This is a genomic window from Veillonella parvula (assembly GCF_024461875.1).
GTDB lineage: Bacteria > Bacillota > Negativicutes > Veillonellales > Veillonellaceae > Veillonella > Veillonella parvula_I.
On record NZ_JANGAL010000003.1, the window covers coordinates 173,015 to 230,685 of the forward strand.

46 protein-coding genes and 1 tRNA gene (1 of these 47 cut by a window edge) are annotated in these 57,671 nt (G+C 39.2%); 32 read left to right on the top strand and 15 right to left on the bottom strand.

All coding sequences use genetic code 11. The annotated features are described in order from the left end of the window. From NE668_RS06645 to NE668_RS06660, 4 genes are all read left to right on the top strand, one after another. Nucleotides 1–944: the 3' portion of an ABC transporter permease/substrate-binding protein gene (locus NE668_RS06645; protein ID WP_227037277.1), read on the top strand. 589 nt of this gene lie to the left of the window's left edge; the window shows 944 of its 1,533 coding nt (coding positions 590–1,533); the start codon falls outside the window, past its left edge; it ends in the stop codon at nucleotides 942–944. 255 nt (nucleotides 945–1,199) lie between these two features. Next, a complete protein-coding gene (locus NE668_RS06650; protein ID WP_227037278.1) occupies nucleotides 1,200–3,329 on the top strand; it encodes a heavy metal translocating P-type ATPase in 2,130 nt (709 codons plus the stop codon). Nucleotides 3,330–3,773: 444 nt separating this feature from the next. Beyond that, nucleotides 3,774–4,727 carry a magnesium transporter CorA family protein gene (locus NE668_RS06655; RefSeq protein ID WP_004694714.1) on the top strand — a complete coding sequence of 318 codons (954 nt, stop codon included), beginning with the start codon at nucleotides 3,774–3,776 and terminating at the stop codon, nucleotides 4,725–4,727. Between the two features lie 168 nt (nucleotides 4,728–4,895). Further along, nucleotides 4,896–4,984, top strand: a tRNA-Ser gene (locus tag NE668_RS06660). 203 nt (nucleotides 4,985–5,187) lie between these two features. Here the strand turns inward: NE668_RS06660 and NE668_RS06665 are convergent. The 4 genes from NE668_RS06665 to NE668_RS06680 all read right to left on the bottom strand — a co-directional run bounded on the left by NE668_RS06665 (nucleotide 5,188) and on the right by NE668_RS06680 (nucleotide 7,330). After that, the gene (locus tag NE668_RS06665) at nucleotides 5,188–5,313 is read right to left on the bottom strand and encodes a hypothetical protein (RefSeq protein ID WP_256196318.1); all 126 of its coding nucleotides are present in this window, start codon (nucleotides 5,311–5,313) and stop codon (nucleotides 5,188–5,190) included. Between the two features lie 124 nt (nucleotides 5,314–5,437). Next, the gene (locus NE668_RS06670; protein ID WP_227037279.1) at nucleotides 5,438–6,457 is read right to left on the bottom strand and encodes an Abi family protein; all 1,020 of its coding nucleotides are present in this window, start codon (nucleotides 6,455–6,457) and stop codon (nucleotides 5,438–5,440) included. Nucleotides 6,458–6,578: 121 nt separating this feature from the next. Beyond that, nucleotides 6,579–6,962: a hypothetical protein gene (locus NE668_RS06675; protein ID WP_227037280.1), complete on the bottom strand. Its 384-nt coding sequence runs from the start codon at nucleotides 6,960–6,962 to the stop codon at nucleotides 6,579–6,581. A 68-nt stretch (nucleotides 6,963–7,030) separates the two neighbouring features. Then, nucleotides 7,031–7,330, bottom strand: coding sequence for a hypothetical protein (locus NE668_RS06680; protein ID WP_227037281.1), 300 nt, complete (start codon nucleotides 7,328–7,330; stop codon nucleotides 7,031–7,033). A 678-nt stretch (nucleotides 7,331–8,008) separates the two neighbouring features. Here NE668_RS06680 and NE668_RS06685 point away from each other — a divergent pair. Both NE668_RS06685 and NE668_RS06690 read left to right on the top strand, forming a co-directional pair. After that, nucleotides 8,009–9,235, top strand: coding sequence for an MFS transporter (locus tag NE668_RS06685; protein ID WP_227037282.1), 1,227 nt, complete (start codon nucleotides 8,009–8,011; stop codon nucleotides 9,233–9,235). 145 nt (nucleotides 9,236–9,380) lie between these two features. Then, nucleotides 9,381–9,929, top strand: a complete 549-nt coding sequence (locus NE668_RS06690; RefSeq protein WP_227037283.1) for an SGNH/GDSL hydrolase family protein — start codon at nucleotides 9,381–9,383, stop codon at nucleotides 9,927–9,929. 161 nt (nucleotides 9,930–10,090) lie between these two features. On the opposite strand, the gene NE668_RS06695 is transcribed toward NE668_RS06690, so the two are convergent. Beyond that, nucleotides 10,091–11,083 carry a hypothetical protein gene (locus tag NE668_RS06695; RefSeq protein ID WP_004694840.1) on the bottom strand — a complete coding sequence of 331 codons (993 nt, stop codon included), beginning with the start codon at nucleotides 11,081–11,083 and terminating at the stop codon, nucleotides 10,091–10,093. Nucleotides 11,084–11,434: 351 nt separating this feature from the next. Here NE668_RS06695 and NE668_RS06700 point away from each other — a divergent pair, with 351 nt between their 5' ends. Both NE668_RS06700 and addA read left to right on the top strand, forming a co-directional pair. Further along, the gene (locus tag NE668_RS06700) at nucleotides 11,435–15,001 is read left to right on the top strand and encodes a PD-(D/E)XK nuclease family protein (protein WP_227037284.1); all 3,567 of its coding nucleotides are present in this window, start codon (nucleotides 11,435–11,437) and stop codon (nucleotides 14,999–15,001) included. After that, nucleotides 14,991–18,746, top strand: a complete 3,756-nt coding sequence (gene addA / locus NE668_RS06705) for a helicase-exonuclease AddAB subunit AddA (RefSeq protein ID WP_227037285.1) — start codon at nucleotides 14,991–14,993, stop codon at nucleotides 18,744–18,746. The genes NE668_RS06700 and addA overlap by 11 nt, the downstream gene beginning before the upstream one ends. 80 nt (nucleotides 18,747–18,826) lie before the next feature. Here addA and NE668_RS06710 read toward each other — a convergent pair whose 3' ends face one another. Further along, the gene (locus NE668_RS06710) at nucleotides 18,827–19,768 is read right to left on the bottom strand and encodes a diacylglycerol/lipid kinase family protein (protein WP_227037286.1); all 942 of its coding nucleotides are present in this window, start codon (nucleotides 19,766–19,768) and stop codon (nucleotides 18,827–18,829) included. 208 nt (nucleotides 19,769–19,976) lie between these two features. On the opposite strand from NE668_RS06710, the gene NE668_RS06715 reads away from it, so the two are divergent. After that, complete coding sequence (locus NE668_RS06715; protein WP_004694848.1) at nucleotides 19,977–20,684, top strand: GntR family transcriptional regulator; 708 nt, start codon at nucleotides 19,977–19,979, stop codon at nucleotides 20,682–20,684. Between the two features lie 177 nt (nucleotides 20,685–20,861). Here NE668_RS06715 and NE668_RS06720 read toward each other — a convergent pair whose 3' ends face one another. Next, entirely contained in the window at nucleotides 20,862–21,245 is a 384-nt protein-coding gene (locus tag NE668_RS06720) for a helix-turn-helix domain-containing protein (protein WP_038150489.1), read from the bottom strand. Between the two features lie 189 nt (nucleotides 21,246–21,434). Between NE668_RS06720 and crcB the strand changes: the two genes are divergently transcribed. From crcB to NE668_RS06735, 3 genes are all read left to right on the top strand, one after another. After that, nucleotides 21,435–21,815 carry a fluoride efflux transporter CrcB gene (gene crcB, locus NE668_RS06725; protein ID WP_227037287.1) on the top strand — a complete coding sequence of 127 codons (381 nt, stop codon included), beginning with the start codon at nucleotides 21,435–21,437 and terminating at the stop codon, nucleotides 21,813–21,815. Nucleotides 21,816–21,899: 84 nt separating this feature from the next. Next, nucleotides 21,900–22,880 carry a molybdopterin-binding protein gene (locus NE668_RS06730; protein ID WP_004698147.1) on the top strand — a complete coding sequence of 327 codons (981 nt, stop codon included), beginning with the start codon at nucleotides 21,900–21,902 and terminating at the stop codon, nucleotides 22,878–22,880. Nucleotides 22,881–23,300: 420 nt separating this feature from the next. After that, complete coding sequence (locus NE668_RS06735; RefSeq protein ID WP_227037288.1) at nucleotides 23,301–25,799, top strand: S-layer homology domain-containing protein; 2,499 nt, start codon at nucleotides 23,301–23,303, stop codon at nucleotides 25,797–25,799. 243 nt (nucleotides 25,800–26,042) lie between these two features. On the opposite strand, the gene NE668_RS06740 is transcribed toward NE668_RS06735, so the two are convergent. The 3 genes from NE668_RS06740 to NE668_RS06750 form a co-directional block, all read right to left on the bottom strand. Next, nucleotides 26,043–26,273: a hypothetical protein gene (locus tag NE668_RS06740; RefSeq protein WP_004698256.1), complete on the bottom strand. Its 231-nt coding sequence runs from the start codon at nucleotides 26,271–26,273 to the stop codon at nucleotides 26,043–26,045. Between the two features lie 9 nt (nucleotides 26,274–26,282). Continuing rightward, nucleotides 26,283–27,050 (bottom strand): metallophosphoesterase, encoded by a 768-nt coding sequence (locus tag NE668_RS06745; RefSeq protein WP_227037289.1) that lies wholly within the window; start codon nucleotides 27,048–27,050, stop codon nucleotides 26,283–26,285. A 65-nt stretch (nucleotides 27,051–27,115) separates the two neighbouring features. After that, on the bottom strand, nucleotides 27,116–27,889 hold the full coding sequence (locus NE668_RS06750; RefSeq protein WP_227037290.1) for a DUF4931 domain-containing protein: 774 nt from the start codon (nucleotides 27,887–27,889) through the stop codon (nucleotides 27,116–27,118). 117 nt (nucleotides 27,890–28,006) lie between these two features. Between NE668_RS06750 and NE668_RS06755 the strand changes: the two genes are divergently transcribed. The 7 genes from NE668_RS06755 to NE668_RS06785 all read left to right on the top strand — a co-directional run bounded on the left by NE668_RS06755 (nucleotide 28,007) and on the right by NE668_RS06785 (nucleotide 34,246). After that, nucleotides 28,007–28,528 carry an 8-oxo-dGTP diphosphatase gene (locus NE668_RS06755; RefSeq protein WP_227037291.1) on the top strand — a complete coding sequence of 174 codons (522 nt, stop codon included), beginning with the start codon at nucleotides 28,007–28,009 and terminating at the stop codon, nucleotides 28,526–28,528. Nucleotides 28,529–28,731: 203 nt separating this feature from the next. Continuing rightward, complete coding sequence (mutY, locus tag NE668_RS06760) at nucleotides 28,732–29,829, top strand: A/G-specific adenine glycosylase (protein ID WP_008602214.1); 1,098 nt, start codon at nucleotides 28,732–28,734, stop codon at nucleotides 29,827–29,829. A 16-nt stretch (nucleotides 29,830–29,845) separates the two neighbouring features. Further along, nucleotides 29,846–31,027, top strand: a complete 1,182-nt coding sequence (locus NE668_RS06765) for a metallophosphoesterase (RefSeq protein WP_227037292.1) — start codon at nucleotides 29,846–29,848, stop codon at nucleotides 31,025–31,027. Nucleotides 31,028–31,717: 690 nt separating this feature from the next. Beyond that, a complete protein-coding gene (locus NE668_RS06770) occupies nucleotides 31,718–32,716 on the top strand; it encodes a DUF805 domain-containing protein (protein ID WP_227037293.1) in 999 nt (332 codons plus the stop codon). 66 nt (nucleotides 32,717–32,782) lie between these two features. After that, nucleotides 32,783–33,028, top strand: coding sequence for a hypothetical protein (locus NE668_RS06775; protein WP_227037294.1), 246 nt, complete (start codon nucleotides 32,783–32,785; stop codon nucleotides 33,026–33,028). An 88-nt stretch (nucleotides 33,029–33,116) separates the two neighbouring features. Next, nucleotides 33,117–33,368, top strand: coding sequence for a hypothetical protein (locus tag NE668_RS06780; RefSeq protein WP_227037295.1), 252 nt, complete (start codon nucleotides 33,117–33,119; stop codon nucleotides 33,366–33,368). A 44-nt stretch (nucleotides 33,369–33,412) separates the two neighbouring features. After that, nucleotides 33,413–34,246, top strand: coding sequence for a hypothetical protein (locus NE668_RS06785; RefSeq protein WP_227037296.1), 834 nt, complete (start codon nucleotides 33,413–33,415; stop codon nucleotides 34,244–34,246). Nucleotides 34,247–34,439: 193 nt separating this feature from the next. Here NE668_RS06785 and NE668_RS06790 read toward each other — a convergent pair whose 3' ends face one another. Continuing rightward, a complete protein-coding gene (locus NE668_RS06790) occupies nucleotides 34,440–35,795 on the bottom strand; it encodes a class II fumarate hydratase (RefSeq protein WP_077707746.1) in 1,356 nt (451 codons plus the stop codon). 448 nt (nucleotides 35,796–36,243) lie between these two features. Here NE668_RS06790 and NE668_RS06795 point away from each other — a divergent pair, with 448 nt between their 5' ends. Both NE668_RS06795 and NE668_RS06800 read left to right on the top strand, forming a co-directional pair. After that, complete coding sequence (locus NE668_RS06795) at nucleotides 36,244–38,322, top strand: OPT family oligopeptide transporter (RefSeq protein ID WP_227037297.1); 2,079 nt, start codon at nucleotides 36,244–36,246, stop codon at nucleotides 38,320–38,322. An 11-nt stretch (nucleotides 38,323–38,333) separates the two neighbouring features. After that, nucleotides 38,334–39,179: a polysaccharide deacetylase family protein gene (locus NE668_RS06800; protein ID WP_004698216.1), complete on the top strand. Its 846-nt coding sequence runs from the start codon at nucleotides 38,334–38,336 to the stop codon at nucleotides 39,177–39,179. 92 nt (nucleotides 39,180–39,271) lie between these two features. On the opposite strand, the gene NE668_RS06805 is transcribed toward NE668_RS06800, so the two are convergent. Then, nucleotides 39,272–40,642 (bottom strand): S-layer homology domain-containing protein, encoded by a 1,371-nt coding sequence (locus tag NE668_RS06805; RefSeq protein ID WP_227037298.1) that lies wholly within the window; start codon nucleotides 40,640–40,642, stop codon nucleotides 39,272–39,274. 183 nt (nucleotides 40,643–40,825) lie between these two features. After that, nucleotides 40,826–42,541, bottom strand: a complete 1,716-nt coding sequence (locus NE668_RS06810; RefSeq protein WP_227037299.1) for an S-layer homology domain-containing protein — start codon at nucleotides 42,539–42,541, stop codon at nucleotides 40,826–40,828. A 523-nt stretch (nucleotides 42,542–43,064) separates the two neighbouring features. Between NE668_RS06810 and NE668_RS06815 the strand changes: the two genes are divergently transcribed. The 6 genes from NE668_RS06815 (at nucleotide 43,065) to NE668_RS06840 (ending at nucleotide 50,946) form a co-directional block, all read left to right on the top strand. Next, entirely contained in the window at nucleotides 43,065–43,802 is a 738-nt protein-coding gene (locus tag NE668_RS06815) for a (Fe-S)-binding protein (RefSeq protein ID WP_004694880.1), read from the top strand. Between the two features lie 12 nt (nucleotides 43,803–43,814). Next, a complete protein-coding gene (locus NE668_RS06820; protein ID WP_004694882.1) occupies nucleotides 43,815–45,260 on the top strand; it encodes a LutB/LldF family L-lactate oxidation iron-sulfur protein in 1,446 nt (481 codons plus the stop codon). Next, nucleotides 45,260–45,988 carry a LutC/YkgG family protein gene (locus NE668_RS06825; protein ID WP_004694884.1) on the top strand — a complete coding sequence of 243 codons (729 nt, stop codon included), beginning with the start codon at nucleotides 45,260–45,262 and terminating at the stop codon, nucleotides 45,986–45,988. Before NE668_RS06820 ends, NE668_RS06825 begins: the two co-directional genes overlap by 1 nt. 176 nt (nucleotides 45,989–46,164) lie before the next feature. Then, entirely contained in the window at nucleotides 46,165–47,550 is a 1,386-nt protein-coding gene (locus NE668_RS06830; protein ID WP_227037300.1) for a cation:dicarboxylate symporter family transporter, read from the top strand. A gap of 280 nt (nucleotides 47,551–47,830) precedes the next feature. Further along, the gene (locus NE668_RS06835) at nucleotides 47,831–49,384 is read left to right on the top strand and encodes a nitrite/sulfite reductase (protein WP_227037301.1); all 1,554 of its coding nucleotides are present in this window, start codon (nucleotides 47,831–47,833) and stop codon (nucleotides 49,382–49,384) included. A 746-nt stretch (nucleotides 49,385–50,130) separates the two neighbouring features. Continuing rightward, nucleotides 50,131–50,946, top strand: coding sequence for a nitroreductase family protein (locus NE668_RS06840; RefSeq protein WP_227037302.1), 816 nt, complete (start codon nucleotides 50,131–50,133; stop codon nucleotides 50,944–50,946). A 72-nt stretch (nucleotides 50,947–51,018) separates the two neighbouring features. On the opposite strand, the gene NE668_RS06845 is transcribed toward NE668_RS06840, so the two are convergent. Further along, nucleotides 51,019–51,837, bottom strand: coding sequence for a MetQ/NlpA family ABC transporter substrate-binding protein (locus tag NE668_RS06845; RefSeq protein ID WP_004694891.1), 819 nt, complete (start codon nucleotides 51,835–51,837; stop codon nucleotides 51,019–51,021). Nucleotides 51,838–52,098: 261 nt separating this feature from the next. Between NE668_RS06845 and NE668_RS06850 the strand changes: the two genes are divergently transcribed. The 3 genes from NE668_RS06850 to NE668_RS06860 all read left to right on the top strand — a co-directional run bounded on the left by NE668_RS06850 (nucleotide 52,099) and on the right by NE668_RS06860 (nucleotide 54,362). Further along, entirely contained in the window at nucleotides 52,099–53,265 is a 1,167-nt protein-coding gene (locus NE668_RS06850) for an iron-containing alcohol dehydrogenase (RefSeq protein WP_227037303.1), read from the top strand. Between the two features lie 100 nt (nucleotides 53,266–53,365). Further along, the gene (locus NE668_RS06855; RefSeq protein ID WP_004694895.1) at nucleotides 53,366–54,031 is read left to right on the top strand and encodes an AzlC family ABC transporter permease; all 666 of its coding nucleotides are present in this window, start codon (nucleotides 53,366–53,368) and stop codon (nucleotides 54,029–54,031) included. Beyond that, nucleotides 54,024–54,362, top strand: a complete 339-nt coding sequence (locus tag NE668_RS06860; RefSeq protein WP_004694897.1) for a branched-chain amino acid transporter permease — start codon at nucleotides 54,024–54,026, stop codon at nucleotides 54,360–54,362. The genes NE668_RS06855 and NE668_RS06860 overlap by 8 nt, the downstream gene beginning before the upstream one ends. 149 nt (nucleotides 54,363–54,511) lie before the next feature. On the opposite strand, the gene NE668_RS06865 is transcribed toward NE668_RS06860, so the two are convergent. Next, complete coding sequence (locus tag NE668_RS06865; RefSeq protein ID WP_227037304.1) at nucleotides 54,512–55,363, bottom strand: aldo/keto reductase; 852 nt, start codon at nucleotides 55,361–55,363, stop codon at nucleotides 54,512–54,514. Between the two features lie 111 nt (nucleotides 55,364–55,474). Between NE668_RS06865 and NE668_RS06870 the strand changes: the two genes are divergently transcribed. Together NE668_RS06870 and NE668_RS06875 are read left to right on the top strand one after the other, a co-directional pair. Continuing rightward, entirely contained in the window at nucleotides 55,475–56,590 is a 1,116-nt protein-coding gene (locus tag NE668_RS06870; protein ID WP_227037305.1) for an efflux RND transporter periplasmic adaptor subunit, read from the top strand. A 101-nt stretch (nucleotides 56,591–56,691) separates the two neighbouring features. Beyond that, a complete protein-coding gene (locus NE668_RS06875; protein WP_369522338.1) occupies nucleotides 56,692–57,627 on the top strand; it encodes a DUF2156 domain-containing protein in 936 nt (311 codons plus the stop codon). Nucleotides 57,628–57,671: the final 44 nt, after the last annotated feature.

Here is a 57,671-nt window from a genome sequence, read left to right on the forward strand (position 1 = left end):
TCTTTTCTCTAGGTGAAAGAGTAACGCGTATTAGCCCTCATATGAAGCGTTATACGATTATATTTGTTTCGATTATGACGCTAATTGCAATGGGTATAGGTGGCTGGGCTATGTATTGCCGTCATGTGAAGACCGATGTTATTCATATTGCAACGAAACCTATGACGGAACAGCTTATTTTGGGGAATGTTTTAAAAGAATTAATCGAGAAGAAGACTGATTTAACCGTAGAGGTTACAGAAGGTGTAGGCGGTGGTACATCAAATATTCAACCAGCTATGCTTTCTGGCCAATTTGATATATATCCTGAATATACTGGTACGGCTTGGTCTGCTGTGCTGAAACGTACAGATGCTTATGATGAAAGCCTATTTAATGAGCTTTCACAGGCCTACAAAGAGAAATATAATTTTGAGTGGGTCGGCATGTACGGCTTTAATAATACCTATGGCATAGGGGTGCGTAATGAAATCGCTCAGAGTTATGGCGTAAAAACATATTCCGATCTTGCTCGTATAGCACCATCCCTAACATTAGGAGGGGAATATGATTTCTTTGGCCGTGAGGATGGCTATGCTGGATTACAACGTGTGTATGGCATGAGCTTTAAAGCTACTAAAGATATGGATATAGGACTAAAATATACGGCTATTAGTCGTGGTGAGGTGGATGCAATGCCGATATTTACAACTGATGGACAATTAAGTATGGCGCCAATTACGGTGTTACAAGATGATAAACATTTATATCCATCCTATATGGCTGGTAATGTGGTGCGTAGTGAAGTGTTAATCGCTCATCCCGAACTGCGGCCTGTATTAGAAAGTTTAAATCATACGATTACAGATCAAGAGATGGCAAAGATGAATTATGCCGTTGAAACGGAACATCAATTACCAGCTGATGTAGCACATCAATTCTTGGTAAAACGAAACTTGATATAAACTGAATATAGTTAGAACTAAAGTAAATAAAATTTGATATATAGTGAATATAATTTTGTATTGACATTTAATCTCCTTTAATGTAATATAAACATATGAACAGATATTCATATAAATAAAAATATCTGATGAATAATGTTTAGGAACATATATAACAAGATATGAAACAAGATATGTCTAATAAGTATTAGAAATAGACAATAAATTAACTTATAATATAGGATAGAAACTTTCACTATTATCAAAGGAGATATCATGGAAGAAACATTATTGTTGAAGGATTTGAACTGTCCGAACTGCGCAGCAAAAATTGAAGATCGTATCCGTAAAATGGATGTTGTAGAGACTGCCAATTTTACACTTGCTACACATCAATTAAAATTAACCGGCTCTTGGGAAGACCGCGAAGCTCTTAAACGTGATATTCAAGAGATTTGTGATGCCATCGAAGAAGGCGTTACAGTAGCAGATTATGAACGTAAATCTAAAGCGGCTATGGATGATCATGGTCCTGACCAGGATCGTGGTAGTGATGCTGTAACAATTGCAGTCATCGTAGCAGGCTTGTTATTCATGCTTTATGAAGTTTTGTCATCCTTTGTCCCATCCATCAGCTTGCCAGAGAGTATTGAGACTCCAATTTACTATGTTGCGTATATTCTTCTTGCGTTCCCAGTATTGCGCATCGCAGGTCGTAATATCCTAAAAGGTGAAGTATTTGATGAAAACTTCTTGATGTCTATCGCTACATTGGGTGCTATTGCTATCGATGCATTACCTGAGGCCGTAGGTGTTATCTTGTTCTACCGTATTGGTGAGTTCTTCGAAGAAAAAGCAACTGATCGTAGTCGTACAGAAATCATGAACGCTGTCGATATGCGTCCTCAAGAGGTGCGGGTTGTAGATACAGACTGCGGTGGTGAAATCGTAGTTATGGCTCCTGAAAAGGTTGAAGTAGGCTGGACTATCGAAGTTCGTCCTGGCGATTTAATTCCTCTAGACGGCACAGTGCTTGAAGGTGAAACACGCGTTAATACAGCGCCTGTAACAGGTGAACCTGTACCTGTTCGCGCCGTACCTGGCACTCAACTTATGTCTGGTTGTATCAACGAATCTGGTCGCATTACAATGCGTGTAGATAAGGTTCTTGAAGAATCCATGGTTACTAAAATTCTTGATGCCGTGGAAAATGCAGCATCTTCTAAACCTAAAATCGACCGTTTCATTACGCGTTTTGCTCGCGTATACACACCAATCGTTGTAGCTCTTGCATTGGCTGTAGCTATCATTCCATCCCTTATTACTGGTGAATGGCATAAATGGATCTACACAGCCTTAACATTCCTCGTTATTTCTTGCCCATGTGCATTGGTGCTTAGCGTGCCACTTGCATTCTTCTCCGGTATCGGCAATGCGTCTAAACACGGTATCTTATTAAAAGGTGGTCGAGTTATCGAGGCGTTGGCTAATGTGAAAGCAGTAGCTCTTGATAAAACTGGTACTATCACATCTGGTGAGTTCAAAGTTCACAGCGTAGAAACTGTAGGCTCTCATGTAAGTTCCAGTCAATTGTTATCCATGGCGGCAGCTATCGAAGCCGTTTCTACACATCCAATCGCAACAAGCATCGTGTCTGAAGCAAAAGATCAAGGCCTTACAGTGGAACCTTCTGATTTCGTTCAAGAGTTAGCTGGTGAAGGTATGGTAGGTATGGCAGATGGTCAACAAGTACTTATTGGTAACCGTCGTCTTATGGAACGCTATAATGTGCAAGGCTATCCAACAGAAGCTGCTGAATATGGCACAGAAGTTCTTGTCGCAGAAGGTAATACATACTTAGGTCGTATCATCATCGCCGATGAAGCTCGCCCAGACTCTGCTGAAGCGATTGCTAATCTTAATGGTCAAGATATTAAAACTGTTATGCTTACAGGTGATGCTGAAGCAAGTGCAAATTACATTGCTAAAGAAACTGGCGTAAGTGCTGTACGTGCTCAGTTGTTGCCTCAAGATAAATTGTCTGTTGTACAAGATATTCGCTCTGAATATGGTCCAACTATGTTCGTAGGGGATGGCATCAACGATGCTCCAGTACTTGCAGGTGCTGATGTAGGTGGCGCGATGGGTAGTGGTGCTGATGCGGCTATCGAGGCGGCAGATGTTGTGTTCATGCGTCCATCTTTGACTGCTATTGCATATATCCTTGACTTGGCCAAAGCGACATTACGTGTAGCATGGCAAAACGTAGTGTTCGCTATTGCTGTTAAAATCCTTATCATGGCGCTTGGCCTCATGGGCTATGCATCCATGTGGTGGGCGGTATTTGGTGATACTGGCGTATCCATTCTTTGTATTTTGAACTCTATTCGTATCTTACGCCGTTAATTTGGTGAAAGTAATCTTATAGATTAATGCAGAAATATAACAAATGACATGATTCTGATTTGACAGAGTAGGATAAAACAAATAACCTCTATATTAGCGATAAGCTAGTATAGAGGTTATTTTTATAAGCTTTAACCTAATGATATATTGCTGATTATTTGTTTGCATGCTTACTCACTGTAAGTTTTAGTGGTTTAATCTTTTGGTGGATTTTTAGTTTAGCAGCCTTATTAATCTATGTGCTCGCTAGATTTTTTGGTAGATTTGATAAAAGGATGTTTTGAGATGCTTTTAACATATACAATTGTGCATTGTTAATAGACATAAAGCGGTTTATGTATATACTACATAAACAAAACTTTCACAATTGAATTGAATAATAGCTATAAAATAGTATATAATTTATTAGATGATTACTATATGTTCGTTGGAAGGAGGGATAGCATGATCACGGTGTACAAACACATAGAAGAAGAGTTGGTTTCAGACTGCACTGTATCAGATGCCACAAAAGGTTCTTGGGTAAATTTGGTGAACCCAGACCCCGATGAGTTGTCCCTCATCAATATTTTGACGGAAATTCCAACGGACGTTTTAAAGACCGCTCTCGATATGGAAGAACGTTCTCACGTGGAATTAGAGGACAACTATATTTTCGTGGTTATCAACATTCCTGCGATTCGCGGTAATGATATGTACGATACGGTGCCACTTGGCATCTTTTTGACGCCTGACTTCTTCATTACTGTATGTCTTGAAGAATCCGAGGTGTTGTATCCGTTCATTTCAAACCAACTGTCTACATTCTATACATATAAAAAGACGCGGTTCTTGTTCCAAATCTTGTACCGTACAGCCACATTGTTTTTACGTTACTTACAACAAATTAACCGCCGTACCGACGATATTGAAGTTCAGTTGCGTCATACGACGAAGAATAAAGACTTCTTCCAACTATTGGAATTACAGAAATCCATGACATACTTTACCTCTGCGTTGCGTACGAATGGAACTGTTATGGAACGCCTATTGCGCTTGCGTGGTCACAGCACTTATAGACATTTGCTTAAAATGTATGAAGAGGATGAGGATCTTTTGGAAGACGTTATCATCGAGAATAAACAGGCCATCGAGATGGTTGAAATGTATTCTAATATCTTGATGAATATGATGAACGCCTTTACATCGATTATCTCAAATAATCTCAATATGGTGATGAAAATGTTGGCGGCCCTTACGATTACTTTGGCGGTGCCGACAATCATATTCAGCCTGTGGGGAACGAATGTGGCGTTGCCATTCCAGGATGATCCGAATGGATTCTACGAAGTAGTAGGTATTTCCGTGGTGTGTTCTATCATTGCTATCATCGGCATGTGGAAAAAAGACCTATTCTAACATATATGACAAATAACTAATAGATTAGGGCAATACTAAATGTTAAATACAAATGAAAAAGCTGGCTGTAAGTCAGCTTTTTTGCTTGCTTATGTATTATATTATTGCTTATTTACGTATTACGTTGTTGCTTATTATTAGACCAATCTGATATAATAGTACCGTTATGGAGAGGTGTCCGAGTGGTTTAAGGAGCTGGTCTTGAAAACCAGTGACTCCGCAAGGGGCCGTGGGTTCGAATCCCACCCTCTCCGCCACTAATACATACAACTATCACAGATTATAACAAATTGTAACGGACTATAACAAATATAGTAAGAATAAGGGTTTATAACGGTATTGTAAGATTACAATTATAACGAATTGTAACGAATTATAACACAATTTTGCCACCATTTTGCCCCCAAAAGAATAAAATGATTTGCCCCCATTGCATGCAGTATGTAATGGGGGCATTTTTCTATTTATGACTAATAGCAGATCCAATTTTATTAATAGCGGTATTCAATTCTGATTTCATTTCATCAGTAACATGTGTGTAGACTGCTAATGTAGTATGTGGTTCATTATGGCCAACACATTCCATGATTGCTTTTAATGGTACATTCGTCTCTGCTAGAAATGAAATATGGATAGAATGATGTTGATGTGATATGCCTCTTAGGTATATCGTGTTCTCTCATTCTGTTGGTAGCAGAATGAGGTTTTTATTAATTAGAAAGAGTTTGTTGATACTTATCTAATCGATCTAATATATTGGAGGGCAATGCTGTTAATTTACAATAATCCGCAAATAGATTCGTTCTTAGTTGATTTTGTTCCTCTGTAAGATTATTAAATATTGCATTTTTAAAATCTGTTATAAAAAGAGTTTTTAAATATGCATCGTTTAAAAATAAAAGTATTATCAAAACAACTGAATATAATCCTTTACATGCTGCCTTATCAATATTAAGTGGCTGTTTTTTGTCAGGTGTTAAATAAATTAAATAAGGCAAAACTTTATATAATTGCTTTGGCTGTATTGAATGTTCTGACCTATATTGGACAAAATGTAAATTATGAGCGGCTAAATTCCTGAAAGCACGTACATTTTCCAATCCATTTCGAATGATATCAATTTTCTGGCTGTATTCGATTTTTTCATAGTTAGAATCAAATATAGTTTGTAATATAGGTTCTTTTTCATTACGTTCTAATACATTGAATAAATTTATAGCGTCACCAAATGAAATATTTTTAAAGAGAATCCAAGGAGGGACATGATTATGATTCTCTATGTAATGCTTGCTAGGTAGCTTATGTTTTTTCTGATCCATTAATAGAGGAAGAATTTCGGCTAAAACATTATCTTTGAAAGAAGTACCACAAGCATATGACTGATAGTGGTTGCTATTCAGATAACTATCTTGATGAACACCAAAAGAGCTTGCTATAGAATATGCTAATAGATTCTTAAACATGTTTTCAACAAATAGACTATATTTCATAATAAAGGCTTGAATGCTTTTATCTAACAAATGAAATTCATATAGATACTCTATAGATATGCCTACCTTGAACTTGTTATTTTCCATGAATATATTTTTATAACCATTAATTAGGTCATAATATGAAATAGATGTAAGCACTCGTTTTGCTAAAGTACAATCTGTAATTAAAAGATCGTAATCGTTTATTAATTTAGATATTTGTTCTTCGTAAGTTTTAAATGGCTTATCATAGACCATATGTACTCCTAGACACAAAAAAGAAACCCGCTACATTAAGTAGCGGGCATGGTGATACGCTCATAGTCGTACCGATTTACTACTTAATATATAGCATATAGGACATGGTTTTGTCAATAATTTACTCATTGGTTAATTGAACCACATCGCCTAGAATGATAGGAGTGATTGGAGGTGGTGTTGGTGTATTTGTGAGTGTTATCTTGCTAAATTCCTGTGATTCTTTTCTAGTTTGTTGCATTAGCGATTGTAAAGGACTAAGAACATTTACCTTAAAATATTTAAAAATCTTACATTCAGAAAATTTTTCGTAAGGCATACTGATTTCAATAACCGCCTTTACTGCATCATAGGAACCATAATTTTTACCATTTACTATAATATCAGTCCCTTTTTGGATAATTCTAAGCGTTTCACCTTGTTTTGCCCCATCTTTAAGCCCATAGTTTATTAATACTGTTTTTGATGTAGGTATTGCAATAACTTCGTATTCTTTAATTGGCATGTTATTCTCTCCTTAACTAAACCATATAGTATTAGTAATTGTATTATACATAATTTGTATAATGATTATTAACATGAATATGTCTTAATGATATATTGTCCACAATCACATTGGTAAATAGACTTATCTGTAGCATTATCCATATGAATATGCATTTTCTCTTTTAATTTAGGTATTGGATTGTGGCATTGTATGCAGTTCAGTTGATTGTGTTTAATGTAAACCCCACTATAGCGAATACCATCTATATCAACTACTTGTAGATTATCATCATCTAAGGCAGCTAATTTTGATAATGCATAGATGTTATTTAGAATTTTTTGCTCTGCCTCTGATTTATTAATAAGATTAATTTTGATTTTATCCATAGAAGTTAACTCTCCTTATATTTTTTAATTTTTCTAAACTATTAGGAATACCGGATAATCAGTAAGACTATAGAATGAATTATTTTTATAAGCGTGGATATACTCATCAGGTGATAAAAAGCTTAATTGTAAAAGCATTGATTTGTCGTTCTAGTTTATCTATATAATAGAATGTAATGGGCCTACAGAAAGGTACATTAGTATTATGATGCTAATATATTTTGGTTGATATAAATAGTACGAATCCTATAATTAGTATCACACTATCCTAATAAACTCCTTAAATTTTTAAATCTGCTCACAATATTGAGATATTCATATAAGTGAAACGAATTATTGGTATTGTGTATTGCAATTAACTCTCTAACTATTTGATAGAGTCGAAAGAGTTTTCAGTACTATTACCTAGGGTTGAATATCATTAAAGAAAAATATAACACGATCTCCCATGCGGGTAATTACAGATTAGTAATATTTTTAGCATCTATAGTTATATTGCTGGAGATACTAAATTATACTATGAATATTAACAACAAAGACTCTTTATTGCTTTCAGTATAGCATAGGTGAAAGCAAATGAGAATTATCGATAAAAAGAATAGTTTTATATAGCCAATCTTTATTCACTATGGTATGCTATCGATATATTTATTAGGTAATCTTTAGAAAGGAGCTCGTATGAATCGACTTAGTTTCTCGCGAACTCAGATTTTAATTCTCCTTAGCGTGTGGCTCACGTTCTTGTTGAGCTTTGTTATGCGCTTGTCCTGGGCATCTGTTATGCCTATCCTCAATGAGGCGTTGCATTTCACAGCTAAGATGGGGGCTCAACATATTTCGGCCTTTTACTTTGGTTATGCGTTAACGGTATTACCAGGCGGCATCTTAGCCGATAAAATCGGCTACAGACGTACTATCTTGTTTAGTTTGATTGGTATGGCCGCTGTAACGGCTTTGATGAGTACCATTACAGACTATAACATGGCTTGGGGCTTGCGCTTCTTATTAGGGATTATGTCTGGTCCTGTACAAGCTTCTTGCTTGAGTGCTATCGGAGATCACTTCGGTCCCAACCAACGGGGGGCGGCCGTAGGTATCTTTATGAGTTGTACGTCTTTTGGCATTACTACGGTAAACCTTTACGCACCTTATGTGGCTACACATTACGGCTGGCAAACTGCATTTCTTGCTACAGCCATCTTGCCGTTGGTAGTGCTTGTATTATGTTACTTCACAGTGCGTAAGCCGAGTGCAGAAGTTCTCGCACAACGAGAAGCAGAGGCTTCCGAAGCGGCTGCTAAGCTTGGCGTAGGACAAACGTCTTTAGTAGAAAATTTGAAGCACATCATTTCCAACCGCAATATTCGTTGCTTGGCAATTGCTGGCTTCTTCGCCACAGGTACGACTTGGGGCGTAACGCAATGGGCGAACTTATACATGGTTAAACAATTAGGTGTAACGGCTATCTATGCAGGCCAAGTCATGAGCGTGTTCGGTACGGCTGCGCTCATTGCGAAACCAACGATCGGTATTTTATCTGATATCTTACCAATTAAGAAGAACCATTTAGCGGCTCTCGTTATGTTCTTGTTTGGGCCAGCTTTAATTTTGTTTGCAAGCACGTCAAATCCAAATATGCTCTTTGTAACAGGTCCGATTCTTGGTATTGGGGCCTTCATGCATAGTGCGTTGACCAATGCTCTCGTAGTTCAATCTGCAGCACCTCATTTGCGCGGTACTACAGCGGGCTTTGTAAACTTGTTTAACCAAATTGGTGCTCTTTTGGCACCACTTCTCTTGGGCAATGTCCTTGTCATGACGGGTAGCTACCAAATGTCTTTGATGTCTATCGCTATAGCTCCTATTATCGGTGCATGTGCATTATTCTTTATTCGTCTTAAATAATATAAATGGATCCGTACATGAATTGCTCTTCTAAAAATTGCATCTAATTGGAGGGCAGATTAAAACGGATCCTTTTTGTAATTAATATGTATATTGTGTATGGTGTTCTTTTATATGATTAAGTCATAGTACAGGAGGGGTGAAGATGGAAATCATCTGTTTTGGCGATAGCATTACGCGTGGCTATGATGTGCCCTATGGACGCGGTTGGGTCGAAATCTGTGATGCCTCCATAGAGGGTGTTAATTTTATAAACTACGGTGAAGATGGATGCTCCGTACAGGGTATGATTTATAATATTGGAAATTGGGCGGTTACCGCTGTATCCGATCCAACTCGTCATATTTTCTTGATGTGTGGTACTAACGATATTTTACAAGGTCGAGATAGTACCTATGTGTACAAGACTTTGGTGAAAGCTATTGAGCTTGCTAGTACAAAAGGGACGGTAATCATCGGTTTAGAAACTCAAATTGATAGCGATATGGACGGATTGGATCTGGTTGTACGAGAGGTTAATGAACAGCTAAAAACTTACGCAGAGGCGCATAATATTAAAGTTATAGATTTCTATACTACCTTGTTTGAAGCAGATCAAATTGGACAAATTGTCTTTGCCGGAGAGGTTCATCCCAACGAGCGTGGTTATCGATTAATGGCGTATAAGGCATTAGAAGTCTTTACGCGATTATAACGGAGCTATAATAGAACTGGAACGGGACTATAATACAACGTAATATAAAGAACATAAAAACTCCCCCAATGAGTTGCCTCATTGGGGGAGTTAGTGATTTATAGTCTTTTGTGCTAGTGAAAGTTGGGGGCTTTCACCAGATAAAATAAATTCGTAACGAATTATTTTTTAGATTTAGTAGATACTTTGTTATTGGACACCTTAGCAGATTGTGCAATTGCGTATGCAGTGCCTTTTACTAAATCAGAAGCTTCAGCAGTGTTGCCAGATACGGTTACAGCTGCTACAGTGTCTTCAGTTACTGCGAATAATGCAGTTGCGTAAGGGTGTTGCGCACCATTTGGTACAGTTACAGCACCGGATTTAACAACGATATAACGACCGTTGTTGTTGAAAATATCATAATGAGCGGCTTGTTTTACACCATCATAGCTTTCATTGTAAGCGAACAATGCAGCTACTTCACCGCTTGCTACTTGACCAGATTGTTGCATGGAACGCAATTTAGCGGCTGCCACAGCTGTTGGTTGAGTCATGTTTACAGTGATGCGCAAAGAGTTGTTATTTACAACTGCTTCAGTGATTACGTTTGTAGAGAATACATTCGCAACACCGTTGCCAGCACGGTTGTAAGAGCTAGCAGTTTTCACTTGGTAGCCATTAGTGTATGCAGGCAAGTCATATGTGTAAGTTTTGCCATTTAACAATAAGTCAAACGCGTTTAATTGGTTAGCTTTGTAGCGAGAAACGTAGGAGCTGCCGTTGCCATTAGCTGTTACGGAGTTTACAGTTTCTTGGTATACCGGTTGGGCTTCAGTAGGGATAGGATCCATGATTTGAAGACCTACAGCTGTTGTTTGTGGTGCCACAAAGATTGGATCACCTAATTCTTTAGATACAGGCATTTGTTGAGCCATATCGCCTGCTGTATAAGGCACTGCTGGCAATGGTTTGTAACCAGGGCGCGGTGCACTTGTGGCATAACTAGTTTGGTAAGCTGGCGTAGCCGCTTGTGGTGCAGGATAAGAATATTGCTCTGCTGAAGCACGTTCATAAGCGCGTGCATTAGCATCGATAGTTGCAGCAAAAGCAGAGAAAGACATTGTTGTCGCTGCAAATACTGCAAAAGCAGTTGCTAAATGTTTTTTGTTCATAATAATTTACTCCTAAATACATGATTTTACAAATAACACAGATACTAACTTGTATTATATAGGAATTCATGCTAATTGTAAATAAAATATAAAATATTATCTTAATTATAAATAAATATAATCAGATGAGTCAAATATTGTACAATTAGCCATAGAATGTCATATTACTATATAATAATAATCAGTATAGTAATTTATTATATCGAAAAACTTCGTTTAATGCTATATCTAATTCGTATAGTGCTACAACTAATTTGTGTAGTGCTATATCTAATGCGTTAAATGATATGAGCAACATACATTTGTGAATTACATCAATTGAGATGGTGAAAGTTTCACTAGGGAGGTCTCATGAGTATTAGCGTCTATTATGGACGGGCTGGATCAGGCAAGACACGTGCCGTATATGAGCGCATACGTCAGGTCATGACAGATTGTCCAGGGGAACCAATAATTTTACTTGTTCCTGAACCTGCCACCTATCGGGTAGAACGGGAGCTAGCTGAATTTATGCCTGAAAAAGGCTTTACTACGGTTCGTGTCGTAGGCTTTGGGCGTTTGGGTTATCAGGTATATCAATCGATAGGCTCAAAAGGGGCTGGTCAATCAAGTTTATCAAGCTTTGGCCGGTCTATGTTGTTGCGCCTTGTAATGAAACGAAAGCAAAAGGAACTGGGGCTGTTAGAACAGGCTACAAAGCGGCCTGAGTTTTCCTCCGTATTGCAACAGCTCTTTTCTGAATTCCGCGCCTTCCGTGTAGGCCCTGCTGATCTAGAACGAGGGGCAGAATCTGTTAAAAATAATGTATTACAAAAGAAATTGCGCGAGCTAGCTATCTGTATGTCCGCCTATGAAGAGGAACTCAGTCGTCATGGGGAGCGCGACATCGATCCTATCATGGAAATCGTAGAGGCTTTGCCACAATCTCCTCTCATGGAGAATAGCCACGTCTTTATCGATGGTTTTCATTGGTTTACGCCCACACACTACGAGTTGATTTATACCTTGTTTGACTTGGCAAAGGAAGCCGTTATTACTATCGATTTACCGATGGCCCCAAAGGCGTTAAATCTAGTTCGTCGAGGGGAGCATCTCTTCAGCCGCCCTTTAGAGATTTACGACACCTTAGTTGCTCGTTATGGCTCTAGTATCAACTGGGTTGGCTTTGATGGGAAACGAGGACCTCAAATCGTTCAAGCGCTAGAGGCTAATTATTTTGCTAGCCCTAGTAAGAAAAATACTACAGATGCAATGATTCCGCTTATTCGAGGCTATAACAGGGAACGCGAAGCCGATGCGGTGGCTCGTCGTATTTTAGCCTATATAGACTCATCTGAAGAGGCTCGTTACCGAGATGTATGTATTATGCTCCGCGAGTCTGAAACCTATGGTGACACTTTAGAAAAGGTTTTTGCTCGCTACGGCATTCCGCACTTTATTGACCGTCAGCGGCCTATGAAAAACCATCCATTAGGCGAGCTATTGACGGCTCTATTTGATATCGTGCGTCATAACTATAGTCGGGACAGCATGTTTCTATTGCTCAAGACGGACTTGATGCCGCTTACTCGTGAGGCTGTAGATGAGTTAGAGAACTACGTTCTCGAGTTTGGTATCGACCATTATAAATGGGAACGTGAAAGCTGGCCGTACCTACGAGGCTTTCATGAGGGGCAAGATGAAGAGAGCCACGTAGATGCACCACGCAGAGCACGTGTTAACAAAGCAAGAGAAACCATTATGGATATATTATCTCCATGGTTTGACTTTGCTGCTAATGCGGAGGGTCATACAGGGGCTGAGTGGGGTACACAACTTTATGGTTTATTAGAAATCTTACAAGTGCCAGAGCGGCTCTATGAATGGGCGAAGGACGCAGAAACTATAGGTGATCAAGAATCCAAAGCTAGTCATGAACAGATGTATAATGCGGTTCTTTCCTTTATAGACGAAATTTCTATGGTCATGAAGGATGAAATATTGACTCTGGATGAGATGATGCTCCTCCTCGAAGAAGGCCTTAGCGATGTAAACTACTCTATGATTCCACCTTCTTTAGATCATGTGGTGATTACTACCATCGAACGTGGCTACAGCCAGTGGTGGCCTAAGGTGTTTGTAATGGGTCTCAACCAAGGTGTATTCCCTCAAAGTATGGGCGATGAAGGGCTCATTAAGGATAAGGAGCGTCAAGAATTGGCCGATGCAGGAATTACCTTAGCAGAAGGGGCCTTGCCGAAGGCTTTCAACGAGAATTTCCTATTATATCTCGCCATGACACGGGCGTCTGATTCGTTGACCTTGTCCTATGCGGGCTCTGGTGAGGATGGAACAGGTCTTGAGCCATCCCTCGTTGTGAAACGATTAGAATCTCTTGGGTACATAGATCAGGCAGTAGATATTCCTTTCTCCATTGCACCTGATACAGAGGCAGATTACGTGTGGCGCCCACTCCAAAGTCTGTCATTGCTATCTGAGCGTTGGGGGGCTCTCTTTAGTGGTTATGAGGTCAATCCTCTTTGGTGGGGACTCTATAACTGGGCTCGTGAAAGCGAAACCTATCGTCCTCGTTTAGCGGAGGTGTCACGTGGCATTCGAGATAACAACGATGTGCCTGTCATAACGCAGGATTTAGTGAATGGTCTATTCTTGTCTAAAGGCTACATGTCTGGTTCTGTGACACGCCTTGAACGATACCAACAATGCCCGTTTAAGTTCTATGCCCAATATGGTTTGAAACTAGAACCACGTCCAGTACGCTCCTTTGGAGCTCCTGAAATCGGTACGTTCTTACATGCTAATTTAGAGCGCTTAGGTAATTATCTATTAGAAAATAACAAACAATGGCGTGACCTCGACGAAGAGGAACAAGAAAATCTATGCCGTACTGTGGCAGACGAAATCTTGCAAGAAAATCAGCTAGGTGAAGAAACGAGCGATGCCTACCAAAAGGCCATTGAACAGCGTGTACAGAGAACATTACATGTGACGGTAGACCGCCTCATAGAGTGGTCTAAGCGCAGCGATTTTGATACGAAGTATTTAGAGCAAGACTTTGGTCGTCAAGGTGGCTGGGATCCTATTCGAGTCCCTCTTGGTGAAAACCGTTACTTGCGACTCATCGGTCAAATTGACCGCATCGACGAATATACAAAAAATGATCAAACCTATGGCATGGTTATCGACTACAAGTCGGGTGGTGCTCATGTGACGGCCCAAGATGTCTATTATGGACTTAAACTGCAACTCATGACCTATCTGTTGGCTTTGGAGTCCGCTTATGGTAAAACACATGGCGGATCTATATCCCCTGCGGCGGTGGTTTACTCTTACGTGAAGAACCCTAAAATCCCTGCTGATGCGTCTATATCTTATGAAGATGCGGTTTCGTTGGCTAATGAAAGCGATGCTTGGCAAAACAGTGGGTACTTCTCCGATGATATAGAGTTGTTGACGCATATTGACAATAAGTTCTTGTCCTATGGATCTAAGCGAGGGCCTTATGTGCCGATTGCTACGAAAAAAGATCAAACCATTTCTAGCAGAGATTTGCGGAAGGTTAAGTCTACAGGTGAATTTGACATAATGTGCCGCTATACAAATCACGTGATGGCTGAGACGGGTCGTCACATTGGGGAAGGGCAGTTCCCGATTAAGCCATATCAATTGAATGGCCTTAGACCTTGTACATTCTGCGACTACAGAACGGTATGTCGCTTTGACTCTAGCCGTAATCGATATAATTATTTGTCTAAATTGTCCGAAGATGATGCATTAGAACGGATGAAAGAGGTCTTAAACGACGAAAATAGCGATAACAATGGGAATCGCAATAACGACCGAAATAGCAGCAATAACGGAAATAACAATAATGACGGAAATAATAGTAGCGAAGGAGGTGAAAACCATGGGTGTTAAATGGACGCCAGAGCAGGAGTCTGCTATTATAGCGCCTAAGGATTCCTCCTTAGATAATCAGACCTTACTTGTTGCGGCCGCTGCCGGTTCAGGTAAGACAGCGGTCCTCGTAGAACGCATTATTACGCGCCTTAAGGACATGGATAATCCCTTATCTGTTCAAGAACTCATGGTTGTAACTTTCACAAAGGCTGCGGCCCAAGAGATGAGCGCTCGTATTGGCCTTGCCTTGGCTAAAGCCATGGAATCTACAGATGATGCTGCACTACAAGCGCGCCTTGAACGACAGCTCAATCTGTTGCCCTCGGCTCATATTTCTACATTGCACTCCTTTTGCCAATGGGTAATCCGGTCCTATTTCTATAAGCTCGACATTAATCCGACAGCGCGCATCGGCAATGAAGCAGAAATGGCATTGCTACAACAAGAGGTATTAGCCGATTTGTTAACTAAATCCTATGAAGAGGGCCTTTATAATATCTATGAGCTAGCGGATTTCTTCAGCGATGATAAATCCGATGCAGGCTTAACGGCGAAGATTATGTCCCTGTATAACTACGCCATGTCCCTCGCCAATCCCGATGGATGGCTACGCAAAGCCTTAGAGCCTTATAAAGAGGCGATGGACATAAACCCTAGTGATACGTTGTGGGGTCAATATATGTGGTCTAATCACATGGCTGTCATCGATCGCATTCGCGAGCGCTTAGAGCGGATGGAACAAATCTTGCTCGATCCAACAGGACCTCATAAATGGCAAAACATATACGATAATCAACTGGCTGCACTAGGCATGCTTTCAGCGGCTCAAACTTGGGACGACATGGGGGAAGCTTGTAAACATATGGATACCTTTATTAAAGATCAGTTCCGTATGGGCTCAAAAGAGGCGCAAGCCTATGACCCTATATTGGTGGCAGAGTTTAAATCTTTGGGTGGTCAAAATAAAGATGACCTCAAAGCTATGCAAACCGCTATATTCACCGTTCCGGAGGCTACCTTGCAAGAGCAGTTTAAGGCTCAATATCCAATCATAGAAGGGTTAGTAGAACTGACGATTGCGTTCCATCAAGCGTATCGGGATATGAAACAAGAGCAAGGCATCATGGATTTTAGCGACCTTGAGCATCTATGCTTGGCCCTTCTCGTTGAGCCTGGCACAGAGGATGATCCTCAGCCATCTGAAGTAGCGAAGGAACTACAAGATACTTTCAAAGAAATCATGGTTGATGAATACCAAGATACGAACGGCGTGCAAGAGACGATTATTAACTTGATTTCTCGCATCGATAATAGGTTTTATGTGGGGGACGTGAAGCAGGCTATTTATAGCTTCCGTATGGCCGATAGTTCTCTGTTCATGGAGAAATATAATACGTACGGCGGCAATGATGCGGTAGAACGTCGTATCGACCTAGCGAAGAATTTCCGATCTCACGAAAATATCTTGGCTGCAACGAATTTCTTGTTCTATCAAATCATGACGGAAGAAGCGGCAGAGCTCAATTACACAGAGGCTGAATCGCTCATTCCTGGCCGCATCGTAGAGGATGCGCCAGAGGATTGGGTCGGTGGTGACGTGGAATTACAGCTCTTAGATGTGAGTAAGGATACCCTTGGTGCTGGTGAAAGCGACGAGGACGAAGGGGATGACCCTGAAAACAACGAGCGTGAGCTAGATTTCATCATTCAAAAAATCAAAGAAATCCATGCTGCCAAGAAACAGGTGCAAAATCCAGATGGCACATTCCGTCAAATCGAGTGGCGAGACTTTGCTATTTTGCGCAGATCCTTAGCGGGGTGGGGCACCCGTGCCGTAGAAGCCATGCGGCAAGCGGGGATTCCTGCGGTGGTAAACGAGCGAGACGGTTACTTTGAAGCCCAAGAGATTCAACTCTTATTGGCGTTGTTATCCATCATAGATAATCCTGAACAAGATTTGCCGATGGCTGCTGTGTTGCACTCTGGCCTGGTAGGCCTTGATGCCAACGAACTAGGTGCATTGCGCCTGTCTGGTGAGGGCTCCTTATGGTCTCTTATGCCAGCCTATGCACAAGAGGCTCAAGATGAGCGTTTATTGGCCTTTATTGGGCATATGGAAAGGTGGCGCACCTTATCGCGTCGTCACGGCGTGACCGATTTGCTGTGGGATATTTACGAATCTCAAGACTATGTAAACTATGTGGGCGCTATGCCGAATGGCCTCGTTCGTCGTGCCAATGTGCTCGCCTTATACGATAGAGCTAAGGGCTATGAAGCCTCTGGCTTCCGTGGGCTCTTTAGGTTCTTGCGCTTTGTGGAAAGCTTGCGCGACAGCAACCAAGATATGCCTCTTGCCAATGTGGTGAGCGAGGCGGATAATGTGGTGCGCCTCATGACCATCCATAAGAGTAAGGGCCTTGAGTTTCCTGTAGTATTTCTATCTGGTGTACAAAAAAGATTCAACATGATGGACTTGCGTTCAGAGCTTCTTATCGATAAAAATGCAGGTCTTGGTTTGAAAGGGTATTTCCCAGATATTCGAGTATCCTTCCCAACCATGCCTTGGTTTTATGTGAAAGACGTAAAAGAAGCAGCCCTTAAGGCGGAGGAACAGCGCATTCTCTATGTTGCCTTAACACGGGCACGAGATAAGCTGTTCATGACAGGCTTTATTAAAGGCTTTAAAAATTCTAAAGGTGTGTTAAGCACCATAGGTGAGCTCATTAAAAATGCGGCTTCCGTAGAAACTCAACAGTTACCGACAGATATTATTACACAAGCTAATACCTATCTAGATTGGATAATCATGGGCTTTGCTCGTCATTTAGATGGTGGCAATCCATTGCGCGTAGCCATCGAGTACGAAGGGCCAACCTATTTTGATTTACCGGATAAACAGTGTCGTTTAAAGGTTGAAATCCATGATGGCTCTCTTTATGGTGATCTCGATTACAAAGCGGATATCGACGAGACAACCATCAACAAGGTGCGGGACTTAAAAGCTGTTAATTCCGTAGAATTACCGCAGGAAATCGTGGATCGATTTAACTATAGCTATCCGTACAATGATGCTACTCGCCGAACCGCAAAAATCTCCGTTAGTGAATTGAAACGACGATTCCAAGAACGAGAACTTGAAGCAGGAACTATTGATACTTTGAATGAACCGATTGCAACGGTAGAAGTTTCAGCAGATGACCTAGCAAACTCCGTATTCGGTCGAAAGCCACAAGCATTACAGTCTGAAGATGATGTATTAACCAGTGCTCAATGGGGGACCTTGATGCATGTGGCTATGCAATGGCTACCTCTTGTGACGTATACGCAAGCTTCTTTGACGAAAGAACTCGATGCACTGGTGGCGAATGGGACTTTTACAGAGGAAGAACGGAATTTATTAAGCGATACGAGTTTGTATAAATTTTTTAGCTCTGATCTTGGTAAGCGCCTTATCAATACAAAACGTATCGAGCGAGAGTTGCCGTTTAGCATGCTCTTTGAAGGAAAACGCGTATACGATACCTTAGAGGACGGGGAAAATCTGTTCCTTCAAGGTATTATTGATACGGCCTTTGAGGAGGATGGCGAATGGGTTCTCGTAGATTACAAAACGGATCGCGTTACATCCGGAGAAGAACTCATCAAGCGCTATAAAATCCAAATGGACCTCTATAAAGAGGCCTTGCAGCGATTGACGGGGATGCCCGTGAAAGCATGCTATATTTATAGCTTCCGCTTGCATGATGCAATCATTGTGGACTAATGAGCATAGATTCTAATAAATTAATAAACACAAAAGCTCTCTATCCGTTGATAGAGAGCTTTTGTGTTACCAATTACTTGTTATATATGTGGTAGTTTAGGCAGATTTAAGGCTTTTTTCTTTTTGTGTTTTGCAGGTGCAAATACTTTGAGTACGCGTGGCAATACTTCAATATCCACAGGCATATTCGGACCTGCATCACCATCCATATTAGTCGATAAATCATCGACGTCAGATAGAAGTTCGATATGAGCTTTTTTCACAGTTAATGTCGTTGTATAACGAGAATTATAAATGGCACCACTGATAATGAGTGGTAATACGCTGAGGATATCGAGGATAAAATATTCCTTGAAGATAATGATACGCATATAACCATCATCTACTGAGGCTTGTGGCATAAAACGTTCAAAGCTAGAGACTACATTGGTAAGTAGGGCTAAAACGAGAGGGGATTTGCAAATGAAATCGTCGTCCTCTGTTTTGATGCGGTACGTGTAGTCCTTTGTAGTGAACAATGCTTGGCCTGCTCTCAAGAAATACGCGAGAGGGCCGAGTATGCTTTTTTCCTTTGGCGTAACTTCATCTACAACCTTAGGAATAACGCCAGCTGCAATGTTATTGCAGAAATACCGATCATTACAACGGCCGATATCAATGGTTCGAGTTTCATTGATATCGATACGTCTGATAGCTTGCGTTGGGTTTTGGGGAATACCGAGCGCACGAGACATATCATTTACTGTACCAACGGGGATAAACCCAAAGGTACAGGAGAATCCACCTTGGGCAATACCATTAACGGTTTCGTTAACAGTGCCGTCACCACCCATGCAGAATACGGCATCAAACCCGCGCTCACAAGCGTCCTTAGCGAAACGTGTAGCATCGCCTTCGCCTCTGGTGAATTTGACCTCAATCGTTTCGAACAATGTACTCAATTTCCATTGTAAATCGAGGGCGTAACGGCGCGCTGCACCGCCTCCTGAGACAGGGTTGATGATAATCAAACAACGGCTCATAGTATACTTCCTTACTTTCAAAAATGAGATATAGCTATTATCTATAGTTAAATTGACAGTCTTAATGATGAGTTCTATAATTATAATGTATGCACTTAATTTCGCACAACATACTGTCTAAGATATGTTGTATACTATATTATACTCATTTTAACCGTTCTTTGAAAGTCTGAAAGCATGAATGGTTAGTAAGGTTTAGGGGCTAGTAATGGGAAGACAAAGTTCAAAAGATAAATACAAATTGTCCGCAGTGGATTCTATCGAAAGATTACCTCTCAGTGAACAAGTATATTTAACATTAAAAACAGCTATCTTAACAGGCGAATTGATGCCTCAAGAGAAGCTTAACGAAGTAAAGATTGCAGAACAATTACAAGTGAGTGCTACACCTGTACGTGAGGCATTCCGCAAATTGGCTAAAGATAATCTCGTAGTTATCGTTCCTTGGAAAGGCGTTACTGTAAAAGCTGACACGCCAGAAGAAATCGTAGCACTTTACCAAGTTCGTGAAGTAATGGAAGGACTTGGTGCTAGATTATGTGCTCGTCATGCTACACCTGAGCAAGTACAAGAGCTAAGAACCCTTTGTAAAGAAATGCATGAAATTGAAGATGCCACAGAACGTGTTGATGTGAATAGCCGATTCCATACAATGATTGCTCATTACTCTGGCAATGAACGCATTGTAGATTATCTAGCAGGTTTCCGTGAACGCGTTAATCGCGACATGTACATCAGTTCTTTCAATGCTGTACGTACACATGACTGTGATGACGAACATGATCAAATCGTAGACGCTATTGAACGTCACGACGAAGTTGCTGCAGAAACAGCTATGCGTCAGCATATTAACAATGCATTTATCTTCAAAAAAGCAAATGCAGAAGTACAACATAAAAAACTTAATGAAGTATAATGCCTGCTGATGCTGTAATAGGCATAATGACATATGAAAAGCTCCGCTATTGACGGAGCTTTTTTGATTGTTATTTTGAATAGTTAATTCAACTTTCATTTAGAGTATTTAGCGTATCTTGATATAAATTAGGTATCATTTGTTGTATTTAATTAACCGCTATTTTAGCCTATCGGATTAGTTTGTTCTTGTTTTGTTTTGAGACGTCCTTTTGGTGTGGTTTAGAAACTCTAGTCGTTTATAGTGTGATGTTAGGTGAGCATTACAGTTTTTATAGTCTACAACACGCAGTCTTACGAGCTGACCTACGTTGATTTGAAAGGCTTGAGCGATTTTAAAAAGAATTTCCAAAGACATGCCGGAGATGCCTGTACCACATTCTAATTTACTTAAATAACTGCGACTGATACCAATGTGACGAGCTAACTCTTGCTGAGACATATTTAGGGATACGCGAATAATGGCGATTTTATGACCTAAACACACATATTGATGTTGTAAAAATGGGTCTTCGTACGTGTTGATCCGCAGTTCGGTGAGTGGTGTAGACGAGGGGTTCATAGGGACTCCTTCCTTTTCCCTACTCTCTAAATATAGTATACTGAGATTGTTAGCATCTGACTAATATAGAAAACTAGATAATTATCGGTTATTACAGATAATTACACGAATTGTGAAAGTAGTATTACATGTATGCTATAGTAATGTGAGCATACCATCTAGTATGTTATCTTAAGTAGAGGAGGCAATATGGAAAAATATATAGCCGTTGCCCTCGGTGGCGCCACTGGGGCCTTATGCCGTATGGCTCTCGGTGAATGGGTTATGACAAAGGTCAGCTCGTTTCCGTATGGTACGGTAGTAGTAAACCTCGTTGGTTGCCTCATTATCGGTCTAGTCTTAGGCCTTTATATGCAAAAGCCAGATCTACCTCAATGGGCGAGATTCTTCCTCGTTGTAGGTGGGCTAGGTGCATTTACCACCTTCTCAACCTTTGCCTTTGAAATGCTACAGCTTATGATGGCTGAATCCTATGTACAAGCATTATGGTACGGTGCAGTACAAGTCGTAGGGGGCTTAATCCTCTGTTGGGGTGGCATGCTAGTCGTGCGTCTACTCTGTACTATGTAAATATATTAATATTGAATAATAGTATTAAATACATTTTGATGTTATACAGTAACGTATTTTGTTATTAATGACTTGGGAGATATTATGAAATCTATTAGAACACAAGATGCCGTAGGGCAAATATTATTACACGATCTCGTAAGAATCGTCATAGGTGAGGTGAAAGACACGCCCTTCCGCCGTGGTCATGTTATCACAGAAGAGGATATTCCAAAATTGTTAGACCTTGGTAAGGAACATATCTTTGTGATGGAACCGGAAGATGAAGGTTTCTTGCACGAAGAGGATGTAGCTCGTGCTTTGTACCATATGGCAGGCGGCGAAAACATGCACGATGGCCCTATGGCGCAAGGTAAAATTGAAGCCATTGCAGATGTAGATGGTCTTTTCAAGGTCGATGTGGAACGTTTACACGCTATCAACAGCATTGGCGAACTGACTATTGTAACGAGATTTAATAACACACCTGTGAAAGCTGGTGATAAACTAGCAGGTATGCGTTGTATTCCATTATTGTTAGAAGAACAACAAGTAGAAGATGCAAAAAAAATTGCTGATGGTAAGCCTTTGTTACATGTAAAGCCGTTCGTGCGCAAAACAATGGGGATTGTTACGACTGGTTCTGAAGTATTTGAAGGTCGTATTAAAGATGCTTTCACACCAATCATTGAAGAACGTTGTGCTGAATTTGGTGTTACAAAGGTAGCTCACGAAATTGTAACGGATAATACAGACGATATCGTGGCGGCTATCGACAAGGTGAAAGCAGCAGGCGCAGATATCATTTTCTGCACTGGCGGTATGAGCGTTGACCCAGATGATCTCACTCCAGGAGCGATTAAACGCTATGCAGATCGCGTAGTTACTTATGGATTACCTGTGTTACCAGGGTCCATGGTTTGCATTGCTTACTGTGCAGATGGCACACCAATTCTTGGTGTACCAGGTGGTGTATTGTTCAGCAAACCGACTGCTTTTGATGAAATTGTGCCACGCCTCATCGCAGATGATGAAATCACCAAAGAAGATTGTATAGCTATGGGTCATGGAGGATTCTTGGGCTAATAGGCTAGTATAATAAGATTAGCTAGAATAACCAATATAGCTATTTTAAGTAATATAGCTAAAGCAAATAATATAACTAGAATAATTAGTATAGCTAGTATAATGAATATAGTTAATATAGCCAATATAAGGAGATAAGATAAATCTTATCTCCTTATATTGTTATTATGCTATTAATTTATAGTATGATGAATTTGATAGAATTTTTATTTATCGATAAAATTGATAATTTTATCTATTTTGTTAAAAAATTCGTTTACTTCATTTAATATTTAAAGTACAATAATAGTTAAGGATAATGATAATACATTATTTAATAGTGGACATATTTTATGCTGAGTTTTGTTGAATATATATTATAAATGATAATATATTATCCGTTGTATTTATAATTTTAGATGTAGGGAGGAATAGTAAACGATGAAAAGCAAACAAGTTGCATTATCATTGGCAATACTACTTGCGTTAGGCACGGGAACTGTATTACATGTAGAAGCACAAGGAAATCCGACAGAGTATTCACGTCACTTTGGTGATGAAAACACGGTTACCAGTGACCATAGTTTAGCAGTAGGTTTCAGAAATACGGTATCCGGTTCATATTCAACTGCTGTAGGACAGTCTTCTACCGCATCTGGTGAGACTTCACTAGCTATCGGACGAAGTGCACAGGCAACTGCTAATAATACCAATGCTATTGGTCGGAGTGCACGAGCAGAAGGTGAAAATGCTACTGCAATAGGCCATGGATCAGTTTCTTCAGGGCGTAATTCAAATGCCTTTGGTTCATCCGCTAAAGCATCTGCTGAAGCTTCTACAGCGGTTGGCAATAGTACAAAGGCTAGTGGTATTTCAAGTACCGCTACTGGCTTTAATGCTGAGGCATCTGGTAATTTCTCTTCAGCATATGGTAATGATGCTAGAGCAAAGGGAAATCGTTCAGTAGCTGTTGGATATAATGCAAAAGCTGAAGAGAGTGCAACTGCTGTAGGTAATAATGCTAATGCTGGTGCTGCAAATGCTGTTGCACTAGGTTCAGGTAATACGATTACTGCACGTGGTGGAGTTGGGATTGGTAGCAGTAATTCTGTCTCTGGCATTGATTCTGGCGCTTTTGGGGTTAGAAATGACGTAGCGCAAGCAAATACATATGTACTGGGCAGTAATGTGACGTCAACACAAGGAAATAGTGTTCTCTTAGGCAATGCATCTACCGATAGAGCTGCCACAACAGAAACACAAGCTAATATAAATGGTATTAACTATTCCGGCTTTGCTGGGGTAGGGTCAGCTCGTAACGGCGTTACGAGTGTTGGTGCATCTGGTAAAGAACGTCAGGTGATTAATGTAGCATCTGGGAAAGTATCTTCTGATAGCACGGATGCTATAAATGGTAGTCAATTATATGCAGTAGCAAATACAGTGGGCGGAATTCTTAATAATCACAATACATTAATTCAAAATAATATTAATGAAATCGATAAAAATAAAGAAAAAATTGCCGACAATGAACGAAAATTAAAAGATCATACAGATGTCTTACAAAAACATGAAGATATTTTAAATGGACATAGTCAAGAATTAGAAAAACATAATAAATTAATTGTAAATCATGATAATCAAATTACTCGTTTAACTAAAGAAAATCTTCGTCAAGATGCTGATTTACTTCGTCATGAAGATCAAATTCAAAATCATGACATTCAATTAAAAAATCAAACTGAACGTATGAATAATCAAGAAAAACGTATTGACAATCAAGATAAGCGTTTAGATTATTTAGATAATCGTGTTGATAATCATGATGCTCGAATTGAAAATCATAGTGAGCGTATCGAAAGTCATGAACGTCGTATTGAATATAATAAGACTTTAGCCACAGAAGCATTAAAAGAAGCTAAAAAACATACTAGCATTTCTGCAGGTAATAATGTAACTGTAACTACAAGCACAAATGCTGCTGGTGGTACTGATTACAAAGTATCTGTAGATAAAGTTAAATTTGGTAATGTTTCTTTGGACAATAAAGGTCTAAATAATGGTGGCAATAAAATCACTAATGTAGCCGATGGTGAAGTATCCGCTACATCTAAAGATGCCGTTAACGGTAGCCAATTGTATCAAGCTACTAGCGGTATTAGTAATGGTGTGAACCTATTAAATAGCAAAATAGGAAAAGTTGGTGCTGGTGCGGCTGCATTAGCGGCTATTCATCCATTGGATTTTGATCCTGATGATAAATGGAATTTTGCGGCTGGTTACGGTAACTATGCCGGTGAAAATGCGATGGCATTAGGTGCTTTCTACAGACCAAATGAAGACACTATGTTCAGCGTAGCTGGATCCATGGGTAACGGTGAAAACATGGTCAATGCTGGCGTTTCATTGAAATTAGGTCAAAAAAATGGTGTATCTACATCTAGAGTAGCTTTGGCTAAAGAGGTTCAAGACTTAAAGGCCATTGTAAAAGCCCAAAATGTAGAGATTCAACAAATGAAGGCATCCATGGGAATGGCTCCTCAGTATGAAATGAAAGATGTGAACTTCCCTGATGTACCAGCTAATCACTGGGCTTATGAATATGTAAAAGACTTGGCTGATAAAGGTCTTGTTGAAGGCTATCCTGATGGCGAATTTAAAGGCGATCGCGCAATGACTCGTTATGAATATGCTGCGATTATTTACCGTGCTTTACAATTGGGGGCTCCAATTGATGGCAAAATGGGACGTGCAATTAACGATTTTAATCCTGAATTGGCTCGTCTTCGTGACTTGGATCGTACTCGTGTAGATCGAATCTCCGGTAAAGACAATGACCGTCATAAGGTAGAACGACTTCGTGTAAACAATAAAGACAATAAGCAAACTAATGATTACAGAGATGTTTACGGTAGTCATATCGAGCGTAATGCGAAGTAATTACTTGTCTTGAAATAACCTTTTAAACTAAAAGGAAGACAACAAAATAGTTCTTTTATAAACTAAAGGAAAAACAAAAGAGGCTGTGATAAACAGCCTCTTTTCATCTAGCGGATAGTTGAGTTAATAACAATCTGCACTTTCAGAAATTAGAAATTATGATCCTTTTCTGGAGTGCAGATTATAGTCAACTATCCGCTATTTTATTGTTTTGTTCAATTAATTACATTATTGATGGCGTTATTAAAATGATTTTTTACCTAGTGTAGGGTGGCTACAACGTTTTAGTGTTAGGGTATCAATCATATGGACTGCTTCGTCCAATGTAATATCTTCGCGCTTCGTTGGTGTTTCTAGGACTGCTAACGGATGCTCCGTGCCTACCTCACCAGAAGGCAAGTAAATATATTCTTGGTTAACATTGTCACCAAAGATATAGCCAGCTTGTAAATGTTCTTTATGAATGCGACTCATGGTCTCTCCTTAGATAATTTGCTTTAGCTTAAAATCTAGATAGTCTGCAGATACCAACTCTAGTTTTGTCGTACTAAATTCCTTTGGAATCCGGTTAAAAGAAATTTGATCGTGTAAGTGGCCAAAAATGCAGATATCTACGTTATATTGCTCCATGAGATCCGTAAAGCCCGAAGGTGCGTTGGACTCGTTGAATGGAGGGTAGTGTAGCAACAATAACTTTGTTACAGGAATATTTTCTATATCTATACTTAAATCAGATGTTGATGATAAATAGGCCGTTGCCTTATCCATTTCCTGTAGTGCTGCTTCGGTACGCATCACTTCTCTATCGTAAATGGATTGGTCCGTTTCTGGGGAGAAGTGGGAGTCTCCAGGACAGAGGTAGGCACGTGTTCCACCAAATGCAATAAGGCGCGGACCTTCTTCGGTTTGGATGACTTCTGCGGTGCCGTGACCTTGTATAAAGGTAATAGCGTCACCCATGAGATTATGCATCTTGTTTGCTGATGCCCACCAATAATCATGGTTGCCACGAATCATATATTTTTTACCAGGTAAAGATGCAATTTCTTGTAAATCGCAGGCAGCTTCATCGAGACGGAGCGCCCAGCTCATGTCACCTACAAGAAAGACGATGTCTTCGTTGGTTACATTGGTATTCCAATGCTCTTTGATGCGGGCCCAGTGATCATTCCAGTGAGGGCCAAAAATATCCATCGGCTTTGTTGGAGGATTGCCAGATAGATGGAGGTCGCCGATGGCAAATACTTTCATAAAAATCCTTTCAATTATGTATGGTTAAAACCATATATATAATTATGTACGGTATATGGTCAGAACTATTTAGTAGCTTGAAAATAAGGCGTAATATCGTGCTTGATTTTAGCAGCTCGTTCCTCATCACAAGTTTGAGGAATTTTGTAGCCTACATAGAGGGGCGTCGTTACATAACGCGCCACTACCTTGATGTAATCATAGCCGTCCTCAAGATTATATACGAAGTAATTATAGGACTGGCTAAAGTTTGCTACACTATGCAATACATAGCGCAAAATTTGTTGTAGTCGAAGGGCTACAGCACGAACCGGTGAATCTGGTTTGAAGCGAATATTGTACTCAAAGAACCCGATAATTGGATGGGTAGACAAGGTGATACGTACATCTTGATCCTCGTGCAAGAGCCAGCCCTCCATATTTTGAACCGTAATATCTTTGTGGTAATCATAATTTTCAAGACCTATGATTTGGCTGTGTGGATGGCGAATAGAGCCGCCGGACATATAGCCATAATTTTTGAAAAAGAGTACAGATTTGAACTCTTTACGCTGACGAGTTTCGCGCCACTTATCGAGACCAAATTGGAGAATGTGGGCAGCTTCATTTGCAGGTAAGGTGGAAAATTCGCCTTCGTCGGTTTCCGTTTCGATAATGACGGTAGGCCAAGTTTTTTCTAATACAGGATACTTGTTCATGAGCCATATAATATGACCTGATGTATCGAGAATATCCGTTAATTTGGAACGATCACAGAAGGGACAACGCACTTGTTCATTACGAATATTGACGGGCTTTGTGCGCCCTAATTCGATATTAAATCTAAGTGGTTTGTTCATCATGTGCCTCCTTCCTTGTAAGAAACTCTATACTCTTAATCATACCACAACTAGCGCATTCGTACATGAAATAATGGTATAATAATAGTGTGTTATTTTTGTGACTAAGGAGGCCCTATGAAACCAACGACGCTCGTATTTCCCATTGATGAACAAAATCGTATATTGTTAGGGCGTAAGAAGCGTGGTTTTGGGGCTAATAAATATAATGGTTTCGGTGGTAAACTTGATGATGGTGAAAGCTTCCGAGAGTGTGCCATTCGTGAACTCTATGAGGAATCTGGCCTTCAAGGACGTGTCGAAGACTTAGAATGTGTAGCGGCTTTTGATTTTCAATTTCCTTTTGATGAGAGCTTAACGCACGTAAGCTATGTGTATTTCTTGCGTACTTTCACAGGTACTGTAGAGGAAACAGATGAAATGGAGCCTCATTGGTTAGAGCCGAATCAAATTCCTTATGAACATATGTGGGATGGTGACCGCAGATGGTTGCCGATGTTGTTAGAAGGTAAGAAATTAAAAGGACCTATTGTGTTTGGACGAGATAATAATATGGTGGATAAGATGGATTTGACCACTGTTGATACCGTTCTTGAAAGCGAACACTTGGCGCGCATTGATTTGTATATTAATGGCTGATACGTATAGATTATTTGCGTTATATTGTCGAATATAGGTATTCTTTATACTATGCCGACGAATTTTAGTGTATACCTATTTAATTATTAACATAAATTTACTAACATCAAGATGATGGTTTGGTGGATTTTAAAATGTAAAAAGGGGCTATATGACCATGAGAGTGGTAATATGCTCCATAATTTATACTATTTTGAGGTAATATGACTGATAAAAAGAACCCAAAGTGGGTGCCACAGCTATTGGCGTGGTATGATGTGCATAAACGGGAGTTGCCGTGGCGCGATTGTGGGGACCCTTATAAGATTTGGGTTTCCGAGGTGATGAGCCAGCAGACGCGCATTGAGGCTATGAAGCCCTATTATGACAACTGGATGCGTCTATTCCCAACTTTGGAGGATTTGTCAAAGGCCTCCGAAGATGAGGTGGTTCACGCATGGCAAGGGCTTGGCTATTACAGTCGTGCTCGTAATTTACGGCTCGGTGTAAAGGATGTTGTTGAAAATTACGGTGGTATCGTGCCTCACGATCGTAAGACCATGGAGTCCCTAAAGGGCGTAGGTTCTTATACGGCTGGGGCCGTACTATCTATGGCGTACAACGAACCAGAAGCGGCTGTAGATGGCAATGTATTGCGCATCTATGCTCGTTTATATCGCATTTTTGACGATATTTTAAGCACTAAAGGGAAAAAGGCTATTACGGCCATCGTGGAGGAGACCTTGCCTCATGATCGACCTGGGGATTTTAACCAAGCCTTGATGGACTTTGGCTCTGCTGTGTGCATTCCAAAAACTCCACGTTGTGGGGAATGTCCTATTGTAAATATGTGCGCTGCCTATCAACATGAGGATACAGATAAACTGCCTGTGCGCATCAAGAAAACAAAGGTAGTAGAGGTGCCTTTATTCGTGGGCATCTTGAATTATAAAGGCTATTATTTGTTGCATAAACGGCCAAATCGTGGGCTTTTACGATCCATGTGGGAGTTTCCATCTGTAGAAATGGTATCGGCCTTTGACGAAGGAGAACGAGGCCTTGAGGAATTAGTTAAGCCCCTTGGCTTTGAGTTATCTTTGCAACCAGTACTTGTGAAAGAAATAACACATATTTTCTCTCACCGAAAATGGTTTATGAAAGCATTCCGCGGTGATTTAACGTACACAGGGAATGCGAATAATATATCGATTGCAGATATCCAACAGCAATTGCCAAAGGACTGGATGCTCATCAAGCGCGATGAGTTCTCCGACTATGCTTGGGCGGGTCCTCATGGTAAATTGACGGAAATCGCAAAATAATTTGTAGGAGTAATGAATGAGAATTCTATTTAATATTACTTTTTCTGCCATCCTCGTAATAGGGTTGGTAGGATTTTGGGCTCTATTCCTCAACTTGTGGAAGCCCAAAAAGAAATGGCCTGCCTGGGTGGGCTATATAATCATTATCGGTGCGTGGTTTGCTGCTATCCGATACTATATACTCAATCAAGTGGATTTATATGGTACGATGTACTATCCTTTGATGAATATGTTCCGTACCGAAAGCTACGGATTCCTCTTTGGCGTATTCCTAGCGATTCCTGTATTTATCATACTTAGTCTATTATATTGGACAATCAATAAGATTTGGGGCAAAACACCAGAGGAAAATAGAACGGGGCGTCGCGCCTTCTTTAGAACTGCTGCAACTATAGTGCCGTTGGCTACTATCGGTGGCTCTAGCTATGCTGCCTTTGCGGGTCAACAAGAGCTAGTGGTAACTCATGAAAGCTTTGGTTACACGAACCTACCACCTGGTTTGAAAAACTATAAAATTGTACAACTTAGTGATATTCATATAGGACCGAGTATCGACTTAGATGACTTTGATGAAATCCTGAAACTTGCACTTTTACAAAAACCTAATCGCGTTGTTATCACTGGCGACCTTATTGATAAGCTTGCATGGTTGCCGCAAGTCTGTGAAAGACTGACAACCTTTGCAAAACAAATCCCAGATGGTGTTGACTTTATCATGGGAAATCACGAGTATCATCACGATGTAAATAAGGTACTGGATTCACTTAAACGAAATACACCTATGAATATTCTCGTGAATAGTAATATTCAAATCATGGGTGGTAAACAACCTGTATATATTGCAGGTGTTGCATACGATAATGATCGAGAAAAAGAAAAGCGTGAAGCTATGATTGATAAGGCTTTATCTGGTATTCCAGACTATGCCTTTGTTATCCTATTGGCCCATCACCCTGAATTCTTCGAAGAATCTATTGAACGTAAAATTCCATTGACTCTATCTGGTCATACACACGGAGGTCAAATCGTATTCATGGGCATGCCATTAGTACCAACGGGCACACCATATACAAAAGGTCGCTATGTACAAGAACAAAGCGTGTGCTACGTTAATAATGGCACAGGACACTGGTTCCCAATCCGTATCAACTGTCCACGAGAAATTACGGTTATTACATTCTTTGATGGAGTAGCTTAGTTTGAAAGACAAACTCACTATAGGTATACATTAATGTATAGTAAATCCTTTATTTATAAAATCCTTATATGTATTATTGTGCTTATGCTATTTGATATCTCTCTAATCTACGATATGACAGCGGATATATATAAGAGATATCTCAAAATAGCAATACTAGTGGCAATTGGATGCCATTTAGACTTATATCTGGAACTCAGTAAACAAGAAATACTGCTAATACAGGCGTTTAAGGATGATACATTTAACGAGACCTATGAACTGTTAAATACAAAACAGGCTATTCTCATCATATTCTTGATTATATTAATGACTATAAACCTTGTGAATATATAGGTTTTATGTTAGGAGTAAGCATATGTTTTTAAAACTTTATAATTATTTTGTGCGAGTCTTAGTACTTTTTTTACTTATATGTATTCCATATAGTCTTGTCACAAATCCAGAGTTGATTGAAGATGAAGTAGATTTTTATTTCTTTATTATCGCATATGTTATAATACTTTTGTTTTATGTGGTATGGAACTATATTTATAACTATTTAAGACGTAAAAGAGGGTAGCATTTGTGTGCATTCATTTACCATTAGTTCTGAAATCTATCTTTTTTCGGTGATTGTTTTATATTGGATTATATAAAATACTGCTAAAAACTTTCACCATTATTGGTATCTATATGATAATTAAAAGTATGAAACAGTTTTTAGTTGATGAATTTAGTAAGTTTAAAATTGAAGTAGTAGCGTTAATTCAATATGTAAGAAATCTTAAAACATTTACGATGAATGTGCAAACTTATCTTTCAATAAATATTTTAGTTTTCTTGGGCATAGAAGCAAATATTTTCATGCTTTCTCTTCCTTTTGATAGAATATATAATCAAGAATACTATAATATGTTATTTTATGTAGGGCATACTCTTTATATTCTTTTTGTTTTTATTACAAATTACATGCGGTTGAATTATTATAAAAAGGCTTCTCTTAATTGGCTTAATGTCATTATAATGATTTCTTTAGTAATGGTTTTACTTTTGGGTAAAAGTATTACTATTTCTAGTTCTAATTTTAGCTTTAGAGGCACTACTGACTATATATTGGGGAATGAGGTACTATGGAGCGTAGATACACCTGAGATGTTCTTTCCTTTTCTGATGGGGCTGATACTATTTTGGGCATTTGGAATCGATAAATTGTGGTCTGCTCATAATACTATTGAAACTAATGGGATTATTTTTGATAATAAAGTTATTGATGTGTGTTGGGGCAATAGAAATGATTTAACCGATGGGCAGATCAAGACTTTAAAGTTGTATTATAGTCGTCAGGATACATATCCTTTTTGGGTTGATATCTATAAAAGCATTTTAATAGATAGTTTATGGTTTTATGGACGCAGTACTGTTCGTCAGTGGCATATGTTTAATGTGTTTTTAGCTTTTATTATGTATAATTTTGTTGTAACTTATACTATTGAGCCATCCATTCTAAGATATACTTTATACATTTATCTTACATATACTGTAATTACTATGATATGTAGACGCTTGATGGATACCAATAGTAGTATTTTTTGGCTTATTTGCTTATTTGTACCTTTAGTTAATATATATGTGCTGTATTTACTATATAATAAAACATCTGCATTATATGATCAGGAAAGTAACTCAATCTTTTATTATCCTTTATAACTGATATTCTCCTGCTATGAGAATCTAGTAGCAGGGGGTATGAAAAAGCTGAATTAGTGAGAAAAAATGAATAAACTAGAAGAGATAAGATGTTATCTAGACATGAACGAAGAGGTTGAGTTTAGATATAAAGGATTAGAGTGTTTTATAACTCCAAATAGTGTTATTTGGGAGTTTTGGATTAATGATGAATGTGTCATTAAAGAGCCAGATTTAGACATTTTTTTAATGATACCTTGCTTAGAAGATCACACAATTAGTGATATTTTTGCTAATGAGTTATATGATGAAAAATCTTTGTACATTTTTTAAACCTTTAATATCAGTGTTTATAAGGTAATTGGCAGCATCTTAAGGCTAAGTATGTTTGACTAGAAAAATTAGGAAGGAGTAAACATCAATGAGTGATTCGGGTGCTTCTTTATATGATGAAGTTTTTGAAGGCTTGAAATGTAACAGAGAGTTAGAAATATATTATAATGATTCCACATATGGGGTTGTTACTTATAGGACGTTATGGCAACTCTGGAAAGATGAGGATCTTTTAGCAGAATGTAATGATTTTTTACCATTATTAGAAAATCCATTAATAAATGGGAGGAGTTTAAAAGATATTATAGAGCAGAGCGAGTGTGGATTGCTTTTAATGTAAAAGGGTCTGAATTATAATCTAATGAAACTATAGAAGGAATGTAGATGATAGAATTAGAATCTATTAAGCAGATAAAAAGTCCAAGTTTAGAAAATGTTATAATTTTTGCTTTGCGATGTGCAAATTATATGATTATAAATGATAAACTTAATGGTTTAATTGTATTGGACCTGGAGTGGAGAGAAGTTAATAGAATTTATATAGGCGAACAATTATTACTTATTGAAGCAATTTACACAGATGTGGTGAGAAATAGAATTGTATTTAAGTTAGAGTCGTCTTTATGCTTTGTAGATATCGATGCACATTTTGTTAAGATAATACCTATTCCTAATAATATTAAGGAATTCTATTTTTATCAATTATATAAATTTAGTGATGACATAATTTTAATGCGTACCAATAAAGGGGTAGTATCTTTGTCATTGATTGATTATTCTGTTCGTATTATAGATGAAATAGCAGACTATGATGAAAAATTTGCATATTTTGTTTATGAAAGTGAAATAAAAGAGTCCTTTCTTCATAATGGAAAATTAGTATGCTTGGATACAAATAATATTACGATATTAGATAATCTAAAAAAGATTCAGATTCAAAACCCTATTTCTGTTCCGTATTTTGACATATCTGTGACTGATAAATATGGTTTAGCTGTTGCAGAGAATCAATTACAGATTTTTAATCTCAATGGAGATATAAAAAGCAAGATATTATCATATAAAAGACCATGGTATGGTGGGAGAGCTGATATAGTTGAAAAAGATGATGGACTTCATCTATATGTTATAAGTCGTAATGATTTGGACGAATTAACAAGTCTTTCAGAATATGTAATTCCATTTGACAAGACGCCTAGTTATGTAATTTTATTATAAGCTTTATACGACTTATTAAAGGTGAGATTTGATTTAGATATTTTGTAACTCTACGTTTAGAATAATTGCCTAACTAAAAGAAGGACTGTAAACGAATGCTTTAAAGTAGTATTTCGTTTACAGTCCCTTTTATATTCCGTTCATTTGAGGTATGAGAGGATGTTACAGATATTTCATAGAGATGAGAGAGATTTTATTTCATGCGAACTGCTTCAGCAAATTCGTCTTCGGTCATGAGTTTTTCTTCCAAGATGATTTCTTTAATAGAGCAACCGCGTTTGTACGCTTCTTTTACCACCTTAGCGCTCTTGTCGTAGCCAATATATGGTGTTAAGGATGTAGCAATCATGAGGGATTGTTCTACGAAGAAGTTGAGTTTTTCAGGTACAAATTCTACGCCGTCGATACAGTGTGTTGTGAAGGAATTCATCGCATCTGCGAGGAGGCGACAGCTTTCAACAAAGTCATAGATCATGATAGGCATGTATACGTTCAATTGGAACGCACCGCTACCTGCACAGAGCGTCATAGTTGTATTGTGGCCGAATACTTGGGCGCATACCATGGTCAAAGCTTCACATTGAGTAGGATTTACCTTGCCTGGCATGATGGAGGAGCCCGGTTCGTTTTCAGGAAGATGCCATTCGCCGTAGCCACAGCGAGGGCCAGAGCCTAAGAAGCGCACATCGTTAGCGATTTTGAATAGGGTAGTCGCTAATGTGTTAAGTGCACCGTGAGCCATCATAAATGCATCTTTGAGAGCAAGTCCTTGGAATTTGTTATTCTTAACACGGAATGGAGCGCCTGTAACCTCTGGCAATACAGTTTCCATAACGTCTAGATAGCCCTTAGGTGTGTTCACACCTGTACCGACCGCAGTACCACCAAGTGCTACGTCGAGAAGGTGGTCAGCATTTTGAAGGAGCATAGTTTTGGCAGTTTTTAGGCCGTCCACAAAGGCGCTAATTTCTTGGTCTACCATGATGAAAGTAGCATCTTGTAGGTGGGTACGACCAACTTTTTGCAATCCTTTTCCTTTTTTTTGCAATTTTTCAAAGGATCCGATAAGGCCGTCCAATGCAGGAATTACGCGTTTTGTAATTTCAAAGTATGCACAGATATGCATTGCCGTAGGGAATGTATCGTTTGTACTTTGACCGCGGTTTACATCGTCGTTAGGATGAAGCGGATTGGATTCATCTAACTGTTTAGCTCGGTGAGCGATTACCTCGTTCACATTCATGTTAGTTTGTGTGCCGGAACCTGTTTGGAATACGGTTAACGGAAATTCATCATCCCATTTTCCGTCCACGATCTCATCTACTACTTGAGCGATGAGTTTCGCTTTTTCCTCAGTTACTGCGCCACACTTTGCATTGGTTAAAGCACATGCTTTTTTTACAAGCGCAAGCGCCTTGATTTGTTCAATAGGGATGCGGTGGTCACCGATTTTAAAATTATTGAACGAGCGTTGCGTTTGAGGTCCGTAAATTCGTCTAGCGTCGACTTCGACTGGTCCCATTGAATCATATTCAATTCTTGTTTCCATAATGTTTACAACCTCCTTAAAAGACATGCCGACCCTACTGTCGGTACTTTAATTATATAAAATCCTGTATATTTGTACAGAATAAAAGAGAATGATTTCTATTTTCATATAATTGATGGGTGTATATGCATAATGCGCATATACACCTATCTCCTCCCTACAATATATATGTGATGATTTATATTTAATTTGTATATATGTTTTATATAATGCTGATCTGAGAGGGAGAAGGCGATAGCCCAAAAACGACTTAGCGGCCCCGCGAAGCGGGGTGGGTGGCTTTGGAGGCTTTTGGGCTATTGCCTTTCCCATAGCTCAAGGGTTGGAGAAAATATGTATACATTATAAATATCGCATATATATTGAAATCATCGCTTTAACACGATAAAATGGAAGTAGCTTAGTATATTGTTTTAAGTTTATGATTTCACAGAGGAGGTAAGTACTTATGAAACATGACTTTACGAGCCATGACCTTCATCTGCCGGAACTGACGTTACGTGGGATGCTACTTGGTGCATTGATTACTGTTATTTTTACAGCATCTAACGTATATCTCGGTTTGAAGGTAGGTTTGACGTTCTCGTCATCCATTCCGGCAGCTATTATTTCAATGGCAATTTTACGGTTCTTCAAGGATTCTAATGTTCTTGAAAATAACATGGTACAAACGCAGGCTTCTGCGGCTGGTACATTGTCCGCCATTATCTTTATTTTGCCAGGTTTACTCATGCTTGGGTATTGGAATGGCTTTCCATTCTGGCAAACATTCTTGCTCTGTGCCTGTGGTGGCTCTCTAGGTGTATTATTCACCATTCCATTGCGTCGTGCCATGGTAGTGAATAGCGATCTACCATATCCTGAAGGTCGTGCAGCAGCAGAAATTTTGAAGGTTGGCTCTCACAATGGTGAACAAGGCCCTCAATCTAGCTCCGGTATGACAGACATTGTGTCCGGTGGCTTTGTAGCTGGCCTTATTAGCCTTTGTGCAAATGGTTTCAAAGTGCTTGGCGATAGCATGAGCTTCTGGATTCCTGTAGGTAGCAAAGGGATTACTCAAATTCCTTTGGGCTTCTCTACAGCGTTGTTAGGTGCTGGTTATCTTATTGGTATCGCCTCTGGTATCGCTATCCTCGTTGGTGTACTCATCGCGTGGGCTGGCTTCGTACCTTACTTCACTAATATGTTTACTCCAGATGGCGGTGCTACTGCCAAGTTTGCAATGGCTGTTTGGAAATCTAAAGTTCGTTTTATCGGTGCTGGTGCTATCGGTATTGCTGCGATTTGGACTTTGATTACCTTAATCAAACCTATCATCGAAGGCATGAAGATTTCTGTAAAATCTATGAATAGCAGTTCCGCTGAACGTGAATTGCATCGTATGGATACAGATATGAGTACAAAATCCGTTTTAGGTGTATTCATACTTATTCTTATTGGATTAGTATTTACATTCTGGGATTTCGTATCTGTCGTACCTATTAGTGCAGGTTTAATGTGGACACTCGTTGTAGTAGGTATCGTAGTAGCTTTATTGATTGGCTTCTTCGTAGCTGCAGCATGTGGCTATATGGCAGGCCTTATCGGTACATCTGCTTCTCCAATTTCTGGTATCGGTATTTTAGCGACTATTATTTCTTCCTTGGTTGTATACTTTATCGCAGCGGAAAATAATTTATTTGCTACACAAGAAGGTGTTCAGTTCGCTACCGCTATGGCTATCTTTATGACATCCGTAGTTATTGCGATTGCATCTATTTCTAATGATAATTTACAAGATTTGAAGACTGGCCAACTCGTTGGTGCTACACCTTGGCGTCAACAAATTGCCTTGTTACTTGGTTCTGTAGCCGGTGCCATTGCAATTGCTCCAGTTCTTAACTTGCTTTACCAAGCATACGGTTTCACAGGTGCGTTACCACGTGCTGAAATGGATCCAAACGCTGCATTATCTGCTCCTCAAGCGACTTTGATGACTACCATTGCGCAAGGTATCTTCAACTCTAGCATGGATTGGGATTATATCTTAATCGGTGTTGGCGTTGGTGTTGTGGCTATTATCGTCAACTTGATTCTCAAGAGCACAACTGCTACCTTAACATTGCCTCCGTTGGCTGTTGGTATGGGTATTTATTTACCACCTACTTTAGAAGTACCACTTATTATTGGTTCTTTCATCAGCTACTTCGTAGGTCGTTATCTTGTAGCTCGTGCTAAAATGCGTGCCGGTGAGCTTGCTGACTACGATGTAGAGCAATCCAATCGCCGCGGTGTTCTCTTTGCTTCTGGTCTGATCGTTGGTGAAAGCTTGATTGGTGTAATCATAGCTGTTATTATTGTATTGTCTGTTACAACTGGTGGTGGGGAAGCTCCACTTGAATTAGTAGGTCCTGAATTTGAAAGCACAGCACAATGGTTAGGATTGCTTGCATTCATATTCGCTGGTCTCTATCTTGTTCGCCGTGTTGTTACACACAAGTTCAATAAAGAAGAAGCTCTTGCTATGAAAGCTGAGCAAGAACAATAAGAGGTTAAACAATGAAATTAAAACAGTCTGTACTCATCATTATGGCTGCTGCATTGCCAGTAGTCTCCTTCGCAGCAAGCGAAGTAATACCTGTAACACAAGATACTGTAAATGTACAAGCAAATCAAACAAATGCGAAACGTGTAAATCGTAATGATTTAACATATCGTATTTCTAGTACTGCTACACCTGAGCAGAATCGTGCGTTGCGCTCTAAAGCGTCTAAAGTAGATCGTAATGCAGTTGAAGTGGTAGCTCCAAATGCGGACCGTTATATGGATCGTAAAGAGGTTGCTGTATCACCTGTGGAATCTACTACAGATCATTTGGATTTAGTATTCCCAGAGGTTAAATCTGTTAGCCCTGCGGTAGAAAAAGCAATCAATACGACCATCAAAAAGTATGTTTCTAAAATACAAAATGATGTAGAAAAGTTAAATGCTAAAGAATCTGATAAAACAAATGTAGTTATGTACTATGATGTTAAAACAGATAAAAACGGTATTTTCAGCGTATTGATTCATACATATACAATGCGTGATCATGATGCCAATGGTGTAAACTATGTAAAAGGCTTCACATTTAACACCACAACAGGTCGACAATTGTCCTTGTACGATCTTGGTGGTCTTAATAAAAAAGAATTGGTGAATGCGATTAATAATAATCAAGATGTGAAAGATAAATTAGGTGGCGATGTAAATATCGATAAAATGCCTACTGAATTCTACACAACAGATGATTATTCCGTTGTAATGATCTTGCAACAAGACGTAGATTCAATCCATAGCGCAGGTACGGTATATGTACCAGTTGGTATCTTGCGTGACCGCGAAAATGATGTAACAAAAAAATAATCGAACTGTGTAAATTCGATTATGTGTGTATAGTAACAGCTGTTTAATTGTGAAAAGAACCGCTCCAAAGGGGGCGGTTCTTTTTTTCTATGTTATTGTTTGTCGTTATAATAGTTTACGCGCGGTGGTAATGGGAATTGAATATTTCCGTCTGACTTTGTAAGCGGTTCTGGTGGTAATTGTAAGAATACATTATCATGGAATTTCTTTTTAAATGCTTTCAATGTCGATTTTTGAATAGAATCAACGGTAATGAGAAGGGCACTCGTATCAGTATTTGGGGAAATGGAAAGAATCTTTCCTTGAGGTTCTTTTTGTTGGTAAAGGGCAATGGCATCGGATTGATACTCCTCTAGTTGGGCCTGATTTAATTTACCTTTTGATACGACTACAGTTCTATCTAGCTGTGGATCATGAGCTTCTGTAATTGCTTTGGAGACGAGGTCAGTTTTCTTTTGATCCGTTAAAGATGCATGTAATTGGCCTGCCTCCCAGAAGAGGGCCCCGTCTTGACGGAATTTGGTGAAATCATTGCCATAACCTAATGCTTTGTCGATGATATTAGCTGTTTTATTTTCTACTTGTTGCTTGAACAATGTGTTGTGGAAGGCAAGTGCTTGTTCTGTTTGTGTCATGCGGTACGCAATTTCCGCGGCTTCTGCACGAGTTACATATTTTTCAGGGTTAAACAATGTACCTGGAGCGTAGTTTGTGAACCCAAGATAGGCAAGCTCGCGAACGGCATCTTGTGCCCAAGGAGCCACGAATTTTTGGTCTCCATAGGATATATTATCAAGAACTGTTGGGTCTTCAGTGGTATATCCTAAGTAATGGATATAGTTATCTGCTACTACCGCAAACTCTTGGCGGGACATATATTTTTCTGGTTTATATGTGTCATCACCATATCCGCTGATGATATTCTTGCGAGCTACAGATTCAATAGCAAGAGCAGACCAACGGTCAGATGTAATATCTTTAAATTTACTTGATAAGAAGGCGGCTGTACCATCATCCGTAATATTGTTGAAGAGCGCTGCTACTTCTTCACGTGTCATAGGTTGGTTAGGTCGGAATGTACCATCGGAATACCCCTTCATTAGGTTTGCTTTTGTTACAGTGCTAATCGAGTTAGCTGCCCAAAAATCACTAGGCACATCTGTAAAGATGTGGGCGCGGATTTTTTGAATATCTTGCGGCGTACCGATAGAGGTGTTTACAATTGCAGGTAAGGCAGTATTAGTAGATTTAACGTTAGCCGCTTCTGTTTTAGTAGTCTCCATCTTCGTAGCATCTGTTTTAGCCATTGGTGCTTTAGTTGTTTCCATTTTAGTGGTTTCAACAGTGATTGCAGGAGCATGAGTTGTAGTGGTTGTGTTTGCAGAAGCAAAACCAAGGCCTGTTGTAGTCAATAATGTGCCGAGTACGAGGGCACGTAATGCGTGAGGGGTATTCTTGTACATAAAAATCCTTCCTAATCATGGTAAAGGCTAGCGCTTGATAGCCGTAGAATATAAACTTTCACCAGCATAAAAAGCTATATCCGTCGCATCATAGTCAATTAGTTGCCATGCATTGTGATATACAACAAAGCAGCGTAGTACTATTGAGTATACGCTGCCTTGGCTGGTTAAGTGTAACGCCGATTAGCGTTTTACTGTCATTTTTACTTTGGAACCGAATAATTTAGAGATCCCTTGTTGTGTTTCTTTAGATGCTGTAGATACAACTGCGTAAAGTTGGTTATTTTCTACATCAGGGAATGTAGCTAGAATTGTACCTGCTTTTTCATTTTTGTTGTAGTAGTTGCGGAAGTTTGTATCAATTGCATCGTATTCAGCTTGGCTGTACTGGGAAGATTCAACTACAACATAGTTATTTACAGTGGAATCACCACGGTTTGCAAGGTTAGCTTTTACTGTGGAAATATCGCTGTCTGTTTTTAAAGCTACGTGTAATTGGTTGTCACGCCAGTACATTACGCCATAATTTTGGAATGCATCTTCTGTTTTGTAAGTTTTATTTAATTCAGAAAATACTTTGTCTTCTAATGCAGCTTGTTGTTTTTGATCAAGTGCTTTTAGTGTGCTACGACGAACAGGGCGAACTGTGTGAGTAGGTTCAGCTTTTTCAGCTACTGCAGCATCTTTATTGCCTTTTACGTCTTTGTCAACTTTTTTTGCATCAGATTTTACAGCTTTATCAGCTTTAGCTACATCTTTTTTAGCGTCTTTACTTACTTTAGATGTATCTTTCTCTAATGCTGTATCAGCTTTTTTGGCATCTTCTTTTACAGTTGTTTCAGCTTTAGCTTCAGTTGTACTGTGTTTCGGTGTTGCAAGGCCAGCACCATTAAGCATGCGGTTCAAGATTGTTGCCGCTTGTGCTCTTGTTACAGGTTGTTTAGGGTTAAAGTTTTCTGTTGCCCCAGATGCTACGATGCCACGTTGAGCCATGTATTGGATATCTGCCAAGTAAGCAGAGGAGATGCTAGCTTCGTCTTTAAATGTTACTTTTTCTACTTTTACAGGTGTAGAAAGATTTAATTTTTTAGCTAGGCTAGCGGCGGATGCAACGAATTGTTCGCGGTCCATAGTTTTGCTAGGTGTGAAAGCTGTTTTAGATGTGCCTTCCATTACGCCTGCAGCACTAACTAATTTGATAGCAGAGCTAGACCAACGATCTGCTTCCACGTCAGAGTAGGCGGTAGAGGATTCTTTTGTTGCAATCTCCGCTAATTCTTGTTCGTTTAAGTTGTGTTGTAGCACTTTGCCATAAATAGCAGCTGCTTGCTCACGAGTAATTTGTGCACTAGGTTTGAATGTATTATCAGCATAACCAGAAAGGTAACCGGCTTGTGTCATTGCTTGGATAGCATCGCGAGCCCAGTTATCTTTTGTGTCAGGGTATATACCAGCAGGTAAGTTTTCTTTAGCTTTTACAGCTTTTTTACCTTCTACCTTTACAGCATCTTCTTTTACATCATTTTTTACAGAAGTATCAATGCGTTTAACGTCATTTTTTACAGAAGTGTTAACGCGTTTAGCATCATTTTTTACGGATGTATCAGTGCGTTTAGCAGCGTTTTTAGCAGATGCATCAGCATGTTTTGCATCACGTTTTACAACTGTGCTACCATGTTTAGCATCATTTTTGACGGATGTATCAATACGTTTAGTATCGTTTTTAACAGATGTATCAACACGGTGTTCATCCGCTTTAGCAGAAACTTCAGCTCTAGTAGCCACATTAGATACTTCGGATTTTATATGAGTCGCAGTTGTTTCAGCGTGAGCCATGCTGAATGTAGAGCCAAGGGCCAATGTAATTGCTAAAGACAAAGATAATTTATTTAGTTTCATGAAAAGGGCTCCTTTCAAACTATACTTATATAAAATAAATTATAACACTTTTTAAATTTATACACTACTATAAGAAAATGTAATATATAAGGATAAAACTTACATGAATTTGAAAAATTAAGTTTGATTATATAAATATAGAATGAAATATAGATAAAAGTTGATTTTCTAGTAGTTAAAAATGCAAAATGATAAACATTCGCAAAATCTAGATTTCATGGGGCTTTTACAAGAAAAAATGATAAATGAAATAATAGATGTGATAAAATTCAATGTTTGCTATTACAAAAAGTCATAACGATATAAGAAATAAAAGGGTACATACGAATATAGCAATTCTTTGGACAATATCTACATGATTAATTTATAATTATAGCGATGAGCTTTTGAATATTTATTTGAAAGCATAAGTAATGTTCAGGGCAGAAATTTAGTCGAAAAATTCACTACTAAAAATTGCCATAACACATACATATCAAAATTTTTTATTAGGTTAAGTACTAGAAAAGACGAGGAAGATAATATGAAAATTCATCTTTTCCAACAGTGTTTGATTGACATGTTCTACCCTCATGTAGGTATGGCTGGTGTAGAAGTACTTGAAAGATTAGGTTGTGAGCTTGTAGTACCTAAGAAACAAGTATGCTGTGGACAAATGTTTACTAACTCCGGTTACAATGACGCAGCTATGGATGCAATTAAGAATACAATCGAATGCTTTGAGAACGCTGAATATGTAGTTAGCATGTCCGGTTCTTGCGCTTTTGCAATCCGCGATGAATATCATCATTTCTTAAAAGATCAACCAGAGTGGTTGGCGCGCGCAGAAAAATTGAGTGGTAAAATTTACGAATTCACTCAATTTATTACTGACGTATTAGGTGTTGAAGATGTAGGGGCTCGTTTCAACGAATCCGTAACATACCATACATCTTGCCACGTAACTCGTTTGATGGGCATTAAAGAGCCTCCTTTCAAACTCCTTAAAAACGTTAAAGATATCAACTTGATTGAATTACCACGTGCAGATCGTTGCTGTGGTTTCGGCGGTACTTTCTCAGTTAAAAACCCTGAAATCAGTGAAGTTATGACACGCGAAAAAGCATTGGAAATTGCTGGCACAGGTGCCAACGTTATCTCCGGTTCTGACCAAGCGTGCTTGATGAACATCGCTGGTATGCTTGATCGTCTTCATAAAGAAGGCGAAATTGATCGCCGTATCAAAGTTATGCATATTGCTGAAATCTTAAACTGCCGTTAAGGAGGAGACGACATGGCACTTATATATGACAATCGCCCCTATAAAACACGTATAAAAGAATGTTTGGCTGACGATTTCAAAGTTGCAGCTATTAAAAAAGCACAAGACGTGTTTTATGATAAACGTAATACAGTAGTTGCGGATGTTCCTGAATGGTTAGATTTCCGCGCTGAAGCGGCTAAAATTCGCGATCACGTACTTAACAACTTGGATTACTATGTAAGTCAATTTGCTGACAATGCTGAAAAAGCTGGTTCTAAAGTTCACTTTGCGTTCGATGACAAAGAAGCGACTCAAATTGCATTAGATATCCTTCGCCAACGCGAAGCAAAAATGATCGTTAAATCCAAGACTATCTTAACTGAAGAAATTGGTTTGAACGAAGTGTTAGAAGAAGCTGGTATTGAAGTTAACGAAACTGACTTGGCTGAATTTATTTTGCAAACTGCAGTAAGTCCTCCATCTCACATCGTAGTACCAGGTCTTCACTTTGAACGTAACAAAATCCGCGAAATTTTCGCTGAAAAATTAGGTTATACAGGAACTGAAAACCCTACGGAAATGACTCACTTTGTACGCGGTTATGTACGTGAGCGCTTCTTAAAAGCTGATGTAGGTGTTAACGGCTGTAACTTTGCAGTTGCTGAATCTGGTACATGTACAATCGTTTCCAACGAAGGTAACGGTCGTATGGCTAGTTCTATTCCTAAGACTCAATTGATCTTCTTAGGTACAGAACGTATTGTTCCTGATTTTAAAGCTCTTGATGTTATGATGGAAATGTTGAACCGTTCTGCAGTAGGTTCTAAGATTTCTAACTACTTCTCCATGATGACTGGTCCTGCGCGTCCTGGTGAAGCTGATGGTCCTGAAGAAACTCATATCATCATTATTGATAACGGCCGTTCTGGCATCTTGGGTGGTACATTCCAAGAAATGCTACGTTGTATCCGTTGTGGTGCATGTATGAATATCTGTCCTGTATACCGTCATGTTTCTGGTCATGGATATGGTTCTGTATATCCAGGTCCAATGGGTGCTGTATTGACTCCATTATTCAAAGGTTACGATGTAGCCGGAGATCTTCCATATGCTTCTACATTATGCGGTGCATGTACAGAAAACTGTCCAGTAGCTATTCCATTGCATGAATTGTTGATGGAGCACCGTCATATCATGGCTGATATTGAAAAGACTCGTCCAAAAGCAGAAGAAGCTATCTTCACAGCAGCTGCTAAGATGTTCGGTAATGCAACATTATTTGATCTTGGCACAAAAGCTGGTGCTATCGGCATGAACTTAATTAGTAATAAAGAAGGTAACATGCCTGAATGGACTCAAGCTATTCCAGTTATGAACGGTTGGACTAAGTCTAAAGAGTTGGGTTCCTTGAAATTCAAGAAATTCCGTGATTTATATGCTGAACATGAAAAGAACAAGAAGAAGGAGAAAAAATAATGGATGTAGCTAAACGTAATCAATTTATTGCACGTTTATCTCGTGCATTAGGCCGTGATCAAGAAATGTGCCCTGCTTTTGTAGAAGGCTTTGATTATAGCCATGGTCCTCAAGAAACTATGTTCCAAGATTTGAATCGCGATCAAATTTTGACAATGTTTAAGGAACAATGTCAACGTGTTGGTACAAAATTCGTTGAAACTACACCTGACAAACTAGGTGAAACAATTTTGGCAGCTATCGACGACTGGGGAAACGGTAAAATTGTATTCCCAAGCTCTCCTGAAGTAGAAGAATATAAATTAAAAGAATTGTTTGAACAAGATGCAGCCAATAATGGCGGCACTCGTACATACTTCCAATGGGATCCAGCTAAAGGTCGTGAAGAATGTATTTCTAATACTGCTAATGCTGATATTGGTATTACATTCCCATACTGCGGTATTGCGGAAACTGCTACTGTAGTACAAGCTTCTGGTGAGGATTCTGGCCGTGTGATTAGTTTGTTGCCTACAACACATATTGCTGTGTTGTATACTGACACAATTAATCCTCGCATGACACAAACAATGGAACATTTGGCTGAACGGTATCATAACGATCCAGCTAAGTTCCCTACAAATATCTGCTTGATTTCTGGTCCGTCCCGTACGGCGGATATCGAATTGGTAACTGTAGATGGTGCTCATGGTCCTATCCAAGTAACTTATATCTTAGTTAATAGATAATATAATAGCTAGATTTACTAAAGGCGATTTTCTTTTAGAAAATCGCCTTTTTGGTGCATATATTACAGAATACATTAAATGTTATCAAAAATTAAATATTGTACTTGTATTTTTTTCGATATATGCTATACTAAGTTCATAACCTATTATTGTGATATGAATTAAAGAGGTGTATTATGAATATTCCATTCTTTACAGATTACCTCATGTTAAGCAATCCATTAAGTATTGGTATTATCGCGGTGTTCGTGCTCGTGTTAATAGGTATTTATGTATTGCAACGCAAGGGCACATCCTTCGGTAATCTCGTTATTATTGGTACTATTGCTGGTGCCGTACTTGGTATAGCGGTCCAAATTATTGCAGGCTTCCCTGATGATCCATCCAAAGTGGTTTATATCAAGGAAAGTACAAAGTGGTTCTCTCTCGTAGGGGGCGGTTTCATCGACTTAATCCGCATGCTTGTTATTCCTATCGTTTTTATCTCTATTGTTCACGTTATTTTGCACATGGAGGCAGGTGCTAACCTCAAAAAGTTAGTAGTTGCTATGATTTCTACGAATCTCGGCATGGTAGCCGTTGCGGCTATAGTCGGTCTAATTTTGGGGAATGCCTTCGGTTTAGGTCAAGGTTTTGATATTGTTGAATCTGGTAAGAAGATTCGTGAAATCAAACCTATGGTTGATACATTCCGAGCACTAATTCCAAGCAATCCAATTCAAGCGGCTGCTGAAACAAATGTTATCGGCATTGTTGTATTTGCAATTATCTTGGGTAGCGTAGCTCGTCTATTAAAACAAACAGGGACAAACTCTATGGAGGTGTTCACAAAACTATTTGATGAACTTCACCAACTGATTTCCTGGGTAGCTGATTTCATTATTGGCCTTATGCCATATGGTGTAGTTGCCTTATTAGCTTCTACATTGGCAACACGCGGTGTACAAGCTATTCTCGATATGGGCTTGTTCGTAGTATTACTGTACGTTGGTCTTTTGATTATGTTTGTTGTACAAGCAATCTTGATTACTAGCTTTGGTTACAATCCGATTACATACTTCAAGAAAGCGAAAGCACCACTCTTATTGGCGTTTACTTCTCGTTCTTCGATGGGGGTATTGCCATTAACTGTAGAGACCTTGACAAAACGTCTTGGCGTAAATGCTACAACGGCTAATACGGTGGCTTCCTTCGGTACTACTGCGGGCATGCAAGGTTGTGCCGGTGTATTCCCTGCACTTGTTGTGGTTTACATTTCTAATGTAGCGAATATTCCATTCGATATGACTATGTATATCATGAGTGTTATCGTTATTGCTATTGGTTCTGTTGGTATTGCAGGCGTGCCAGGTACGGCTACAATGGCGGCATCTGTATCCCTTAGTGGCACAGGCCTTGGAGCGTACTTCACCTCCATTAGTCCAATTCTAGCTATCGATCCATTGATCGACATGGGCCGTACATGCTTGAACGTATCTGGTTCCTTAACAAATGCTCTCGTAGTAGATAAAATCATGGGAACTATCGATAAAGACGCATACAATAATCCTAATGAAGGTTGAGTATAAAAACTAGCAACACTGAGTATAAAAACTAGCAACACTTAATTATATAAATTATTATATAAAAGGGGCTGTAGCTGGATGTGGTAAAACCACATTTGGTTACAGTCTCTTTTTGTTTTTTTAAAAGTGATAATTATTACAGATTGTAAACTATATTATTAATAATCGATATTGAAATTGTGAGCTTAGCTACTAACATACTTATGCATATATGGTATACTAAGCGTTATAAAGTTACGAATTATGCTTAATAAATATAAGCCAAGAGGGTAATAGTATGATTACACAAGAATTGAAAGATCGATTAATTGCAGATTATCCAAAGTTTGAGGATATGACACATAAGTTCTATAAGAAAGAACTATCTATTGCAGATTATAAAGGGCAGTCTGGTGCCTATGGTAGTTACGCTGAGCGCGGTGCAAATACTGGTATGAGCCGTTGGCGTTTCAATGGTGGCCGCATGACGCGCGAGCACATGCAGTTTCTAGCGGACTCCATTCGTAAATATAACCTACAACATGTACATTTCACTACTGGCCAATGCTTACAAATGCACGGCCTCGATGGTGATACAATATTAAAGCTCTATAAGGAATGTTATGACCACGGTATTTACAACCGTGGTGCTGGTGGTGATAATCCCAATGTAGTAGCTAGTATTTTACGTGGCATTGATCCTCGTGAAACTTTAGATATTACGCCATATGCAACAGCTATTAGTGTATTTCTTATGGAGCAAATGTTCTATATCAAGATCCCTCGCAAATTTAAAATGGGTATAGATAATGGTTTTGATAGTACCCCACATTCTACGTTCAAGGACCTAGGTTTTAACTTAACAAAACACAATACTTTTGATGTGTATGCTTGTGGCGGTATTGGTCCTAATCCTCGCATTGGTATTCCGGTGGCACATGATGTAGCACCTGAGGATGTTTTGTACCATGTGAAAGCTATGCTTATGGTTTTTGCTAACCATGGTAATTTCAAAAACCGTGGTAAGGCTCGTACCCGTTACATGCCTGCTGAAATGGGTGGGGCGGAAGCTTTCATCAAGATCTATGAAGAAACCCTAGCTATGGTAAAAGAAGTAGAACACCTAACTATTAATCCAGCTGATTATGCTTATGAAATTACAAAAACTGGTAAGCGTGATGATTCTGTGGAAAATTATCGTATTCACCGTCAAAAACAAGAAGGTTTATATTACGTAGAATATCATCCGGCAGGTGGCGATGCGAACGTAGAACACTTGCTGGCAGCCCTTGACTATGCGGTGACACTTGACCAAGTAGAAGCACGTATTGCGCCAGATCAAGCATTGTTCTTCATCAATCTCACAGCTGATGAAGCACGCAAAATTGCGGAATTAACTGATGATAGTGCCGAAAATGATTTTCGCCGTTCCGTATCTTGCGTTGGTTCTACTATATGTCAGATTGGAATGCAAGACTCTAACGGTCTTTTGAAAGATATCTTCGCACACCTTGAAAAAAAGGGCGTAGATACAAGAAAACTACCTCGTTTACATATATCTGGTTGCCCACACTCCTGTGGTACACACCAAATTGGCGAAATTGGTTTCCATGGTGCTGTAAAATTAGTAGATAAGAAACCTATGGTAGCATTTATCCTTGTAGACGGTGGCTCAGAACACATGGGCTCTGAAAACTTCGGTAAAATGGCTGGCAATATTGTAGCTACAAAAATTCCAGAATTTTTGGAATCTTTGGCAAATATTCTAAACGAATCTCCAGAACCAGACTTTGGGACATGGAGAATGACACACAAAGCGCAATACATGGAGCTTATAAAAGCATTTGAGTAAATGTGGTTTCCGCTTGTGATGGGGCCCTAGCATATAAGTAGTTTCTACGTCGATTGCTATGGGGCCCCGTTTCATTGCGACAACTTAATTAAAAATAAAACTGGGTACCTCTTTGCTCCGTCCTTCGTAAAGTCGCTGCAGAGGTACCCAGTTTCATTTTTATAATACCTGATGTAAATTAGTCCCATAGCAAAGCGACTTACCCTACTAATATACAGAGCGGCCCCATGACAAGCTACATTCGATATTTACTCAATATGCTTTTATAATTAGAGGAACGGAGAGGCGAGAGTGGCTAAGTAGTTTTGACTGAATTTGCATCAAGACTAGCCAGTAGATTAGCCTCTGGCTAGTCCTTCCCATACGGTGGGCATGGCGCTACTACTATAATGTTTATTATAATGTGTAAAATGACAGTGTTTTCTATGATTTATTTCAAGGTGTAATTGTAATGACTCTATATAAGTATTAGCTAGATTATTTACGCTTTTGGATGGGGCATCTTTATAAATACAGTGATAAAAAAGTAAGAATACGCTTGTGCAGCGACTTTGCGAAGAACGGAGCAAGCAAGCGTATTCTTACTTTTTTTACCAAGTTGTATTAATGAAACGGGGCCCCATCCAAAAGGCAAATATAGGAACAGGGATTAGCTCCATTACAATTAGAATAATTGTTTAAAACTAGATATGACTTGATTTTGTATGTTATAATAGGCTTTATAGTAGTATTTGGAGGATATTCAGATGTTATTTACCGTCAATACAGAAGTCTGTACACGATGCGGCCTTTGCGTTGCTGACTGTCCGACCGGATTGCTGGTGATGTCCGATGCTGGACCTGTAACTGGCAGGGGAGGTTGTATCTCCTGTGGGCATTGTATTTCCGTATGCCCAACGCTTGCTCTTGATAGCGATATGACACCGCGTAAGGAGCAAATCGATATTACAAAGGAACCTAAGTTAACGCCTGAGCAAGCTGAGCTATTCATGCGTAGTCGTCGCTCTATTCGTAACTATCAAAATAGACCAGTCCCTGTAGAGCTCATTCGCAAAGTGCTAAACGTTGCAAGAATGGCGCCAACAGCGACTAACACACAAGGTATTTCGTATATAGTAATCCGAGATAAACAAACGTTGCGCCGTATTGCTGATCTTGTTCTAGAGTGGATGCATCTGGCTGCAAAAACAGTACCGATTATGCGTCTCTATGCTCGTGCTGCTCAAGCAGAGGTAGATAAAGGCAAGGAGTATATCTTGCGCGATGCGCCGGCTCTCGTAGTGGCAATTGGCTCTAAAAAAGATATTCATCGTACCCATGATAGTGGTCACTCTTGCTTGTCTTATGCTGAGCTATATGCGCCGACTTTAGGCCTTGGTACTTGTTGGGCTGGTTTCTTTGAACATGCTGGAGAAGCTGAATACCAACCATTATTAGATGAATTAGGTGTACCTGATGATAAAATTGTAGCTGGTGGCATTCTTATGGGATATCCTAAAGTACGATATCGCAATATTGTAGAGCGTCAACCATTAGATGTTGCATTTGATACAGAAGAGTAAAAAAGAGATGCCCCAATGATTGTAATCATTGGGGCATCTCTTTTTAGTTATATAGTGACGATATAAACTTTATTAGTTGGCAGTTGTAATAGTGCCTTTGAATGTTTCGTCGATGTATTGTTTAATAGCATCAGATTTGTAAATATCTGCAATTTTTTTGTATGTTTCGTTGTCTTTGTCTTCACTACGAACTGCAAGTACGATAACTGTTAGTGGTTCATCTTTAGATTCGAAGAAGAAACCTTGTTTTTCTACACTAAGACCAGCACTTTGCACATAGTTCATTGGAATAACTGCAATTGTTACATCATCTAGACTACGAGGTAATTGAGCTGCTTCTAGTTCTTGAATCTTTATATTCTTCGGGTTAGATGTGATATCTGCAACTGTTGCTTTGAAGCCGACACCATCTTTTAACGTAATTAATCCAGCTTTAGCTAATAATGCTAATGCACGACCACCGTTAGTAGGGTCATTTGGGATAGAAACAGTAGCGCCTTCAGGTACATCTTGTACGCTGTGTACGCTATTACTATATAAGCCCATACGCACCAAAATTGTTTTACCGATTGCTACTAAGTTGGAACCATTTTGTTTGTTAAAGTTTTCCATAAATGGTACATGTTGATAAGCATTCAGTTGAATATCGCCATCTGCAAGGGCTTTATCAGGTGTTACATAGTCTGAGAATTCAACTACTTTAAGATCGATTCCTTGTTTTTTAGCTTCTTTTGCTACAGCTTCAGCTACTTGTGCATGAGGACCAGATGTAGCACCTATTTTGATTTCTTTTTGTGTTTGTGTTGATTGATTTGATGTACTACCACAACCAGCGATAGCAAATGCAAGAGCACCGATAAGTAATGGTGCTAACAATGTTTTTAATTTCATATAATCATCCCTTTCAAGTCTTATAATGGTTATATCCTATCATGGATGAAGGGGATTTGTATATGATAAAAGCATATCAGTTAGCTATAGATTAAAACTATGGTGAAATTCTAGCTCATTTATAATACAATTCAATATAATATATTGATTAATGTGTTATATTGAATGTGTGATCGCTAGGTAGTAAATTTATATTTTAAATATTTTTGTATAATTCTAATATGGATTCATATATCTATATGTCGGATTAATGGAGGATGTATGTATAATTTTGATTTTTATAACCCTACACATATCGTATTTGGTAAAGACCGTTTAGATGAATTAGATACATTGGTACCAAAGGATGCAAAGGTGCTCATTACTTATGGTGGTGGCTCCGCTGTGCACAGTGGTCTTATTGATCGCATTGTGAAAGCTCTTGGTAACCGCAAGGTTGAGCAGTTTGGTGGTATTGAGCCAAACCCATCTCTTGAAACTTGTGAACGTGCGGTAGCTTTCATTAAAGAACATGGCGTAGATTTCGTTCTCGCTGTAGGCGGCGGTTCTGTAGTAGATGCTACAAAACTTATCGTTATGGGTGCTACCTATGATGGTCCCGTTATTGAGGTAATGAAAGTTGGTGTGCCAGAGGTTCCGGTAGACATGGTACCAAATCCATTACCATTTGGCACAGTTATGACACTACCTGCAACTGGTTCCGAAATGAACAATGGTGCAGTTATTACTTATGGTGACGGTAAATACCCTGTATTCAGTAGCTTAGTATTCCCTAAGTTCTCCATGCTTGATCCAACATTGACTTTCACCTTGCCTGAAAGACAAGTTAAGAATGGCGTTATCGATACCTTTGTGCATACCACAGAGCAGTATTTAACATACCCTGTAGAAGGTCGTATTCAAGATCGTTTCAGCGAAGGTATTTTAAAAACTATGATTGAAATCGGCAAAGAAACAGTAGAAAATCCAGAAAACTACGATATTCGTGCTAACCACGTGTGGGCCTCTACATTGGCATTAAATGGTTTAATTGGTGCCGGCGTGCCACAAGACTGGGCAACTCATCTGATTGGCCATGAGTTAACTGCGGCGTACCATCTTGACCATGGTATTACATTGGCTATCGTATTACCTGCATTGTTAGAAGTGAAAAAAGCAGACAAACTTGAAAAATTGTCACAATATGCTACACGGGTATGGCATATTACAGAAGGTACAAACGAAGAAAAAGCGGACAAGGCTATCGCTAAAACTCGTGAATTCTTCGAGTCCCTTGGCGTATCTACGCATTTGAAAGACTATGGTCTTGGTGAAGAAGCAGTTGATAAAATTGTGAAACAATTAGAGGACCATGGCATGACACAACTTGGTGAAAATGGTGATGTAACACCAGAAGTAGCTCGCGAGATTTTAATGCGTGCCTTATAATTAAGGGGATTAACAGTGTAAACTTGTATGATATGGAAAGGAGGCGCTCCCTATAAATAAAATAAAAAATAGAAGTGCATTTTCTTTTGCACTTCCTATTATGATTCCCATGGGGCTTAGTTTCCTCTTTCTTGGAGTAGGCTTTGGTTTGTATGCTACCAGTCAAGGGTTTCCTTGGTGGACCGCTCCTGTTTTAGCTAGTACCATATTTGCAGGCTCCATGGAGTTCGTAACTATTGGGCTGTTAATGGCAGGCTTTGATCCAGTGAATACTTTTATGTTGACCTTGTTTGTCAATGGGCGTCATTTCTTCTATGGTCTATCTGCACTACAGCGATATGTGCATATGGGATGGAAGTGGTTTCCTACAGTTGCGTGGATGTGTGATGAAAGTTTTGCAATTAATGTATCTACGAAGTTACCCGATGATGTAGATGAAAAATGGTTCTACTTCCATGTATCGTGGCTTAATTATATCTTCTGGGTTGTGAGTACTCTTGTAGGGGGATTGTTCGGCGATTTATTAGCATCTGTAGATTTGCGAGGTATTGGTTTTGTATTACCTGGCTTATTTATTGTTATATTCCTTGAAATGTTATTTAATGCTAAAAGTAATAATATTCGAGGCTTAGGTGCTGTTGGAGCCGTTGTAGCCCTAGCAATGCTTCTATTAACGGGAAAATCCTTATTTATGCTTGCTTCTATGGGGTGTATGCTCGTAGTATGTTATATAGCGTATAAGTGGGGAGGTGTACATCTTGACTAGTTTTGAAATAGTCATTACCGTTGCCATTGTTGTAGCGGGCACATTACTTACACGTTTCTCTGCTTTTCTTATTTTCCCACCTGGTAGGAAGGCCCCAGATTTTGTACAGTATTTAGGCAAGGCATTACCTGCAGCTGTTATGGGGATGCTTGTTGTGTATACCTTTAAAGATACAATTGTGCTTTCTTATCCATATGGAGTACCGGAACTTATCGCTTTATTAGTGACCGTTGCCATGCATGTATGGAAACGAAATATGTTCATGTCTATTGGAGCAGGCACTGTAGTATATATGATACTTGTTCAAGCCGTATTTAATGTACCTAAATAGAATAAAGCACACTAAAATAAACCACTTATATCTATTCCTAAATTAGATATAAGTGGTTTTGTTATTTATGTACTGTTTTATTTATTGAGACAGCGTAGTTGTAATATTTATTTTAACTATTGCCAATTATAAATAAATGTTAGTATATTCTATTTAAGTTGTAATAGTCTTTCAAGACCTGGTGCAGTATGATGGTCTTCCAAGAAGTCTTGTTGGTCTAATAATTCCATAACGTCCATGTCGATGTTAGTTAATTTGAAATCGAATACATCAAAGTTAGCTTCCATATGGCTCACGTTATTTGCCTTTGGCAATGGAATGATGCCGCGTTGGATGTGCCAACGCAAGATGATTTGATGTTTTGAAACACCGTATTTTTCCGCCAAGCTTTTGATGATTGGATGGTCAAAAATTGGTTGGCGGTCACGGGTAAATGGAGACCATGCCATACCTACAACTTGATGCTTTCTCATCAATTGTAAGAGGGAGTGACGTTGGTTGAACGGGTGGCATTCGATTTGGTTGACCACCGGTTTTACATTGCAGTGGTACAACAAGTCAATGAGGCGATCCTCGTAGAAGTTAGATAGGCCTAACCCACGAAGTACATTTTGATTGTATAATTCTTCCATGGCGCGCCAAGAACCGTAGTAATCACCCAGTGGTTGATGTACCAGCATGATGTCAATATAGTTGGTATCTAATTTCTTTAAGGAACTTTCAATAGCACGCATCGTATTATCGTAGCCTGCATCAGTGTGCCAGATTTTAGTAGTGATGATTATATCTGTTCGTTTAATACCAGATGCTCTGATTCCTTTAGCCACGGCTTCTTCATTGCCATAATAGGCGGCCGTATCGAGTAAACGATAGCCTACGCTAAGTGCATTGGCAACAGCTTGTTCAGTCTCTCCTTCGGTACCTGTTTTATAGGTACCATAACCGATGGAGGGAATGAAGCTACCATTATTTAAAATCCTAAAGTCCATCCGTTCTTCCATGAGAACCTCCGTTATATCCATAAATTAAAGGAATTAGCTTTCATACAATTCTAACTGATTTTATGATATACTAAGGTATTGATAAAAATCAATATGATAGGAAGTGACAGAATGCAAATAAATCGTTTTTGCTCTGTAATTGCTATCCTTGGCGTTATGATTATGACACTCGCTATTGCGGGATGTGGTACGAAAACCGTATCCGTCGCAGAGGTAACGTACAAGGATATGCCGTTGCAGATTCATAATGATGCCAATGTAACGGCCCTTAATAAGGCGACGATAACGCCGACCTTGACGGGGCAGGTCGTGTATGCCGTGAAAGTAGGCGATCAAGTACAGCAAGGTCAAACTGTGGCAACTGTAGATACATCGGCTTTACAACAACAGCTAGCATCCTTGCAAGGACAATTAGCGCAAGCCCAATCACAATCATATGCCACAGCTGTGACGACTACGACTGCAGCATCTATAGACAGTACTCAACTGGAACAGGCTCAACGCATGCGTGAAGCGGGCATAATCACACAAAAAGAATATGATCGTATTTTGGAACGATCTCAACCACAAACTACAACAGTTACAACCGGTGGTGGCGGAGGCATCAATACGGCGGCCATTGAGGCACAAATTGCTCAAGTATCAGCACAGATGGCAGCTTCTACAATCGTGGCTCCTATAGCAGGTACGGTGACATCTATTTATAACGAAGACCGTCAAATGGCGATTGCAGACCGTCCATTTATGATGATTCAGCAATCCACGCCGATGGTAGCATCCCTCAGCATTCCTCGTGATGCGGCTATGAAGTTAGGTACATCTGAAGCCAAGAATGGTATGAAGGTACTTCTCAAGGTGGGGGACCAAGAAATACCGGGGGAATTGACTTACGTAGATATTACTCAGCCTGAAAATGTGCCAAGTGTTCTTGTGAAAGCCACTTTCAATAATGAGAAAGGCCTAATCAAGGCTGGTGAATTCTATACACTCGTTATTGAATCTAATGTGAAAGCCAAGATGCTGACCGTTCCAACTAAGGCGGTTCGGGAAAATCAAGATGGGAAATATGTATATGTATTGACTGAGAATAATACAGTTGATGTACGTGTTGTTGAGGTAGGCATTACTGAAAGCGATGACGTAGCCATTATTTCTGGCTTAAACGAAGGTGATAAGGTTATTACGACGGATGGCACCTTTGTGTTAGGTGAATCTGTAAAACTGTAATTATGAGACCTAAGATTTTAGTACTAGATTGTTAGGATTATGTTTAAATGTGATGGAATCAAAACTTTCACAGATTGTGAAAGTAACCTCAAAAGAGGAATCTGATAGGAGGGATTATTATTTTAGAATTTAAACGTTTTGAATTGAGAGATAAACCATTAATCGACAAATATTTTGAACAACATCATTATGAAGCATCCGATAATTGCTTTACTACATTGTTTATGTGGCAAGATCCGTACGGTATTCGCTGGGCTGAAGAAAATGGCGTATTGTACATCCAAGGTGGTGGCAAGCGTGAGCCATTCCTTTTACCTCCATTTGCTGGTAAAGATGCAAAGTTCCTTGATGGCTTGTTGCGTGCTAAAGAATGGTTCGTAGAAAATAAATTGCCGTTCCGATTTAAAGGCGTTAGCAAAGATGTAAAAGAACGCATGGAAGACCTATGTCCTGGTCGCTATGCATTTACACCTGACCGTGACAATTACGAATATATTTACAAGTCCGAAGATCTTATCAACTTGTCTGGTAAGAAATTCCGTCAAAAGAAAAACCATTTAAACCAATTCCGCATGCAATATTCTAACTATGAATATGTGCCAATTACAGATGATATCATCCCATTATGTCGTGAAACGGCAGCATCTTGGGTAGAAACGCATCATGAAGAAGGTATCGAAGATGAATTGGTAGCCATCAATTTGTTGTTTGATAACTGGGACGTGTTGGGTCTTAAAGGCGGTGCCATTAAATTATTCGGCCGTGTTGAGGCTTTTAGTATCGGTGAACTTATCAATGACAGAATTGCTTTGATTCACATTGAAAAAGCAAATCCAGATATTCGTGGTTTGTATCAAGCTATCAATAATGAATTCATTCGTCATGAATTTAGCGAAGTAGAATTCATCAACCGTGAAGAAGATATGGGCTTGCCTGGTCTTCGTCAAGCAAAAGAATCTTATAACCCAGATCATTTTGCTGAAAAATATGACGCAGTATATGCTAACGAAGCTGATAATGCGACAGGCGGTAAATAAAAATTTGAGCTATGAAGCCGATGTGCTCCATAGCTCATTTTGTT

What these genes read in the sequence shown, in the direction of transcription:
- NE668_RS06745 (WP_227037289.1), bottom strand. Translation starts at nt 27,050, where the DNA reads ATGAAAGTATTTGCCATCGGCGACCTCCATCTATCTGGCAATCCTCCA.
- NE668_RS06695 (WP_004694840.1), bottom strand. Translation starts at nt 11,083, where the DNA reads ATGAACAAAAAACATTTAGCAACTGCTTTTGCAGTATTTGCAGCGACA.
- NE668_RS06775 (WP_227037294.1), top strand. Translation starts at nt 32,783, where the DNA reads ATGAATAAACTAGAAGAGATAAGATGTTATCTAGACATGAACGAAGAG.
- NE668_RS06845 (WP_004694891.1), bottom strand. Translation starts at nt 51,837, where the DNA reads ATGAAATTAAAAACATTGTTAGCACCATTACTTATCGGTGCTCTTGCA.
- NE668_RS06805 (WP_227037298.1), bottom strand. Translation starts at nt 40,642, where the DNA reads ATGTACAAGAATACCCCTCACGCATTACGTGCCCTCGTACTCGGCACA.
- NE668_RS06810 (WP_227037299.1), bottom strand. Translation starts at nt 42,541, where the DNA reads ATGAAACTAAATAAATTATCTTTGTCTTTAGCAATTACATTGGCCCTT.
- NE668_RS06655 (WP_004694714.1), top strand. Translation starts at nt 3,774, where the DNA reads ATGATCACGGTGTACAAACACATAGAAGAAGAGTTGGTTTCAGACTGC.
- NE668_RS06690 (WP_227037283.1), top strand. Translation starts at nt 9,381, where the DNA reads ATGGAAATCATCTGTTTTGGCGATAGCATTACGCGTGGCTATGATGTG.
- NE668_RS06870 (WP_227037305.1), top strand. Translation starts at nt 55,475, where the DNA reads ATGCAAATAAATCGTTTTTGCTCTGTAATTGCTATCCTTGGCGTTATG.
- mutY (WP_008602214.1), top strand. Translation starts at nt 28,732, where the DNA reads ATGACTGATAAAAAGAACCCAAAGTGGGTGCCACAGCTATTGGCGTGG.
- NE668_RS06710 (WP_227037286.1), bottom strand. Translation starts at nt 19,768, where the DNA reads ATGAGCCGTTGTTTGATTATCATCAACCCTGTCTCAGGAGGCGGTGCA.
- NE668_RS06855 (WP_004694895.1), top strand. Translation starts at nt 53,366, where the DNA reads ATGATTCCCATGGGGCTTAGTTTCCTCTTTCTTGGAGTAGGCTTTGGT.
- NE668_RS06770 (WP_227037293.1), top strand. Translation starts at nt 31,718, where the DNA reads ATGAAACAGTTTTTAGTTGATGAATTTAGTAAGTTTAAAATTGAAGTA.
- addA (WP_227037285.1), top strand. Translation starts at nt 14,991, where the DNA reads ATGGGTGTTAAATGGACGCCAGAGCAGGAGTCTGCTATTATAGCGCCT.
- NE668_RS06675 (WP_227037280.1), bottom strand. Translation starts at nt 6,962, where the DNA reads ATGCCAATTAAAGAATACGAAGTTATTGCAATACCTACATCAAAAACA.
- NE668_RS06650 (WP_227037278.1), top strand. Translation starts at nt 1,200, where the DNA reads ATGGAAGAAACATTATTGTTGAAGGATTTGAACTGTCCGAACTGCGCA.
- NE668_RS06720 (WP_038150489.1), bottom strand. Translation starts at nt 21,245, where the DNA reads ATGAACCCCTCGTCTACACCACTCACCGAACTGCGGATCAACACGTAC.
- NE668_RS06865 (WP_227037304.1), bottom strand. Translation starts at nt 55,363, where the DNA reads ATGGAAGAACGGATGGACTTTAGGATTTTAAATAATGGTAGCTTCATT.
- NE668_RS06830 (WP_227037300.1), top strand. Translation starts at nt 46,165, where the DNA reads ATGAATATTCCATTCTTTACAGATTACCTCATGTTAAGCAATCCATTA.
- NE668_RS06820 (WP_004694882.1), top strand. Translation starts at nt 43,815, where the DNA reads ATGGCACTTATATATGACAATCGCCCCTATAAAACACGTATAAAAGAA.
- NE668_RS06750 (WP_227037290.1), bottom strand. Translation starts at nt 27,889, where the DNA reads ATGAACAAACCACTTAGATTTAATATCGAATTAGGGCGCACAAAGCCC.
- crcB (WP_227037287.1), top strand. Translation starts at nt 21,435, where the DNA reads ATGGAAAAATATATAGCCGTTGCCCTCGGTGGCGCCACTGGGGCCTTA.
- NE668_RS06765 (WP_227037292.1), top strand. Translation starts at nt 29,846, where the DNA reads ATGAGAATTCTATTTAATATTACTTTTTCTGCCATCCTCGTAATAGGG.
- NE668_RS06825 (WP_004694884.1), top strand. Translation starts at nt 45,260, where the DNA reads ATGGATGTAGCTAAACGTAATCAATTTATTGCACGTTTATCTCGTGCA.
- NE668_RS06715 (WP_004694848.1), top strand. Translation starts at nt 19,977, where the DNA reads ATGGGAAGACAAAGTTCAAAAGATAAATACAAATTGTCCGCAGTGGAT.
- NE668_RS06740 (WP_004698256.1), bottom strand. Translation starts at nt 26,273, where the DNA reads ATGAGTCGCATTCATAAAGAACATTTACAAGCTGGCTATATCTTTGGT.
- NE668_RS06700 (WP_227037284.1), top strand. Translation starts at nt 11,435, where the DNA reads ATGAGTATTAGCGTCTATTATGGACGGGCTGGATCAGGCAAGACACGT.
- NE668_RS06755 (WP_227037291.1), top strand. Translation starts at nt 28,007, where the DNA reads ATGAAACCAACGACGCTCGTATTTCCCATTGATGAACAAAATCGTATA.
- NE668_RS06850 (WP_227037303.1), top strand. Translation starts at nt 52,099, where the DNA reads ATGTATAATTTTGATTTTTATAACCCTACACATATCGTATTTGGTAAA.
- NE668_RS06685 (WP_227037282.1), top strand. Translation starts at nt 8,009, where the DNA reads ATGAATCGACTTAGTTTCTCGCGAACTCAGATTTTAATTCTCCTTAGC.
- NE668_RS06680 (WP_227037281.1), bottom strand. Translation starts at nt 7,330, where the DNA reads ATGGATAAAATCAAAATTAATCTTATTAATAAATCAGAGGCAGAGCAA.
- NE668_RS06790 (WP_077707746.1), bottom strand. Translation starts at nt 35,795, where the DNA reads ATGGAAACAAGAATTGAATATGATTCAATGGGACCAGTCGAAGTCGAC.
- NE668_RS06795 (WP_227037297.1), top strand. Translation starts at nt 36,244, where the DNA reads ATGAAACATGACTTTACGAGCCATGACCTTCATCTGCCGGAACTGACG.
- NE668_RS06730 (WP_004698147.1), top strand. Translation starts at nt 21,900, where the DNA reads ATGAAATCTATTAGAACACAAGATGCCGTAGGGCAAATATTATTACAC.
- NE668_RS06800 (WP_004698216.1), top strand. Translation starts at nt 38,334, where the DNA reads ATGAAATTAAAACAGTCTGTACTCATCATTATGGCTGCTGCATTGCCA.
- NE668_RS06780 (WP_227037295.1), top strand. Translation starts at nt 33,117, where the DNA reads ATGAGTGATTCGGGTGCTTCTTTATATGATGAAGTTTTTGAAGGCTTG.
- NE668_RS06840 (WP_227037302.1), top strand. Translation starts at nt 50,131, where the DNA reads ATGTTATTTACCGTCAATACAGAAGTCTGTACACGATGCGGCCTTTGC.
- NE668_RS06735 (WP_227037288.1), top strand. Translation starts at nt 23,301, where the DNA reads ATGAAAAGCAAACAAGTTGCATTATCATTGGCAATACTACTTGCGTTA.
- NE668_RS06835 (WP_227037301.1), top strand. Translation starts at nt 47,831, where the DNA reads ATGATTACACAAGAATTGAAAGATCGATTAATTGCAGATTATCCAAAG.
- NE668_RS06670 (WP_227037279.1), bottom strand. Translation starts at nt 6,457, where the DNA reads ATGGTCTATGATAAGCCATTTAAAACTTACGAAGAACAAATATCTAAA.
- NE668_RS06785 (WP_227037296.1), top strand. Translation starts at nt 33,413, where the DNA reads ATGATAGAATTAGAATCTATTAAGCAGATAAAAAGTCCAAGTTTAGAA.
- NE668_RS06665 (WP_256196318.1), bottom strand. Translation starts at nt 5,313, where the DNA reads ATGGAATGTGTTGGCCATAATGAACCACATACTACATTAGCAGTCTAC.
- NE668_RS06815 (WP_004694880.1), top strand. Translation starts at nt 43,065, where the DNA reads ATGAAAATTCATCTTTTCCAACAGTGTTTGATTGACATGTTCTACCCT.